General features: G+C 63.7%; 60 protein-coding genes (1 of these 60 running past the window's edge). 23 read left to right on the forward strand and 37 right to left on the reverse strand.

What is annotated here, in order from left to right:
- Positions 1 to 203 precede the first annotated feature (203 nt).
- Positions 204 to 1247: a dienelactone hydrolase gene (locus HB675_RS22685; RefSeq protein WP_213881394.1), complete on the reverse strand. Its 1044-nt coding sequence runs from the start codon at positions 1245 to 1247 to the stop codon at positions 204 to 206.
- 169 nt (positions 1248 to 1416) lie between these two features.
- Complete coding sequence (locus HB675_RS22690; protein ID WP_213881395.1) at positions 1417 to 2028, reverse strand: FMN-dependent NADH-azoreductase; 612 nt, start codon at positions 2026 to 2028, stop codon at positions 1417 to 1419.
- 171 nt (positions 2029 to 2199) lie between these two features.
- Here HB675_RS22690 and HB675_RS22695 point away from each other — a divergent pair, with 171 nt between their 5' ends.
- Entirely contained in the window at positions 2200 to 3108 is a 909-nt protein-coding gene (locus HB675_RS22695; protein ID WP_213881396.1) for a LysR substrate-binding domain-containing protein, read from the forward strand.
- Positions 3108 to 3455, forward strand: coding sequence for an MmcQ/YjbR family DNA-binding protein (locus HB675_RS22700; protein WP_213881397.1), 348 nt, complete (start codon positions 3108 to 3110; stop codon positions 3453 to 3455). The genes HB675_RS22695 and HB675_RS22700 overlap by 1 nt, the downstream gene beginning before the upstream one ends.
- Positions 3456 to 3486: 31 nt before the next feature.
- Here HB675_RS22700 and HB675_RS22705 read toward each other — a convergent pair whose 3' ends face one another.
- Positions 3487 to 4317 carry an undecaprenyl-diphosphate phosphatase gene (locus HB675_RS22705; RefSeq protein ID WP_213881398.1) on the reverse strand — a complete coding sequence of 277 codons (831 nt, stop codon included), beginning with the start codon at positions 4315 to 4317 and terminating at the stop codon, positions 3487 to 3489.
- 64 nt (positions 4318 to 4381) lie between these two features.
- Here HB675_RS22705 and HB675_RS22710 point away from each other — a divergent pair, with 64 nt between their 5' ends.
- Positions 4382 to 4540, forward strand: a complete 159-nt coding sequence (locus HB675_RS22710) for a hypothetical protein (RefSeq protein WP_213881399.1) — start codon at positions 4382 to 4384, stop codon at positions 4538 to 4540.
- Positions 4541 to 4680: 140 nt separating this feature from the next.
- On the forward strand, positions 4681 to 4947 hold the full coding sequence (locus HB675_RS22715) for a hypothetical protein (RefSeq protein WP_213881400.1): 267 nt from the start codon (positions 4681 to 4683) through the stop codon (positions 4945 to 4947).
- On the opposite strand, the gene HB675_RS22720 is transcribed toward HB675_RS22715, so the two are convergent.
- The 4 genes from HB675_RS22720 to cobW all read right to left on the reverse strand — a co-directional run bounded on the left by HB675_RS22720 (position 4948) and on the right by cobW (position 11460).
- Entirely contained in the window at positions 4948 to 5517 is a 570-nt protein-coding gene (locus tag HB675_RS22720) for a VWA domain-containing protein (protein WP_345945795.1), read from the reverse strand.
- A 101-nt stretch (positions 5518 to 5618) separates the two neighbouring features.
- Positions 5619 to 6617, reverse strand: a complete 999-nt coding sequence (locus HB675_RS22725) for an AAA family ATPase (RefSeq protein WP_213881402.1) — start codon at positions 6615 to 6617, stop codon at positions 5619 to 5621.
- A 1-nt stretch (position 6618) separates the two neighbouring features.
- A complete protein-coding gene (gene cobN / locus HB675_RS22730) occupies positions 6619 to 10392 on the reverse strand; it encodes a cobaltochelatase subunit CobN (RefSeq protein ID WP_213881403.1) in 3774 nt (1257 codons plus the stop codon).
- A gap of 3 nt (positions 10393 to 10395) precedes the next feature.
- Positions 10396 to 11460, reverse strand: coding sequence for a cobalamin biosynthesis protein CobW (cobW, locus tag HB675_RS22735; RefSeq protein ID WP_213881404.1), 1065 nt, complete (start codon positions 11458 to 11460; stop codon positions 10396 to 10398).
- 144 nt (positions 11461 to 11604) lie between these two features.
- Between cobW and HB675_RS22740 the strand changes: the two genes are divergently transcribed.
- Both HB675_RS22740 and cobM read left to right on the forward strand, forming a co-directional pair.
- Positions 11605 to 12024, forward strand: a complete 420-nt coding sequence (locus tag HB675_RS22740) for a cobalamin biosynthesis protein (protein ID WP_213881405.1) — start codon at positions 11605 to 11607, stop codon at positions 12022 to 12024.
- 37 nt (positions 12025 to 12061) lie between these two features.
- A complete protein-coding gene (cobM, locus tag HB675_RS22745) occupies positions 12062 to 12808 on the forward strand; it encodes a precorrin-4 C(11)-methyltransferase (RefSeq protein ID WP_213881406.1) in 747 nt (248 codons plus the stop codon).
- A 126-nt stretch (positions 12809 to 12934) separates the two neighbouring features.
- Here the strand turns inward: cobM and nfuA are convergent, their stop codons facing one another.
- Both nfuA and HB675_RS22755 read right to left on the reverse strand, forming a co-directional pair.
- Positions 12935 to 13519: a Fe-S biogenesis protein NfuA gene (gene nfuA, locus HB675_RS22750; protein WP_213881407.1), complete on the reverse strand. Its 585-nt coding sequence runs from the start codon at positions 13517 to 13519 to the stop codon at positions 12935 to 12937.
- A 57-nt stretch (positions 13520 to 13576) separates the two neighbouring features.
- Entirely contained in the window at positions 13577 to 14611 is a 1035-nt protein-coding gene (locus HB675_RS22755) for an acyltransferase (RefSeq protein WP_213881408.1), read from the reverse strand.
- A 186-nt stretch (positions 14612 to 14797) separates the two neighbouring features.
- On the opposite strand from HB675_RS22755, the gene HB675_RS22760 reads away from it, so the two are divergent.
- Positions 14798 to 15538, forward strand: coding sequence for a cyclase/dehydrase (locus HB675_RS22760; RefSeq protein WP_213881409.1), 741 nt, complete (start codon positions 14798 to 14800; stop codon positions 15536 to 15538).
- Here HB675_RS22760 and HB675_RS22765 read toward each other — a convergent pair.
- Positions 15529 to 16080 carry an ATP-dependent Clp protease proteolytic subunit gene (locus tag HB675_RS22765; protein ID WP_213881410.1) on the reverse strand — a complete coding sequence of 184 codons (552 nt, stop codon included), beginning with the start codon at positions 16078 to 16080 and terminating at the stop codon, positions 15529 to 15531. The two genes, HB675_RS22760 and HB675_RS22765, sit on opposite strands and share 10 nt — an antisense overlap.
- 154 nt (positions 16081 to 16234) lie before the next feature.
- On the reverse strand, positions 16235 to 16483 hold the full coding sequence (locus HB675_RS22770) for a KGG domain-containing protein (RefSeq protein WP_213881411.1): 249 nt from the start codon (positions 16481 to 16483) through the stop codon (positions 16235 to 16237).
- A 182-nt stretch (positions 16484 to 16665) separates the two neighbouring features.
- On the opposite strand from HB675_RS22770, the gene map reads away from it, so the two are divergent.
- Complete coding sequence (gene map, locus HB675_RS22775) at positions 16666 to 17460, forward strand: type I methionyl aminopeptidase (protein WP_213881412.1); 795 nt, start codon at positions 16666 to 16668, stop codon at positions 17458 to 17460.
- On the opposite strand, the gene HB675_RS22780 is transcribed toward map, so the two are convergent.
- Positions 17442 to 18101, reverse strand: coding sequence for a nucleoside/nucleotide kinase family protein (locus HB675_RS22780; protein ID WP_213881413.1), 660 nt, complete (start codon positions 18099 to 18101; stop codon positions 17442 to 17444). The genes map and HB675_RS22780 overlap by 19 nt on opposite strands.
- 138 nt (positions 18102 to 18239) lie before the next feature.
- Here HB675_RS22780 and HB675_RS22785 point away from each other — a divergent pair, with 138 nt between their 5' ends.
- From HB675_RS22785 to HB675_RS22815, 7 genes are all read left to right on the forward strand, one after another.
- A complete protein-coding gene (locus HB675_RS22785) occupies positions 18240 to 19658 on the forward strand; it encodes a sugar porter family MFS transporter (protein WP_213881414.1) in 1419 nt (472 codons plus the stop codon).
- Between the two features lie 184 nt (positions 19659 to 19842).
- Positions 19843 to 21072, forward strand: coding sequence for an MFS transporter (locus HB675_RS22790; protein ID WP_213881415.1), 1230 nt, complete (start codon positions 19843 to 19845; stop codon positions 21070 to 21072).
- 329 nt (positions 21073 to 21401) lie between these two features.
- The gene (locus HB675_RS22795; protein WP_213881416.1) at positions 21402 to 21719 is read left to right on the forward strand and encodes a YXWGXW repeat-containing protein; all 318 of its coding nucleotides are present in this window, start codon (positions 21402 to 21404) and stop codon (positions 21717 to 21719) included.
- A gap of 97 nt (positions 21720 to 21816) precedes the next feature.
- Positions 21817 to 22398: an RNA polymerase sigma factor gene (locus HB675_RS22800; RefSeq protein ID WP_213881417.1), complete on the forward strand. Its 582-nt coding sequence runs from the start codon at positions 21817 to 21819 to the stop codon at positions 22396 to 22398.
- On the forward strand, positions 22395 to 22832 hold the full coding sequence (locus HB675_RS22805) for a hypothetical protein (RefSeq protein WP_213881418.1): 438 nt from the start codon (positions 22395 to 22397) through the stop codon (positions 22830 to 22832). The genes HB675_RS22800 and HB675_RS22805 overlap by 4 nt, the downstream gene beginning before the upstream one ends.
- On the forward strand, positions 22829 to 23299 hold the full coding sequence (locus tag HB675_RS22810) for a periplasmic heavy metal sensor (protein WP_213881419.1): 471 nt from the start codon (positions 22829 to 22831) through the stop codon (positions 23297 to 23299). Before HB675_RS22805 ends, HB675_RS22810 begins: the two co-directional genes overlap by 4 nt.
- Before the next feature lie 27 nt (positions 23300 to 23326).
- Positions 23327 to 23551 carry a YXWGXW repeat-containing protein gene (locus HB675_RS22815; protein WP_213881420.1) on the forward strand — a complete coding sequence of 75 codons (225 nt, stop codon included), beginning with the start codon at positions 23327 to 23329 and terminating at the stop codon, positions 23549 to 23551.
- A 353-nt stretch (positions 23552 to 23904) separates the two neighbouring features.
- Here HB675_RS22815 and HB675_RS22820 read toward each other — a convergent pair whose 3' ends face one another.
- The 5 genes from HB675_RS22820 to HB675_RS26030 form a co-directional block, all read right to left on the reverse strand.
- Positions 23905 to 24990 carry a beta-propeller fold lactonase family protein gene (locus HB675_RS22820; RefSeq protein WP_213881421.1) on the reverse strand — a complete coding sequence of 362 codons (1086 nt, stop codon included), beginning with the start codon at positions 24988 to 24990 and terminating at the stop codon, positions 23905 to 23907.
- Positions 24991 to 25096: 106 nt separating this feature from the next.
- Complete coding sequence (locus HB675_RS22825) at positions 25097 to 25999, reverse strand: metal ABC transporter substrate-binding protein (RefSeq protein ID WP_213881422.1); 903 nt, start codon at positions 25997 to 25999, stop codon at positions 25097 to 25099.
- A 9-nt stretch (positions 26000 to 26008) separates the two neighbouring features.
- Entirely contained in the window at positions 26009 to 26878 is an 870-nt protein-coding gene (locus HB675_RS22830) for a metal ABC transporter permease (protein ID WP_213881423.1), read from the reverse strand.
- Complete coding sequence (locus HB675_RS22835) at positions 26875 to 27630, reverse strand: ABC transporter ATP-binding protein (protein WP_213881424.1); 756 nt, start codon at positions 27628 to 27630, stop codon at positions 26875 to 26877. Before HB675_RS22835 ends, HB675_RS22830 begins: the two co-directional genes overlap by 4 nt.
- Entirely contained in the window at positions 27627 to 27749 is a 123-nt protein-coding gene (locus tag HB675_RS26030; protein WP_256737658.1) for a hypothetical protein, read from the reverse strand. The genes HB675_RS22835 and HB675_RS26030 overlap by 4 nt, the downstream gene beginning before the upstream one ends.
- Positions 27750 to 27993: 244 nt before the next feature.
- Between HB675_RS26030 and HB675_RS22840 the strand changes: the two genes are divergently transcribed.
- Positions 27994 to 28749, forward strand: coding sequence for a class II aldolase/adducin family protein (locus HB675_RS22840; protein ID WP_213881425.1), 756 nt, complete (start codon positions 27994 to 27996; stop codon positions 28747 to 28749).
- Between the two features lie 3 nt (positions 28750 to 28752).
- Here the strand turns inward: HB675_RS22840 and HB675_RS22845 are convergent, their stop codons facing one another.
- A complete protein-coding gene (locus HB675_RS22845; protein ID WP_213881426.1) occupies positions 28753 to 29682 on the reverse strand; it encodes an AEC family transporter in 930 nt (309 codons plus the stop codon).
- Positions 29683 to 29873: 191 nt separating this feature from the next.
- Here HB675_RS22845 and HB675_RS22850 point away from each other — a divergent pair, with 191 nt between their 5' ends.
- Positions 29874 to 30182 (forward strand): RcnB family protein, encoded by a 309-nt coding sequence (locus HB675_RS22850; protein ID WP_213881427.1) that lies wholly within the window; start codon positions 29874 to 29876, stop codon positions 30180 to 30182.
- 65 nt (positions 30183 to 30247) lie between these two features.
- On the opposite strand, the gene HB675_RS22855 is transcribed toward HB675_RS22850, so the two are convergent.
- From HB675_RS22855 to HB675_RS22885, 7 genes are all read right to left on the reverse strand, one after another.
- Complete coding sequence (locus HB675_RS22855) at positions 30248 to 31285, reverse strand: NADP(H)-dependent aldo-keto reductase (protein ID WP_213881428.1); 1038 nt, start codon at positions 31283 to 31285, stop codon at positions 30248 to 30250.
- 90 nt (positions 31286 to 31375) lie between these two features.
- Positions 31376 to 32737 (reverse strand): type III glutamate--ammonia ligase, encoded by a 1362-nt coding sequence (glnT, locus tag HB675_RS22860; protein ID WP_213881429.1) that lies wholly within the window; start codon positions 32735 to 32737, stop codon positions 31376 to 31378.
- A gap of 45 nt (positions 32738 to 32782) precedes the next feature.
- Positions 32783 to 33763, reverse strand: coding sequence for an aldo/keto reductase (locus tag HB675_RS22865; protein WP_213881430.1), 981 nt, complete (start codon positions 33761 to 33763; stop codon positions 32783 to 32785).
- A gap of 24 nt (positions 33764 to 33787) precedes the next feature.
- The gene (locus HB675_RS22870; RefSeq protein ID WP_213881431.1) at positions 33788 to 34963 is read right to left on the reverse strand and encodes an aromatic ring-hydroxylating dioxygenase subunit alpha; all 1176 of its coding nucleotides are present in this window, start codon (positions 34961 to 34963) and stop codon (positions 33788 to 33790) included.
- A gap of 59 nt (positions 34964 to 35022) precedes the next feature.
- Positions 35023 to 35961: an amino acid ABC transporter permease gene (locus HB675_RS22875; RefSeq protein ID WP_213881432.1), complete on the reverse strand. Its 939-nt coding sequence runs from the start codon at positions 35959 to 35961 to the stop codon at positions 35023 to 35025.
- On the reverse strand, positions 35939 to 36115 hold the full coding sequence (locus HB675_RS22880; RefSeq protein WP_213881433.1) for a hypothetical protein: 177 nt from the start codon (positions 36113 to 36115) through the stop codon (positions 35939 to 35941). The genes HB675_RS22875 and HB675_RS22880 overlap by 23 nt, the downstream gene beginning before the upstream one ends.
- The gene (locus HB675_RS22885; RefSeq protein ID WP_213881434.1) at positions 36116 to 36907 is read right to left on the reverse strand and encodes an amino acid ABC transporter ATP-binding protein; all 792 of its coding nucleotides are present in this window, start codon (positions 36905 to 36907) and stop codon (positions 36116 to 36118) included.
- 110 nt (positions 36908 to 37017) lie between these two features.
- Between HB675_RS22885 and HB675_RS22890 the strand changes: the two genes are divergently transcribed.
- Positions 37018 to 37812 (forward strand): SDR family NAD(P)-dependent oxidoreductase, encoded by a 795-nt coding sequence (locus tag HB675_RS22890; RefSeq protein ID WP_213881435.1) that lies wholly within the window; start codon positions 37018 to 37020, stop codon positions 37810 to 37812.
- A gap of 124 nt (positions 37813 to 37936) precedes the next feature.
- Here the strand turns inward: HB675_RS22890 and HB675_RS22895 are convergent, their stop codons facing one another.
- Positions 37937 to 39616 carry an FAD-dependent oxidoreductase gene (locus tag HB675_RS22895; protein WP_213881436.1) on the reverse strand — a complete coding sequence of 560 codons (1680 nt, stop codon included), beginning with the start codon at positions 39614 to 39616 and terminating at the stop codon, positions 37937 to 37939.
- 1 nt (position 39617) lies between these two features.
- Complete coding sequence (locus tag HB675_RS22900) at positions 39618 to 40538, reverse strand: ABC transporter substrate-binding protein (RefSeq protein WP_213881437.1); 921 nt, start codon at positions 40536 to 40538, stop codon at positions 39618 to 39620.
- A 366-nt stretch (positions 40539 to 40904) separates the two neighbouring features.
- Here HB675_RS22900 and HB675_RS22905 point away from each other — a divergent pair, with 366 nt between their 5' ends.
- Both HB675_RS22905 and HB675_RS22910 read left to right on the forward strand, forming a co-directional pair.
- Positions 40905 to 41393 carry a hypothetical protein gene (locus HB675_RS22905; protein WP_213881438.1) on the forward strand — a complete coding sequence of 163 codons (489 nt, stop codon included), beginning with the start codon at positions 40905 to 40907 and terminating at the stop codon, positions 41391 to 41393.
- Between the two features lie 30 nt (positions 41394 to 41423).
- A complete protein-coding gene (locus tag HB675_RS22910) occupies positions 41424 to 41849 on the forward strand; it encodes a DUF3830 family protein (RefSeq protein ID WP_213881439.1) in 426 nt (141 codons plus the stop codon).
- Positions 41850 to 41966: 117 nt separating this feature from the next.
- Here the strand turns inward: HB675_RS22910 and HB675_RS22915 are convergent, their stop codons facing one another.
- On the reverse strand, positions 41967 to 42632 hold the full coding sequence (locus HB675_RS22915; RefSeq protein ID WP_213881440.1) for a TetR/AcrR family transcriptional regulator: 666 nt from the start codon (positions 42630 to 42632) through the stop codon (positions 41967 to 41969).
- Between the two features lie 161 nt (positions 42633 to 42793).
- Between HB675_RS22915 and HB675_RS22920 the strand changes: the two genes are divergently transcribed.
- The 3 genes from HB675_RS22920 to HB675_RS22930 all read left to right on the forward strand — a co-directional run bounded on the left by HB675_RS22920 (position 42794) and on the right by HB675_RS22930 (position 46891).
- A complete protein-coding gene (locus HB675_RS22920) occupies positions 42794 to 43774 on the forward strand; it encodes an alpha/beta fold hydrolase (RefSeq protein WP_213881441.1) in 981 nt (326 codons plus the stop codon).
- A 75-nt stretch (positions 43775 to 43849) separates the two neighbouring features.
- Positions 43850 to 45484, forward strand: a complete 1635-nt coding sequence (locus tag HB675_RS22925) for a methyl-accepting chemotaxis protein (protein WP_213881442.1) — start codon at positions 43850 to 43852, stop codon at positions 45482 to 45484.
- Positions 45485 to 45634: 150 nt separating this feature from the next.
- The gene (locus HB675_RS22930) at positions 45635 to 46891 is read left to right on the forward strand and encodes a nitrate regulatory protein (RefSeq protein WP_213881443.1); all 1257 of its coding nucleotides are present in this window, start codon (positions 45635 to 45637) and stop codon (positions 46889 to 46891) included.
- Between the two features lie 7 nt (positions 46892 to 46898).
- Here the strand turns inward: HB675_RS22930 and HB675_RS22935 are convergent, their stop codons facing one another.
- The 9 genes from HB675_RS22935 to HB675_RS22975 all read right to left on the reverse strand — a co-directional run.
- Positions 46899 to 48221 (reverse strand): MFS transporter, encoded by a 1323-nt coding sequence (locus HB675_RS22935; RefSeq protein WP_213881444.1) that lies wholly within the window; start codon positions 48219 to 48221, stop codon positions 46899 to 46901.
- Positions 48222 to 48242: 21 nt separating this feature from the next.
- Positions 48243 to 49565 carry an MFS transporter gene (locus HB675_RS22940; protein ID WP_213881445.1) on the reverse strand — a complete coding sequence of 441 codons (1323 nt, stop codon included), beginning with the start codon at positions 49563 to 49565 and terminating at the stop codon, positions 48243 to 48245.
- A gap of 61 nt (positions 49566 to 49626) precedes the next feature.
- Positions 49627 to 50505 (reverse strand): SMP-30/gluconolactonase/LRE family protein, encoded by an 879-nt coding sequence (locus HB675_RS22945; RefSeq protein ID WP_213881446.1) that lies wholly within the window; start codon positions 50503 to 50505, stop codon positions 49627 to 49629.
- A gap of 47 nt (positions 50506 to 50552) precedes the next feature.
- Positions 50553 to 51485: a 3-keto-5-aminohexanoate cleavage protein gene (locus tag HB675_RS22950; RefSeq protein WP_213881447.1), complete on the reverse strand. Its 933-nt coding sequence runs from the start codon at positions 51483 to 51485 to the stop codon at positions 50553 to 50555.
- 69 nt (positions 51486 to 51554) lie between these two features.
- Positions 51555 to 52343 (reverse strand): SDR family oxidoreductase, encoded by a 789-nt coding sequence (locus HB675_RS22955; RefSeq protein ID WP_213881448.1) that lies wholly within the window; start codon positions 52341 to 52343, stop codon positions 51555 to 51557.
- Positions 52340 to 53062 carry a GntR family transcriptional regulator gene (locus HB675_RS22960; RefSeq protein WP_213881449.1) on the reverse strand — a complete coding sequence of 241 codons (723 nt, stop codon included), beginning with the start codon at positions 53060 to 53062 and terminating at the stop codon, positions 52340 to 52342. Before HB675_RS22960 ends, HB675_RS22955 begins: the two co-directional genes overlap by 4 nt.
- Positions 53063 to 54026: 964 nt before the next feature.
- Entirely contained in the window at positions 54027 to 54311 is a 285-nt protein-coding gene (locus tag HB675_RS22965) for a hypothetical protein (RefSeq protein WP_213881450.1), read from the reverse strand.
- 216 nt (positions 54312 to 54527) lie between these two features.
- Positions 54528 to 54743, reverse strand: a complete 216-nt coding sequence (locus HB675_RS22970; protein WP_213881451.1) for a TOBE domain-containing protein — start codon at positions 54741 to 54743, stop codon at positions 54528 to 54530.
- Between the two features lie 234 nt (positions 54744 to 54977).
- On the reverse strand, positions 54978 to 55040 hold the 3' end of the coding sequence (locus HB675_RS22975) for a nucleoside monophosphate kinase (RefSeq protein ID WP_213881452.1). It continues 864 nt past the right edge of the window; 63 of the gene's 927 nt are visible here — the last part of the coding sequence; the start codon falls outside the window, past its right edge — the gene reads right to left on this strand; it ends in the stop codon at positions 54978 to 54980.

Consider the following 55040-nt stretch of genomic DNA (forward strand, 5'->3'; position numbering starts at 1 on the left):
TAGGGCCAATGCGGGTGCGGAGACCTTTTGCTTCCTTTTGGGTCTTTCCAAAAGGGAGTCGCTGTAAAAGCGAAAGGGGCCTTCGGCCACCCTTGAGATGCCGGATAAGCTAGCCGCATTTCGTGGCGACACGAAGATCGTCAGACCGACCCACATTTCGATTCAAGAGCCTGATAGGTGTCGTGGCTAAACGCTGGGTTCGGCTACTGATTCGCTGTCTGCATCCCCGCATGACCATCCACCCCCAACTCATGATCAAAAAACCGCCCCGCCTGCGCCACCAGATCATGATGCACCTGCGCCCGATCCACCCCGACCGCATCGTTGCACATGCCCGGCATCGCCGCTTTCTGCTGATCAGTGCAAAGCGCCGTGAAGACAAAGTGCCCTCCCCCCGGGATCAAACGGAAATCCGGGTGCATCGGCAGCTTGCGCGCCAGCGCCCCGGCGTTCTTGTCCAAAGCCAGCAACTGATCCTGGTCGCCACTGTAGATCAAGGTCGGCACATGCACATCGCTCAACGTATGGCGCCCGAACGACAGCCCCAGCGGCGCCATCAACAACAACGCATGCACCCGTGGATCGGCCATGGCCTTGAGGTCTTCGCGGTCGGCCACCAGCTGGCCCTGGGTCTTGCAGGCGTCCATATCGTCAGGCCGCTCGGCGCAGTAACGGCGCAGGCGTTGCAGGTCCGGCCGCGCGCCAGAGAGGATCAGCGCCGTCTCGCCGCCAGCGGAATAACCGATGACCCCGACTTGCTTGTCATCGACGAAGGGTGACAATTCGGGATCGGCCAACGCAGCCGTTATGGCCGCCGAAATCTGCATCGGCCGGCCGTACAGGTTGCTCAATGCACCGAGACGGCTCACATCCTTGTAGTTGTCACCAGGATGGAACACTGCCACCACCACAAAGCCCTTGCGCGTCAGGGACGTGACCAGGTCGTGCAGGGCCAGCGGCGTGCCGCCGTTGCCGTGGGAGAGCATCAACATGGGGAAGCGGCCAATGGCAATACGCGCGTCCGGGGTCGCCTCGATGGCGTAGCCCTCGACCGTGGTCACGTGTTCGCTTTCATTGGAGGGATAGAACGCCAAAGCCCGCATCGGACGGCCGTCAAGGGGGTCCTTGAAGGTCAGTTCGTGGTAACCCACGCTCCAGGCCGGATGCGGGTGTGGGGCGGCTTCGATCTGCATCGACAACAGGCTGAGCAGAGTGCTGATTAGCAGAAATGTACAAAGACGCATCATGGGATGCCCACCTTTGCCCGAGATCGAAATGACCTGGCCTTGGGGATACCGAGGTATCCACGCCGTTCCCAGTATAGTAGGGACCTAACGAAGGCCAGGAGGTTCTTTCAACAAGCACAAGGTGGGCCATGTCACAGGGCCGGATGCGCGGCCCTGTGAAACAGCAAGGTCAGGCGACGCTGAACAGCTGCTCACTGATGACCGTTTGAGCGTCCTGCAGGGCTTTGGCGCGGACTTCTTCGCCATACGCCAAGCCTTCGGCACGAACGAATTCCAGGTCGGTGACGCCGATGAAACCGAACAGCAGTTTGAGGTAAGCCTCGTGGCCGACATCCGACGGCTGACCGGTGTGGATGCCGCCGGCGGATTTGACGATGATCACTTTCTTGCCGCCGCACAGGCCTTCAGGGCCGGCTTCGGTGTAGCGGAAGGTCACGCCGGCGACGCAGATGCGGTCAATCCAGGCCTTCAGTTGGCTGGGGATGCCGAAGTTGTACATCGGCGCGCCGATGACCAGGGCGTCGGCGGCCAGGAACTGGGCCAACACGTCGGCGTTCTGCTTGGCTTCCTGCTGCTGGGCCGCATCACGCAGCGCTTCGGCGGCGCCGCCAGCGGCCAGGGTCAGGGCGCTGAACGGGCTCAGTGCATCGGCGGCGAGATCACGGTAGCTGACTTCGATGCCTGGCTCAGCCGCTTGCCAGGCCTTGACCACGGCGGCGCTCAGCGCGCGGGAAGCGGAATGGTCGCCGAGGATGCTGGAATCGAGGTGCAAAAGTTTCATGGTGAGCTCCTTGAGAAGTCGCGCAGATGGCGAACTGGAATGACGGTCATCCTACCGGCAGTAGGAATAAATGATTAGTAGCCCGCGCTGCAATTGATTGTCTCGCCACACAACCCAATGGCTCAGGACGGGTGCTAGACTCAGGGCCCTCCTCGCCCCCATGAGCCGGCCATGCAAGACCTCAACGACCTGTATTACTTCGCCAAAGTGGTGGAAGCGCAAGGATTTGCCGCTGCCGGCCGCCTGCTGGGGGTGCCCAAGTCACGCCTGTCCCGGCGGATTGCCGAGCTGGAGGAACGCCTCGGCGCCCGTTTGTTGCAGCGCACCACCCGCCGCCTGCAACTGACCAGCGTTGGCGAACGTTACCTGCAGCATTGCCAGGCCATGCTGCTGGAGGCGGAGATGGCCGACGAGGTGGTGGCCAGTCTGTCCACCGAACCCCGGGGCCGGTTGCGGGTGTCGTGCCCGGTGGGCATGGCCCATGAGTTTTTGCCGGCGATCATCAGCCGCTTTCTGAACGCTTACCCCTTGGTGCAGCTGGACCTGGTGCTGCTCAACCGCCGGGTCGACCTGATCGGCGAGGGCATCGACGTGGCCTTGCGCGTGCGCGAGCCGGGGGACGAAGACCCCAACCTGGTGACCCGGCGCCTGCGCGAAGCCCAGGCGATTCTGGTGGCGGCGCCGAGTTTCATTGACGGCAAGCACATCGAGGGACCTGACGACCTGTGCCTGCTGCCGGTGCTCGGTGCGCTGGAGGCCGACCGCCTGATGCACCTGCGCATGCTCGATGCCCAGGGCAACAGCCGTGAGCTGGCCCTGGAAGCCCGCCTGGGCATCGAGGATTTCGTGGTGCGCAAGGCGGCGGCGATGTCGGGGCTGGGTTTCACCATGCTGCCGATGATGCATTGCGAGGCGGAGCTGACCAGCGGCGAGCTGGTGCGCCTGCTGCCGCAATGGTCGCTGCCGGGGGGCTGGTTGCAAGCGGTCTATCCGCACCGGCGCGGGGTCTTGCCGGCGGTGCGGGCCTGGATTGATCATCTGGTGGAATCTTTCGACAACTATGGCGAGCGGTACATCTGATGACGGAACAGGAGGTTGCAGCGTTCTGCCTGGCTTTGCCCGGGGCGCGGGAGGACTATAAATGGGGTGGCGTGCGGGTGTTTTCGATCGCCGAGACGCGGATGTTCGCGGTGATCGGGCTGACGGCCGACAGCCTGGCGTTCAAGGTCGAGCAGGCGCTGTTTCTTGGTTACGTCGATCGGCCGAGAGTGCGCCCTGCGCCATACCTGGCGCGGGCGCACTGGATCAGCGTGGCGGCGCCGTACGGGCTGGGCGACGAGGAGTTGCGTGACCTGCTCAAGCGCTCGCACCAGCTGGTGGTGCGGCGATTGCCGAAGAAGCGGCAGGTGGGGTTGTTGCTCGATTGACGCGCCGCAGAAGCGCGCGGCGCGGGGCAGGTCAGCCTTTGACCTGACTCCAATCCACCCAGCCGAACTGCCAGGTGGCCAGGATGACCAGGCCGAACACGATGCGGTACCAGGCAAACACCGCATAGCTGTGGTTGGCAATGAACTTGAGCAGGCTGCGCACGGCGATCATGGCGAAGATGAAGGCGGTGACGAAACCGATGGCGATGATCGGCAGGTCGGCCATCTTGAACGCATCTTTGTATTTGTACCCCGAATAGACCGCCGCACCGACCATGGTGGGCATGGCCAGGAAGAACGAGAATTCGGTGGCAGCCTTGCGCGACAGGCCGAAGATCAAGCCGCCGATGATGGTCGAGCCGGAACGCGAGGTTCCCGGGATCATCGCCAGGCATTGCGCGCAGCCGATCTTCAAGGCGTCGTGCCAGCGCATGTCATCCACATGTTCGACGCGAATGGTGTGCTGGCGCTTCTCCGCCCACAGCATGACGAACCCGCCCAGCACCAGCGCGATGGCCACGGTGATGGGGTTGAACAGGTATTCGTGGATCTTGTCGGCAAAAATCACCCCCAGCACCACAGCCGGCAGGAAGGCGATCAGCAGGTTGACGGTGAAACGCTGGGCGTTGCGCTGGGTGGGCAGGCCGGTGACGATTTCGAGGATGCGCACGCGAAATTCCCAGACCACCGCCAGAATGGCGCCCAGCTGAATGATGATGTTGAAGGCCGCTGCTCGCTCACCGCCAAAATTGATCAGGTCAGCGACGATGATCTGGTGCCCGGTACTGGAGATCGGCAGGAACTCCGTCAACCCTTCGACGATACCCAGAATGATTGCCTGAAACGCGGTCCACAAATCCATTATTCCCCCATGAGGCCTGACGCGCAGGTCGGCCTCGGTCGATTTTCCAAGGTGAGGCAAGAGCTTGCGCCGCTCACAAGAAGATTCAGCGGTGAGTCGTCAAAAAAATGTGACGCTTTATGAAATTTTATTAATTTTTGCGCTGATCGGCGAAATCCTATCAGATTTTGACACTTTCTCGCCCCCTGAAGGCGCTATCAACGGCTCTGGCGCGGGCAATTGAAGCAAAAGGTGGTCAACGGCCGGTTTTTTTTCAACCAATCTGTGACTTGGTAGTCAATTCAGTGCATCACTACATATACGCTTCGCATGGCGCGCTGCCGGCGAGCTTTCCCTTGTACGGGCCCGAGAGAGACCACATCCATGAATGCCCCGCTCCGTGTCAACGACGCCGTGCTGATCGCCGGCCACGCTTTCGCACCTTTCCATTGTGTTGCCTGGGCTGCCCAAGAGGGCAACGGCGAGTTGAGCCTGACCGTGGTCGACCGCACCAGCGCGCGCATCGACCGTCAGCAGGTGCCGCGCAGCACCTATTCCGACCCACAGCGGCTCGAGCATTTCATCGAGCAGGTGCGTGCTTCCATTGGCCTTCAGGGTTACACCCTGAACCCGTGGCATATGCCGGCCTGATCAGGCGCCGACGATTGCCAGGTCGCCCATGGCCTGGTAACGGGCGTCCAGCGTCTGGGCCAATTGCCGCGCTCGGCCCAGGCGAATGGGGCCTTGCTCGATGTCGATCAGCACCGTGGGGCAGCCCAGCGGGCTGAAGGCGGCGATGTCCTTGAGCCGGCCATCCGTGAGCAGCCAGCACTGCGGGGCTTCATTCGGATGCTGACGGCGGCGCTTGGCCAACCAGCGCCGCGCTTCATCGACTGCCGCCGACAGTGGCGTGCCGCCGCCCGCCCCCAGCGCCTGCAACCAGTCGCGCAACGCGCCTGACGCCTTCAGGCCATGACACTGCCAGCTCGGCCGTGAGCCGCTGGCGGTCAACAGGGCCAGGCGTGCCCGCTGCCGGTAACTGCGGTCGAACAGCTCGGCCAATAGACCTTTGGCATCACTCAATGCCTGATGGCGGCGGGTCGAGGCCGAGGCGTCGACGATCACCAGCCACAGTTCATCCGGCGCGCTTTGCCGACGCTGCCAGTGCAGGTCGCTGCGTTGCCGCGGCCGGCCAGCCAGCAAGGTCGCCAACCAGTCGATCCGGCCCTGCGCCGCCGCGCGCGCGCGACCTTGCTGTCCCTGTGGCTGTGCCCCTTTGTGCGCTCTGGCATCCGTCTGCCGGGTGGCAGGCGGGCGGATGCTCAGGGCTTTTTTGGCCAGCTCGGCACTTCCCGGCGCGGGCCGGCGGCTGCGGCCTGAGATGGCATGTCGCCCCACTGGCCCTGGCCCTCGGCCGTGTCGCCAGCGGCCGACGGCGGCGTCGGCGCCTGGCCGCCGCTGGGAGGCGGCGACGCTTGTCGGCGGCGGTGACGCAAGGCGAAGTCAGCCACCGCCTCGATGTCTTCAGCCTCGATGCGACCCGCGCCCCGCCAGGCGGCATGGGCGCGGGCGGCGCGCAGCCAGACCAGATCAGCGCGCAGGCCATCGACACCGGCGGCAAAGCAGCGCTGGGTGATCTGCTCCAGGGCCTGGTCGTCCAACGCGATGCTCGCCAATTTCAGGCGTGCTGCCTGGCAGCGCTCGCGCAGTTGCTCCTGGGCAGTCTGCCATTGCACAGCAAAAGCCTCCGGATCTGTATCGAAATCCAGCCGACGGCGGATGATCTGGCTGCGCTCGGCAGGTGCCGGCTGATGGTCGAGGGCCACGTTCAAGCCAAAACGATCAAGGAGTTGCGGGCGCAACTCACCCTCCTCCGGGTTCATCGTGCCGATCAGTACGAAGCGCGCCGGATGGCTGTGGGACAGGCCGTCACGCTCGACCCGGTTGACCCCGCTGGCGGCGACGTCCAGCAACAGGTCCACCAGGTGGTCCGGGAGCAGGTTGACCTCATCCACGTACAGCACACCGCCGTCAGCCTTGGCCAGCACGCCGGGAGAAAACTGCGCGCGACCCTGGCCCAGCGCCGCGTCGAGGTCGAGGCTACCGGTGACCCGCTCCTCGCTGGCGCCCAGGGGCAAGGTGACGAACTGGCCACTGGGCAACAGGTCGGCCAGGCCGCGGGCCAGAGTGCTCTTGGCCATGCCGCGCGGGCCTTCGATCAGCACGCCACCGATCTTCGGGTCCACCGCCGTCAGGCACAGCGCCAGCTTGAGGGCATCGGCGCCGACCACGGCGGCCAGGGGAAAGTGCGCTTGGGTCATCTCAGCTCTCTTCTTCACAGTCCAGCAGCACGTCTTCCACGGCCTGGCGGTAATCGCCAGGGTCGCTCCAAAGCCCACGCTGCTGGGCTTCCAGCAGCCGCTCGGCAATGTCGCGCAGCGCGTGGGGATTGTGTTGCTGGATGAACGTGCGGGTATCGGCGTCCAGCAGGTAGGCCTCGGCAAGCAAGGCGTACTGGTGGTCGTCGATCAAATGGGTGGTGGCGTCAAAGGCGAACAGGTTGTCCACCGTGGCCGCCAGCTCGAACGCGCCTTTGTAGCCGTGGCGTTTGACGCCTTCGATCCACTTGGGGTTGGCCGCACGGGCGCGCACGACTCGGTTGAGCTCCTCTTTGAGGGTACGCACCCGGGGCACGTCCGGCTGGCTGTGGTCGCCATGGTAGCTGGCCGTGGCACTGCCGCTCAGGGTGTCGGCCGCCGCCAGCATGCCCCCTTGAAACTGGTAATAGTCATTGGAATCGAGCAGATCGTGCTCGCGGTTGTCCTGGTTCTGTACCACCGCCTGGACCTGGCCCAGACGCCGGGCAAAGTCGGCGCGCGCCGGAGTGCCCTCGTCTGCGGCGCCGTAGGCATAGCCGCCCCAGTTGAGGTAGACCTCGGCGAGGTCTTCCCGGGTCTGCCACAGGCGGCCGTCGATGGCGCCCTGGACACCGGCACCGTAAGCCCCGGGCTTGGCGCCGAAGATGCGCCAGCCCGCCTGGCGCGCGGCGTCTTCGGCGCTCAGGCCGCTGGCTTGCAGTTGCGCGCGCTCCTCGCGGACCCGGGCGGCCAGGGGGTTGAGGTCGTCAGGTTCCTCCAGCGCTGCCACGGCCTGCACGGCGGCATCGAACAGGCGCATCAGGTTGCCGAAGGCATCGCGAAAGAACCCGGAAATGCGCAAGGTGACGTCCACCCGTGGACGGTCCAGCAGGCTCAGGGGCAGGATTTCGAAGTCGTCGACCCGCTGGCTGCCGGTGGCCCAGACCGGCCGCACCCCCAGCAGTGCCATGGCCTGAGCGATGTCGTCGCCACCGGTGCGCATGGTTGCGGTGCCCCACACCGACAGGCCAAGCTGACGCAAGTGGTCGCCGTGATCTTGCAGATGGCGCTCCAGAATCAGGTTGGCCGAGGCAAAGCCGATGCGCCAGGCCGTGGTGGTGGGCAGGTTGCGCACGTCCACCGAGAAGAAATTGCGCCCGGTGGGCAGCACGTCCAGGCGACCGCGGCTGGGGGCGCCGCTGGGGCCGGCCGGGACGAAGCGGCCCGCCAACGCATCGAGCAGGCCGGCCATTTCGGCGGGGCCACAGGCGTCCAGGCGCGGCGCGACAGTGTCCCGCAGGCCGTCGAGCACAAGGTCAAGGTCCGGGCTCTGCAGGGCCGAGCGTGCTCGGCAATCGGGTTGATGCGGTTCCCGGGCAAGCTCGGTCCTGCAGAGTTCGGCGGCATAAAGTTCGAGGCGTTCGCGGGTGTCGCCGAGGGTCCGCCAGGGTTCGGCGGTGATGTCTGCCAGCGCTTCGGGTCTGGGCCCGGCATAGGGTTCGCCCAGCACGCAATCCAAGGGATCGAAACCCAATCCGAAGGCCTTGGCCAGCACCCGCAACAGGCTCTGCCCGGCGCCACGGCCATCGCCGCGAGGAATGCGCAGCAGCGCCAGCAAGGTGTCCAGGCGCAGGCGCCCGGTCGGCGATTGGCCGAACACGTGCAGGCCGTCGCGTATCTGCGACTCCTTGAGGTCGCACAGGTAAGTGTCCAGACGCGGCAGCCAGACATCTGCCTCGGCGTCGCGGTCCAGTTGCAGTTCCTGGTCGATGCGGGTCTCGCGCACCAGCTTGAGGATATCGCCTTGCAGTTCCCGCGCCCGGCGTGGGTCCAGCAGCTGCGCCTCATAATATTCGTCGGCCAACAACTCGAGGTCGCGCAGCGGCCCGTAGCTTTCGGCGCGGGTCAAGGGCGGCATCAGGTGGTCGATGATCACCGCCTGGGTACGACGCTTGGCCTGGGCGCCTTCGCCGGGGTCGTTGACGATAAACGGGTAGATGTTCGGCAGCGGCCCGAGCAGTGCGTCCGGCCAGCACTGCTCGCTCAGGCCGACGCCCTTGCCCGGCAGCCACTCAAGGTTGCCGTGCTTGCCGACGTGGATCAGCGCATCGGCGCCATAGACGTGGCGCAGCCAGAAATAGAACGCCAGGTAACCGTGAGGCGGCACCAGATCGGGGTCGTGGTAGACCGCGCTGGGGTCCACCTGATAGCCCCGCGCCGGCTGGATGCCGACGAAGGTCAGGCCAAAGCGCAGGCCGGCAACCATCATGCGCCCATTGCGCAACATCGGGTCGCCCGCCGGCTCGCCCCAGCGCGCCTTTACCGCGGCCTGATTGGCGGCCGGCAGACGGGCAAAGGCGTCGAGGTAATCATTCAGGGCCAGGCTCTGGTGGCAGGGACGCAGGTCCAGGGTTTCCAGGTCATTGCTGACCCCGCCGAGCAAGGCAGCGATCAAGGCGGTGCCGTCGGCGGGCAAGTCATCCACCGGGTAACCCGCCGTTTGCATGGCCTGAAGGATGTTCAGCGCGGCGGCCGGGGTGTCCAGGCCCACACCGTTGCCGATACGTCCGTCGCGCGTCGGGTAGTTGGCCACAATCAGCGCTACACGCTTGTCCGGGTTGCGCAACCGCGCCAGTTCGACCCAGCGCCGCGCCAGTTCGGCGACAAAGTCCATGCGCCCGACGTGGGGCCGATAGCAGACCACGTCCGACTGGCTGCGCTCGCTGCGCCAAGCCAGGTCCTTGAAGCTGATGGGCCGGCTGATGATGCGCCCGTCCAGTTCCGGCAGGGCAATGTGCATGGCCAGGTCGCGGGCGCCAAGACCCTGCTCGCTGGCTTCCCAGCCGGCCTGATTGTCCTGGGCGCAGATGGCCTGGATCACCGGGATGTCACGTCGGAACGGGCGCAGATGGGGGGTTTCCGGGCTCGACTGGGCAAAGCCGGTGGTGTTGAGGATCAGCGCGGTCTCGGTGCTGTCCATCCAGTCCTGCACCTGGCTCAGGCAACCCGGCTCCTTGAGGCTGGCCACGGCCACCGGCAAGGGGTTGAGCCCGGCAGCCTGCAAGCGCTGGCAGAATACATCGACAAATCCCGTGTTGGCCGCTTGCAGGTGCGAACGGTAGAAGAGCAAGGCCACCACCGGCTGGCCGGTCCGCCAGTCTTCACGCCACTGTTCGAGCCCGGCCGTTGTGTGGCGCGGGTGGTAAAGCACCGTGCGCGGCAAGGCCTGGGGTTCGGCCCAGGCATAATCGCGGCTCAGCCAAGTGCTGGCCAGGTAATTCAGCATCCCTTGCGCGTTGCCTTTGCCGCCCTGACGCAGGAAGGCCCAGAGTCGTTCGGCCTGCTCGGCGGGCACCGTGCTCAGGGCGCTGAGCTCCGGGTCCGGGCGGTCGTCGCCGGGCACCATGATCACCTGCACGCCGCGCTCGGCCAGCTGCACCAACTGCTCGACGCCGTAGCGCCAGTAGCCGATACCACCATGCAGTGACAAGAGGATGACCTTGGCGTGGCGCAGCACCTGATCGACGTAGAGGTCCACCGAGGCGTGGTTCTGCACCTGCATGGGGTTGGCCAGGCGCAGGCTGGGGAAGTTTTCCGGCAACTGCTGGGCGGTGTCGGCCAGCAGCGCCAGATGGGAGTCACCGCTACAGAGGATCACCAGTTCGGCCGGTGTCTGGCCGAGGTCGGCGATGCTGTCGTCGGGCACGAAGCCCCCCGGCTGGGTCCGTAGCAGGTGCATGGGTCAGGCCGTCAGCGCAGTGCGCAGGCTGCTTTCCAGCACGGCGGCGTCCAGCGCCTGGCCGATCAGCACCAGGTGCGTGCTGCGGGTCTCACCGGCCGCCCAGGCCCGGTCGAAGTGCTTGTCGAATCGGGTGCCGACACCCTGGATCAATAGACGCATCGGCTTGCCGGGGATCGCCGCAAAGCCTTTGACCCGCAGGATGCCGTGCTTGACCACCAGTTTATTCAAGGCTTGCAGCAGCAAGGCTTCCGGCGCTTCGGGCAGTTCGATGGAGATCGAGTCGAAAGCATCATGGTCGTGATCGGCGTGGTCGTCGCCCTCGTGATGATCGTGGTGGGTCCGGCGGCCGTCGATGTGCTCTTCCGACTCGGCGCCCAGGCCGATCAACACGTCCAGGGGCAGGCGCCCGTTGCTGGCTTCGATCACCTTGACCGCCGGCGGCAGCTCTTCGCTGACTTCGGCGCGCACGGCCGCCAGGGCCTGGGCGTCGATCAGATCGGCCTTGTTGAGGATCACCAGGTCGGCGCTGGCCAATTGGTCAGCGAACAGCTCGTGCAGCGGTGATTCGTGATCCAGATTGGGGTCCAGCTTGCGCTGGGCGTCGACTTGCTCAGGGAAGGCGGCGAAAGTGCCCGCGGCCACCGCCGGGCTGTCCACCACGGTGATCACCGCGTCCACGGTGCAGGCGCTGCGGATTTCCGGCCACTGGAAGGCTTGTACCAATGGCTTGGGCAACGCCAGGCCGCTGGTTTCGATGAGAATGTGGTCCAGGTCGCCGCGTCGGGCCACCAGCTCGCGCATGACCGGGAAGAATTCTTCCTGCACCGTGCAGCACAGGCAGCCGTTGGCCAGTTCGTAGACCCGTCCGTTGGCTTCTTCTTCGCTGCAGCCGATGCTGCACTGCTTGAGAATGTCGCCATCGATGCCCAACTCGCCGAACTCGTTGACGATCACCGCGATGCGCCGGCCCTGGGCGTTGTCGAGCATGTGCCGCAGCAGCGTGGTCTTGCCCGAGCCCAGAAAGCCAGTAACGATGGTGACGGGGAGTTTGGCCAGAGTTTTCATCGGTGCGGGGACCTCGGTGGGTGGGGGATGCAAGGCTACGCAGGGCGCGGGGACAGGTCAAATGGATATGCCGTTTGACGTCGGTCGGCCGGGCATGGTTTCCTGCGCGCTGCCGAGCCTCACCCGTCTGCGAGTGTCTGTCCCATGGAGCTTCTTCCCGCCCCCGACGCGGCCCTGATTCTGGGTGTGGGCTGCCGCCGCGGCTGTGACGATGCGCAACTGGCCGCCTTGCTCGACCGGGTGCTGCTGGCCCATGGGCTGCAGGGTCTGCCGGTGGTGGCCGTCGCCACAATCGCCAGCAAGGCTGACGAACCGGCGCTACAGGGGCTGGCTCGGCGCCTGGGTTGCCCGCTGCTGGTCTTCAGCCCCGCGCAACTGCTGCGCCATACCGAACAGTTGAGCCAGCGTTCCGAACGGGTCTTCCAGGCCACCGGCTGCTACGGCGTGGCCGAAGGCGCGGCCTTGGCCATGGCCGGCCAGATGGGCGTCGAGCGCCCTCGGCTGCGAGTCACGCGCCAGGCCAGCGACGCGGCAACGCTTGCCGTGGTGATGGCGCCGACATGAGACCCGCCTCTCCCCTCTTCCATTGTTCAGGTGTTGCATGACTGTCTACTTCATTGGTGCCGGCCCCGGCGATCCGGATTTGATCACCGTCAAGGGCCAGCGCCTGATCCACCGCTGCCCGGTGATCATCTATGCCGGCTCCCTGGTTCCGGCCGCAGTGTTAGAAGGCCACCGCGCCGAAGTGCTGCTCAACAGTGCCGAACTGCACTTGCAGCAGATCCTCGACGCCATGGCCCTGGCGCACGCCAAGGGGCAGGACGTGGCCCGGGTGCATTCCGGTGATCCGAGCCTGTACGGCGCCATCGGCGAACAGATCCGCGGCTTGCGCGCGTTGGGCATCGACTATGAAATTGTCCCCGGTGTCACGGCCACGGCGGCCTGCGCGGCGCTGTTGGGGGCTGAACTGACCCTGCCGGACATTTCCCAGACGGTGATTCTGACCCGCTATGCCGATAAATCACCGATGCCGGCCGGTGAGGCGCTGGCTGATCTGGCACGGCATGGCACGACCATGGCCATTCATCTGGGGGTGCAGCATCTGGAGCGGATTGTTGCCGAATTGACCCCACACTATGGGACCGACTGCCCGATCGCGGTGGTGCACCGGGCGACCTGGCCGGATCAGGACTGGGCGTTGGGTACGCTGGCGGATATCGAGGAGAAAGTGGCGGCCAAGGGGTTTCGGCGCACCGCGTTGATTCTGGTGGGTCGCGTGCTGGGCAGCGATCTGTTCGGCGAGTCAGCGTTGTATCGGGCGGGGCATGCCCATCTCTACAGGCCGTAAGCGCTTCACACATTTCCACGGCCTGCACGCCCGAGCTTGTTCGGGAGGGCTGCACCACAACGCCCAAAGGCGTTGCGCCGCGAGCTTCCCGAGCAAGCTCGGCCCTGCAGCATCGAGCGCGCTCGACTAATAGTACGCGTTCTCTTTCTGCGTGTGGTCGGTCACGTCACGAACGCCGGTCAGCTCGGGGATGCGTTCGAGCAGGGTGCGCTCGATGCCTTCCTTGAGGGTCACGTCGGCCTGACCGCAGCCCTGGCAGCCGCCACCGAATTGCAGCACGGCCACGCCATCTTCCACCACTTCGATCAGGGTCACCTGGCCACCATGACTGGCCAGCCCCGGGTTGATCTCGGTTTGCAGGTAGTAGTTGATGCGCTCGTTGATCGGGCTGTCGGCATTGACCATGGGCACTTTGGCGTTGGGTGCCTTGATGGTCAGCTGGCCGCCCATGCGATCCGTTGCGTAATCGACCACCGCATCGTCGAGGAAGGGTTCACTGAAAGCATCGATCCAGGCCGTGAAGCTGGCCAGGCCCAAGGCCGTGTCTTCAGCCTTTTCTTCACCCGGCTTGCAATAGGCGATGCAGGTTTCGGCGTACTGCGTACCCGGCTGGGTAATGAAAACGCGGATGCCGATGCCAGGCGTGTTCTGCTTGCTGAGCAGATCGGCCAGGTAATCATGGGCGGCGTCGGTAATCGTTATGGCGCTCATATAAGTTCCTCACAGACTTGCGACTAGTTTACGCCAAAGCGTGCGCCTGACAAAGTCCTAGTATTTTTGTCGGGAAATGGTCGCAGGTGCAGCCGCCTCCAGACGTTGATCGGCCCAGCCTTTCATTCGCCGGTACAGTCGGGTTTCGATCCACACATAGCTGCCCCAGGAAATGAGCGCGATCACCGGCACACAGACGGCAAACGTCACGTAGGGATTCAGGTGCCAGTGCTCGCTCAGCAGCCAGCCGACGTACAGCACCAGGACGTGGACCAGGTACACCGAATACGAACAGTCTCCCAGTGTCTTGAGGATCCTGCTGCCCTTGAAATACGGCTCCATGGCCACGCAGCCCAGCACGATGATCGCGCTGGGCACACCCCAGTTGAGCAGACGGTCGCTGGCATTGAGATGATAAAGGGTCAACACCGAGGCCACGATCAACGCCAGTGGCATCCAGAACCCGGTAGCGATCCAGCCACGGCGATACAGCATGCCGATCCCGACCCCCAGCAGGAATTCGTACATGATGTTGTTCTGATAGAAGCGGCTGACCACCCCATAGCGACCGAGCACTTCACCGATGGCAAAAAGTGCAGCCCCCAGCACCAGCGGACGGTGGCGCCGGGGCAGGCTGAATACCAAAGAAAACAACAGATAGAACAGCATTTCATAGTTCAGGGTCCAGCCCACATTCAGCGTCGGATACAATCCGTAGCCGCCCGGGTTTTCGGCCGGGATGAACAGCAGCGACAAAATGAAATGCGGCAGATCCACCGCCGAGTGCGGCATCCATTGCCCCAGGCACACCAGCATCAGGCCCATGAGCAGGGTATAGAGCCAATAAGCCGGCACGATGCGGATCACCCGGTTAAGCATGAAGCGCCCGCCCGGCATGTCCTTGTCCAGCGTCGACAAGTAGATCACCAAGCCGCTGATCACGAAAAAAATATCCACACCCACCGCTCCCCGGTCAGTGAAGAATTGGCCAATGGGCCCTGAGGGATGGAAATCGAAAAAAATCTGCATGAAGTGATGGCACACCACCATCCATGCGGCCAGCGCCCTGAGGGCTTGAAGCGAAATGAGCATTGAAGAATCGCCTTCCTTTTAATCCGTAGCTGGCGCCCCCGTTTCAGGGTGCCTTGAGAGGTACGACTACAAAAAGGCGAAAATGCTCTTGCAGATCGACGGTTGGTCGCCTGAGGGGTGGAAAAAGGAACATCCCCCGCCGCAGCCACTCTGTTGATCATTGCCCTCACCCAGAAGGATTGCCCCATGACCGATCAACTGCCCCAGCGGCGCCCTGCCCCAGGCAACCTGGGCGGTGCCGAACGTGGCGTGTCGCTGACCGCCGGCACCCTGCTCGCCCTCAATGGCGTGCGTCATGGCGGCTTGCTTGGGCTGGCGCAACTGGTGGCAGGCGCAGCGGCGGTCTGGCGTGGCTACACCGGCGTATGCCAGATCAAACAGGCCCTGGACAGGTCCCGGCAGGTGGCGCCCCGGCGCTATGCGCGCAAGGTCATTACCCGCAGCATCAGCATCGACAAGCCGCGCAGCGAAGTCTTCGAGTTTTGCCGCGAGCCGCTGAATATCGGAGCGCTGATCCCCTGGATCGAGGAAATCGAAGAAGTGGGCGACAACCTCTACCGATGGCGCGCCTCGGGGCCGGTGGATCGCGTGCTGCAATGTACCCTTACCCGCCAGATCAGCGCACCCGCCCAGCGCCTGCGCTGGAGCACAGTGTGGAACGGCCCGTGGGATCACGACGTGATCGTCGACTTCAGCGACACCCCGACCGGGACTCAGGTGCGGGTCATCGTCGCCTGCCGGTCAACCCGGGGCATCGCCCTGACCGGGTTGCTCGGCAAGTTCGCCGACAAGGCCTTACTGCACTTGTTGCGCAGCATCAAGGCGCAGCTGGAGTCGGGTGAGGTCAGCGCGCAGACCATGGGTGGCGAAGCGTCCAAGGATTTTCTCTTCGTGCACCCGGCGCGCAACCTGGACACTCAGTTGTGAATGCACCAGGCCACTGAACCCGGACGGATGCGCAGGTCTTCGACCGTATCGATCATGCCGCTGACCAGCGCTTGCTCGGGGTCGAGGATGCGCGGCGCGGCGATCAGGTATTTGGGAATGTCCAGCGCTTCGCCGGCCCCTTCGGTGCGCTCGGCGACAATCCGCGCATAGGCTTGCAGGTCATAGTCCAGGGTCATGGAGTATTCCGACATGCGCGAGTGGTCCACGGACCCGTGCAGGTTCCAGTGAAACGGGTGGAAGAGGAATTTGCTGTGGCGCCCGGCGGTGCGGCGTTGGCCGGCCAGGAACAGGATGTTGCCCATGGATTCCACGGTACCCAGGTTATGGGTGTGCAGCGGGATCGGCAGCGCCATCAGAAAGTTGTACATCGTAAAGCCGTAGCTGCACTCACCGCCCATGGTGGCGATGGTCAGGAGGATCTCCGAAGCGTCCTGGGCGAGCGCCTTGGAGCACGTGTCGATCAACTGCCCGCAGGTGGTGGAATTGATCGGACCGGTGAAATGAATGATATGAGTGGTCATCGCAATACCTGCTGTGGCAAAGGGCCGACTGAAGTGGAAGAGACACTGAAGTCTCATGCAATTCATCGGCCCATTACCCAGTGGCTTGAACCACTTCACGGATCAACGGCTAGCCGCACGACGGGCGGCGAGTCAACGCAAGCGGGCTGCAGGCTCAGCGCCGGTCGCCACCGCTATTCTGGCCGCCTTTCTGGCCGGTCTGCGGGTTGTTGGTGCGATCGGTATTGGCATTCCCGGTATTGGACTGGCCGCCTTTCTGGCCCGCCTCGGAATGGCGTTGCTGATGATCGGCGTTGGATTTTTGACTGCCGCCGCTTGCCTGACCTCCCTTCTGGCCGGCTTCGGACGCCTTTTGTTTATCGTTAGAAAAGTTACCGGGATTATTATTTCCAGAGTTAGCCATTTTCTAAATCTCCAATTGGGCAGTGTGCGAACCAGTGCTCGCATTACTGAGAGTATGTGTCCTCGGGAAAATTGCAAATTCATCAAGGCGTTGGACCAAAGGTGGTAAACATTGGCGCATTAAATATAATGCCGTCCAGCGCCGGGCGACTTCCCGCACGCCGTTTTTGACAGGTTTTATCGATGAGCAAGCCCCGCGTCGTCCTCAAGACCGCCGCCGAAGTAGCCCAGTCGCGGCATGCCGCCCAGCTGGCCGCCGAAGTGCTGGCGATGATCACCCCTCATGTCAAACCAGGGGTGTCGAGCAATGATCTGGACCGTCTGTGCCATGACTACATCGTCAATGTACAAGGCGCCATTCCCGGTAACATCGGCTACCACGGCTTCCCCAAGACCGTGTGCACCTCGGTCAACCAGGTGGTGTGCCACGGCATCCCCAACGACCAGCCATTGGCCGACGGCGACATCCTCAATATCGACATTGCCGTGGTCAAGGATGGCTGGTACGGCGACACCAGCCGCATGTACTTCGTCGGCGAGCCCAGCCCCGCGGCGCGGCGACTGGTGGCAACGACTTACGAAGCCATGTGCGCGGGCATCCGCGTGGTGCGCCCCGGCGCCACACTGGGCGACATCGGCCATGCCATCCAGAGCGTCGCCGAGCGCGACGGCTACAGTGTGGTGCGCGAGTACTGTGGGCACGGTATCGGCAAGGTCTACCACGACGAGCCGCAGATCCTGCACTACGGCCGCCCCGGCGAAGGCATCACGCTCAAGGCCGGGATGATCTTCACCATCGAACCCATGCTCAATGCCGGCAAGGCCGGGGTGAAGACCCTGGGCGATGGCTGGACGGTCGTCACCCGCGACAGCTCGCTGTCGGCCCAGTGGGAACACATGGTCGCGGTCACCGAAGATGGCTTTCAGGTGCTCAGTGCCTGGCCCGACAGCGTGACCGACTACCCGCCCGTCGCCTGACCCCAGGGGATGACCCGATCGGCCCGCGCGCGCCAGGCTTCGATGCTGCGGGCGTTGGGCTCATCGGTGCTGTCCACCCACGCCTCGGCCTCGGCTTGTGTACGCCCGTAGCGCATGTGCCGCGCCACCAACTGGCGGCGGCGGGTGGCGGCGTCGACATCGACGTACCAGCAGGCGTCGAACAGCGCGCGGGTTTGCTGCCACGGGCCTTCGCCCAACAGCAGATAGTTGCCTTCGCTGATGATCAGCGGCACCTGGGCACTGACCGGGATGGCGCTGGCGAGGGACTCCTCCAGTTCCCGATCAAAAAACGGTGCATACACCGTTTCTTCCGCCGGCTGATCGCGCAAGCGGCGCAACAACGCCTGATAGCCGAACACGTCGAAGGTGTCCGCCGCCCCCTTGCGCGACTGCCTTTGGAGCCGGCGCAGTTCGCGGTTGGCCAGATGAAATCCGTCCATCGGCACCACCACTGCCTGCTCGCCCAATGCCTCGGCCAGCAGCGCCGCCACCGTGGATTTTCCGGAGCCAGGCGTGCCAGCAATGCCCAGCAGGCGCCGGCCGCCACGGGCAATCAGCGCCTGGGCATGCTCCAGCAGCCCTTCGGGAAGTCTTGCCCCTGCGGGCATATCCGTGCTCATAGCCATCCTCTTCGATGAAAAACACCAGGACAACCCGGCACCAATCAAGGCAACCGGCGTCTGTATCAAGGGCGCCAGCCACAACAATCAAGCCAGGCGCGCCCGACATTACCCCTGCAGGACGATCTGGAGCAACTCATGGACTCAACCCACACCCTTACCCAAGAGGTCCAACGGCGGCCCGGACTGGTCATCTGGATCGCCGTGATCGCCGCCCTTGGCGGCCTGCTGTTCGGCTACGACACCGGTGTCATCGGCGTCGCCCTGCTCGGCCTGGGGCGCCAGTTTGCCCTCGACGACACCCTCAAGCAGCTGGTCACCGGCGGGATCATTTTCGGCGCCCTGTTCGGTTGCCTGGGCAGCGGCCCGATCTCCGACCGCTTCGGCCGGCGCCGGGCGATCATCATGGTCGGCCTGGTCTTTGCGGTCGGCTCCTTGATGTCCTCGCTGTCCCCCAGCGTACCGGTGCTGATCTTCTCGCGCTTTTTGCTGGGCCTCAGCGCCGGCAGTGCGACGCAGATCATTCCGGTGTACATCGCCGAAGTGGCGCCGCCCGCCCACCGGGGCAAACTGGTGGTACTGTTCCAGTTCATGGTGGTGTTCGGCATCACCGTGGCCTACTTCACCGGCTTCGGCCTGGGTGACCACTGGCGCATCATGTTCGCCCTCGGGGTGATCCCGGCAGTGATCCTGCTGCTGGGCATGTTCGTGCTGCCGGAAAGCCCGCGCTGGCTGGTGGTCAAAGGCCGTGAGAAGGATGCCTTCGACGTGCTGCGCCAGGTGCGCCAGACCGACGCGCTGGCCCAGGCCGAAATCGAAGAAATCAAGAGCATTTCCCTCAAGCAGCCCGAGGGCGAGTGGCGAGATCTGGCCAAACCCTGGATCCGCCCGGCGCTGATCGTCGGCGCGAGCATCTCGATGTTCTCGCAGATCACCGGCAACAACGCGCTGATCTACTACGCACCGACCATCCTCACCCAAGCCGGTTTTTCCGATCAGATGGCGGTGCTGGCCACCGGTTGCAGCACCTTGCTGATCGTGGTCATGACCATGGTCGGCAGCGTGCTGGTGGACCGCTACGGGCGTCGTCGCTATCTGCTGTGGATGATCCCCGGCTCCATCATCGCCCTGGCCTTGATGGGCTATCTGTTCATGGGTGGCGGCCCGACCACCGATGCCGGCCGCTGGCTGGTAGTGGCGTGCCTGGCGGCTTACCTGATGCTCAACTGCGGCGGTTTCGGCGTGTGCATCTGGCTGATCAACGCCGAGGTCTACCCGCTGTTCGTGCGCGGCAAGGGCGCCAGCGTGGGGGCCTTCAGCCACTGGTTCTTCGACCTGCTGGTGACCTTGACCACCCTGAGCCTGGTGACCTGGCTGGGGATTGCTTACACCCTGTGGCTGTACACCGGGATTTCGCTGGTGTCGCTGGTGTTCATCTACCTCTGCGTGCCGGAGACCCGCGGTCGCAGCCTGGAAGATATCGAGCTGGCGCTGCGCAATGATCAATTCTTTCCCTACAAGGAGAAGAAGGTGGCGGGGAAGGTTTCACTCAGCTGACCCGCGCAGGCGTTCGCGAAGCCCGCGACGGGGCACCGATCATTCTGACGGTGCCTTGACCTCGGCCTGGCGCTCCAACCCTGTGGGAGAGGCATCACGGACGAGTATTTATGGCACAGAGGGTTCTAAATGCCCCTTGTTTGCAACATGATGCTCGATCCGCCCTGCCGCTCCGAGCCCCTTGATGACCGCCGAAGCCTCCGCCCTGCCCGCCTTTACCCGCTATCAGAAGTTCGTCGTGGCGCTGCTGGCCACCCTGCAATTTGCCCTGATCATCGACTTCATGCTGATGGCGCCGCTGGGCGCGATGATCATGCCGGCGTTGCACATGTCGGCCCGCCAGTTCGGCCTGGTGGTCAGTGCCTACGCCTTCAGCGCCGGGATCTGCGGCCTGCTCACGGCAGGCTTTGCCGACCGCTTCGACCGCAAGAAGCTGCTGCTGTTTTTCTATTCGGGCTTCGTGGTCGGGACCTTGTGGTGCGGGCTGGCCGACAGCTTTGAAGGGTTGCTGCTGGCGCGAATCATCACCGGGGTGTTTGCCGGGGTGATCGGCTCGATTGTGCTCGCCATCGCTGCCGACCTCTTTGCTGCCCACCAGCGCGGGCGGGTGATGGGGGTGATCCAGACGGCCTTTGCCGCCAGCCAGGTGCTGGGCCTGCCGGTCGGGCTGTACCTGGCCAACCATGGTTCATGGCACATGCCCTTTCTGGTGCTGGCGGCCATCGGCGCGGCGGGTGGGTTGTTGATTGCGCTAATGATGCGCCCGGTGGCCGAACACCTGAAGATCCCCCAGGAACACAGCGCTTTTCGCCACCTGCTCACCACCCTGACCACCCGCCAGCACTGGGCCGCGTTCGCCGCCACGGCGCTGCTCACCACCGGCGGGTTCATGCTGATGCCCTTCAGCAGCGCCTTTACCGTGAACAATCTGGGTATCGCCCTGGCCAGCCTGCCCACGGTCTACCTCATGACCGGCCTGTGCACCATCGTCACCGGCCCGTTGATCGGCCGTGCCAGCGACGCCTACGGCAAGCTGCCGGTGTTTTTCCTCGGCAGCTTTCTGACAATTGTCATGGTGACGATCTACACGCACCTGTCCAACGTGTCCCTGCCGTGGGTGGTCGCGGTCAACGCCGTGTTGTTCGTGGGGATCTTTTCCCGGCTGATTCCCTTCCAGGCCCTGGTGGTGGGCGTGCCGGCGCCTGCCCGGCGCGGGGCATTCAATGCGGTGAGTTCGGCGATTCAGCAGTTGTCGGGCGGGGTAGCGTCACTGGTGGCCGGGCATATCGTGATGATCGGCGCAGATGGCAAATTGCAGCACTTTGACGTGGTGGGTTACATCCTGGTCGCCACCACGCTGGTAGCGGGCTATCTGGTGTGGCAGGTTCAGCGCGGCCTCATGGCCCGCGCCTGACGGTCAGCGCTGGTAGCCGTAGCGCCAGCAGCAATGGTCATGGTGGCCCGGCAGGATGATGCAACCGCTGAGGCTCGAGATCAGTACAGCGGAGACGATCAACAGCGAAAGACGACGAAGCATGAAGGTGGACCTCTCAGGTTATGTATCTGCACTGACTTGAACGCAGCGGCGCGAACAAATCCGTCGCGGGGTTCGAGATATTTATTTTCAGCCGTCTGCCTTCGACACAAACGAAAATATTTTGAAATACCGCGACGGATCCTCCCGCCCCGCTCCGTTCAACTCGTCAGCTACGGTCACTGTCGACCGCCGCCTGAGGAGTAGTCATGACACTTGCACGCCACCTGGCCAAACTTCGCTACGCGCTGATCGTTCCGTTCGCGCTCGCTTCGTTGGCGAGTCTCCCGTCCGTGGCCCAGGCCGACGGCTTCCACCAGCCACCGCCGCCGCCGATGCGCGCCGAGATGGTCCCCGGTGGGCGCCCCGGCTTTGCCTGGGACCCAGGCCACTGGCAATGGGAAGGCCGTGGCTATGGCTGGGTTCCCGGCCACTGGCAACCGATGCGTGAGGGCCGCTGGATGCCCGGCCACTGGGTAGCGCGCGGGCCGAACTGGTTCTGGAAAGAAGGTCACTGGGCACGTTGAACAATTGGCCGGGCGGCGGTCTATACAACGCTTGATACAAACCGCCCCTCGGCCGATCCTTGGCTGAAGTTCTGCCACCGTACCTGGAAACGCCATATTGAAAGACACTGATCCGGACATCGAGTTGTTGGCCCGTATCGGCACCCACGAGGCAGCAGCCGTCAGGGAAATGGTTTCACGCAAATTGCCAAGACTGCTCGCACTGGCCGGTCGCCTGCTGGGCGACGCCGATGAAGCCAAGGATGTGGCGCAGGAAAGCTTTTTAAAGATTTGGAAACACGCTGCCAGCTGGCGCGCCGGCCCGGCCAGGTTCGATACCTGGTTGCACCGGGTCGTGCTGAACCTGTGCTACGACCGCCTGCGCGGACGCAAGCCCCTGATAGCGCTGGAGGATGAAGAAGCGGGCGAACTGGTCGATACCCGACCTTCGCCGGTAGAACAATTGGAAGCGAGCGCCATGAGCGAGCGCATGGCGGCCGCCCTGGCGGCACTGCCGGACCGTCAACGCGAGGCGATCGTGCTGCAGTACTACCAGGAGTTATCGAACATCGAAGCGGCGGCGCTGATGGAGATCAGTGTCGATGCGCTGGAAAGCCTGCTGTCGCGGGCCCGGCGCAATCTACGCAATCTGCTGGCCGATGCACAGGGCCCAGCGATCCATGGGAGGGAACTGAGATGACGCCAGAACGATTCGCCCAACTGGCCGACGCCTATGGCGCCAATCTGCAACGCTGGCCCGATGCCGAGCGAGAGGCCGCCAGGCGCCTGCTGGACGCCGGCGACGGGCAATTGCTGGCGACCTGGCAGCGCGCCAGTTGGCTGGACGGCCAACTGGACAGTTATCAGCTGCCCGTTGCCGATCCAGCCCTGGCACGCACCATCATCGCCAGTGCGCCGGCACCGCGCGTATCGTTCTGGAGCAGCTACAGCGGCTGGCTGTCGCGGGCCGGCTTGCTCGGCGCGGGCCTGGCAGGTCTGGCCACCGGCATGTTGCTGGTGTCCCTGAGCATGCCCTTGACGCCCAGCGGCGACAACGAAGCGCTGCCCAGTGTGTTCGATCACAGCGATCTGGAAATGATCTACGGCACTGACCCCGAGGAGGCCGAACAATGATGCCATCGGCCACGCGCTACAAGACTCTGCTGGGTGTGTCGCTGCTGTTCAACGCCTTTCTGGCGTGCGCTGTCGCCGGCGGACTCTACGAGTGGCATAGCCACAACCGCGCCCTGGAGATGCCACGCCTCAAAGGCCTGCATGGCGCGTTGGTGCAACTGCCGGAGCCGCGCAGCCATGAGTTGCGGCATCTGTTGCGCGAGGCCCGCCGCGAGAATCAGCCGCTGATTCTCGCCGGGCGCCAGGCCCGGCAGGACGTGGTACGCCAACTGCAATCGCCCAATCTCGACCGCGAGGCGCTGGACAAGGACCTGGCCGATGCGCGGCAGGCCGACATCGCGCTACGGGCACGGGTAGACACCACGCTGGCGCAATTTGCCAGCACGCTGGAACCGCAAGACCGCCTGAAACTGGCCAGCGCCCTGCACCTGGGCAAGGTCCCGCTGCAAACGCAAGCACAAAACTGAACCAAGACCCTCAGAGAGGAAACTGCAGTGCCTGGAATATTCAAGACCACCGTTTTGGCGACCCTGCTGGTCGCTTCGTTGTCGGGTTGCGTCGTCGAGCCGGTGCACCATCGCCGGCCACCACCGCCGCCGCCGGTAGAAGTGGTGCCGGTCATGCCCGCGCCGAATTACCACTGGGTCGCCGGCCACTACCGCTGGGCGCCTGAGCGCGGCGAATGGCTGTGGGTGCCGGGGCATTGGCAAGGGCGCTAAGGCCCAGGCAACCCCGTGGTAGCGTGCCAAGCCCGCGATGAATTTCACCCCGATCCAGCAGGTGAGCCGATCGCGGGCTTCGCGCGTTACACCCGCGAAGGTTTTGGCAACACGGTGGGGTCAACAATCTTCAACCCAACAGTTCCCAATACACCACTTGCTCTGTGAACGTCTTTTGATCCGGGAATGGCCAATGGCGAACGATGTAGCGTTCGGCGCGCTCAAGATCCAGCGCCTGGCGCAGATAATCGAGTTCGTCGGTGGGTGGAGGGCCATTGAAGCCGGCCTCCAGAAACCCGGCTCAAGGGTCGTCTCCCACAGCGCCCCCCGAGTGCAGGTCAGGTACCCAACCACTACACCCGCACCACCTCGATCCACACCTGATTCTTCCCGGCTGGCGCTTCGCCGGTGCGGGTCAGGCTGCCGTCCTCCGGGTCGATGTCATAACTGGCGAACACCGCACTCTTCTCCCCTGTCACCAGCAACCAGCGACCGTTGGCCGAGAAGGCAATGTTGCGCGGCTGCTTTTCCTGCACCGGATAATTGCCCAGGAAGGTCAAGGCCCCGGTGTCCGGGTCAACACTCAACGCCGAGACCGAACTGCTGGTGCGTTCGCTGAAGTACAACAACGTACCATCGGGACTGATCTTCAGGTCAGCCGCCCAGATGCGTGGCGTCGGGTCGTCCTTGCCGTCGTTGTTGCGCGCGTCGCGCACCACGCCCTGGGCCAGGTCGAGGCTGGCGGGCACCCCCACCAGATGGTCGACCTGCGCCAGTGCGCCGGTGTCAGGGTCGATGGAAAAGGTGGTGACCGAACCGTCGGTCTCGCCCACCACATAGAGGAATCGGCCGTTGGGCGAAAATGCCAGGTGGCGAGGGCCGCTGTCCAGCGGCGCCGCAATCTTGCCACCGTCGATGGCACTCAATTCACCGCTGGCGTGCAGGCGCTGCTGCAACACATGGCCGGTGCCCAGCTCGCCGACATAAACGAAGCGGTTGCTGTTGTCGGTACGCACCGAATGGGCATGCAGCCCGGTCTTGAGCACGCAGGCAGGTACGGCTTCGACGCTGTGGTCGGGGTTGATGCGCTGCACACTGACCAGATCATCGCCGTATGACGCCCCCAGTAAAAACTCGCCGGCGCGGTCGATGGACAGGTAGGCCATGCCCCCTGGCAGCGCTGTTTCACTGCGGTGGGTCAAGACACCGGTGCCCGGTTCGATGGAGAACCGCACCGAGCGCGGCGCTTGCCCGCGCAAGGCGACGTAGAGGGAACTGTGATCAGGGCTCACAGCCATGGGCGAGGACTGATCGCCCGCCGCCACGGTGGTCACCAGGGTCAGCTCGCCGGTCTGCTCATCCAGCCGATAGTGACTGATCAGGCCGTCCGCCGTGCTGGAGACGTAGACAGAGGTGGTGGCGTGGTTAGTGGTGGGCATTGCGAGGTCCCTTTCGTTGCGAGGCAGTCGAGAGGGACATCCTACGTCCGTCGACAAAAGACCGGCAACCCCGGGCTCGCTCAAGACCGGTGCCTGAGCAATTATTTCATCGCGCGGGCAGCGGGTGCTTCATCGCTGCCACCAGCTGGTCGACGTTGTAACGGAACATCGTGGCGTAGGTCGACGCGGGGCCGTCGGCCGGGCTCAGGGCCTCCACATACAGCTCGCCACCGGGCTGCGCACCGCTGGCCGCAGCGATCTGCTTGACCAGACGCGGGTCACCGGAGTTCTCGAAAAAGTAGGCACTGATGCGCTCCTGCTTGATCTGCCGGATCAGTGTCGCGACATCAGCCGCCGAGGGCTCGTTCTCGGTCGAGAAGCCCAGTGGCGAGATAAAGCTGACGCCGTAGGCATCGCCGAAATAACCAAAAGCGTCATGGGAGGTCAGCACCTTGCGCTGGGCCGCCGGCACCGCCTCCACATGGGCCCGGGCATAGGCGTCCAGCCCCTGCAGCTGCTCGATGTAGGCCTTGGCGTTGCGGTCGTAGTCGGCGGCGTTCTGCGGGTCGGCCTTGTCCAGTGCCGCGACGATGTTGCGCACGTAGATCACGCCGTTGGCGGCGCTGTTCCAGGCGTGAGGGTCGATGATGTGCTCGCCGTCCTCCTCCATGCCACGGGTCTTGATGCCCCGGGACAGCACCACCGGCGTGCCGGCGTAGCCCGACGCCTTGATCAGCCGGTCCATCCAGCCCTCCAGATGCAGGCCGCTGACGAAGGCGATGTCGGCGTTATGCAGGGCCTGGGCATCGGCCGGAGTCGGCTCGTAGACATGGGGGTCGCCGTTGGGGCCGATCAGCGAGGTGACCTGAACGTGGTCGCCGCCGACCACCTTGACCATGTCGGCAATGACCGTGAAGGACGCCACGGTTTGCAGCGGTTTCGCCTGGGCTGTCGCGCCGAACGACAAGGCGATTGCGGTGAGTGCAGACAAAAACAGCGGCTTTTTCATGCTGGACCTTCAGTTCGACAGGTGGGGTTGAGGAAGCAGGCGACGCAGAATGCCGGTGCGCCCGAACAGCACCGAAAAGGCATAAAAGGCACTGGCCGACAGCACAATGGCCGGGCCCGAGGCCACGCCCAGGTGATAAGACACGATCAGCCCGATGAAGCCCGAGAGCGTGGCGATCAAGGTCGAGATCAGCATCAGCGCACTCAACGACGTCGCCCAGAACCGCGCGGCGGTGGCCGGCAGCATCATCATGCCGACGGCCATCAGCGTACCGAGGGCCTGAAAGCCGGAGACCAGGTTGAGCACCACCAGCAGCAGGAACAGCACGTGGTACAACGAGCCACGCCCGCCCACCGCACGCAGAAAACCAGGGTCGAAGCACTCCATGACCAGCGGCCGATAGATCAGCGCCAGCAGTACCAGGGTGAAGGAAGCAATGCCTGCCACCAGCCGGATAGCGTCGGCGTCGATGGCCAGAATGGTGCCGAACAGTACGTGTAGCAGGTCGACGTTGGAGCCGTGCAGCGAGACGATCATCACCCCGGCTGCCAGGGACGTCAGGTAGAAACTGGCAAAGCTGGCATCCTCACGCAGCGCGGTGAGGCGGCTCACCAGCCCGGCCAGCAGCGCCACCGCCAGCCCTGCCACCAGGCCACCAAAGCCCATGGCCGGCAGGGACAAGCCGCCAAACAGAAAGCCCACTGCTGCTCCGGGCAAAACGGCATGGCTCATGGCATCGCCCACCAGGCTCATGCGCCGCAGCATCAGCAGCACACCCACCGGGCCAGAACCCAGCCCCAGGGCCAGACAAGCGACCAGCGCCCGGCGCATGAAGCCGAACTCGACGAAGGGCTCGATCAATGCGGTGTACAGAATCACAGGTCCACCTCGGCAGCCGGTGAGTCGCAGGCCAGTGAATCAGGGCTCCAGGACTCGGCCATGTTGCGCGCGCGGCGCAGGTTGTCCTTGGTCAGCACCGTGGCGGTCTCTCCCCAGGCGATGGTGCTGCGGGCCATCAACAGCGTCTGCGGGAAGTGTTGGCGGACTTGGTCGAGGTCGTGCAGCACGGCAATCACCGTGCGGCCCTGTTGGTGCCAGGTGTTTACCAGTCTGAGCAGGTCTTCGGTGGTGCGGGCGTCGATGGCAGTGAACGGCTCGTCCAGCACGATGACCTTGGCGTCCTGCATCAGCAGCCGGGCAAACAGCACGCGCTGCAACTGGCCGGAAGACAGCGAACCGATACTGCGCTCGGCAAAGCCGTCCAGCCCCACAGCGGCCAGGGCTTCAAGACTGCGCTCGGCCTGACGCCGGGTCACCCCGAACAACGCGCCGATCTGCCCCCAGGCGCCCATGGCCACCGTGTCGGCCACGCTCAAGGGAAAACTGCGATCGATCTCGGCCGCCTGCGGCAGATAGCCGATGGTGCGCGAACTGACCTGGCCCAGATCCACCCGGCCTTCGGCGGGCTTCATCACCCCCACCAACGCCTTGATCAGCGTCGACTTGCCCGCCCCGTTGGGCCCGACAATGGCCGTCAGGCTGCCAGCGGCAAAACGCCCACTGATGTGGTGCACCGCTGCGCGCCGTTCATAGGTGACGGTGAGGTTGGACAGCTCGATGGCAGCACTCATGGAATTGCCACCGCCCAGGCCACGGCAACCCACAACAGGGCCAGCGCGGCAACGGCCAGCAGCACGCGATGCAGAGCGGAACGGGCAAGCATTGAAGAAGCGATGGAGCGAGGAGTCATGGTCATGGCCTGAGGCAGTCGACAGCAGGCCCGCATGCTACCTTGAGTGTTATGTTATAACAACATTAATGAATGACAGAATCTTCAGGCGAAGAAAAAAATGCATCTGTTCGCCGTTCGCCTGCGCCGGTCAGGGAGCGGCAGCCCGCCGTATAAAAGCCGGCTGAAAGGCCCATCGCGCTTGCCTTGCCAGCCAATGGTCGAATCGTGACAATGGCCCCACCCATTCCTGAGCCCGCCCCTGATGCCCACCGACGACCCTCTCGATATTTCTCCCGCCGAGTGGCAGGCGCGCTGTGACCTGGCCGCGCTGTACCGCCTGCTTGCGCACTTTCGCATGACCGACCTGATCGACACGCACATCTCCCTGCGCCTTGAGGACGGTACGTTCCTGATCAATCGTTACGGAACTCTGTTCGAGCACATGAAGGCCAGTGATCTGGTGCGCATCGACAGCGACGGCAACGTGGTGGATCGCCACTTTCCGAATCACCGGGTCAACCAGGCCGGGTTTGTCATCCATTCGGCGATTCATGCCGCGCGGCCAGACCTGCATTGCGTGATTCACACCCACACCGCCGCCGGGATTGCCGTGTCGGCCCAGGCCAGGGGGTTGTTGCCCATCAGCCAACACGCGCTCAAGTTCTACAACCGCATCGGCTACCACCGCTATCAGGGGATTGCCTTGTGCCTGGATGAGCGCGAGCAACTGGTGGCCGATCTTGGCACCCACAGCGCAATGATTCTGTGCAACCACGGCCTGCTGGCCGCCGGTGGCAGCGCCGCCGAGGCGTTCCAGACGATCTTTTTGCTTGAGCGGGCCTGCCAGGCTCAGGTGCAGGCGCTGGCCGGCGGCGTCGAGCTGATTTTTCCGGAGGCCGAGACGTGCGAGTTCACTGCGCAGCAGTTCGAAGCCGATGACGAAATCGGCTTGATCCAGCTGGGTTGGGATGCGGCGTTGACGCTGATTGAAGCTCAGCGTCATGAGTGGGCTGCCTGAGGGTCAGATACCCAGCCAGTAAAGACAAACGCCTAGCGTCACCAGCGAGCACAAGGTCGACAGCAGGATGCTGCGCGAGACCACGCCCGCCTCGCGCTCGTAGTATTCGGCCAGCATGAACGGCCCGGTGCCGGTGGGCAGTGCACTGAGCAGCAAGGCCGACTGCGCCCAGAGGGTCGGCAGGTGCAGCACCTTGAACGCCAGCACGCCGGTCACCAGCGGCTGGCCCACCAGCTTGATCACCACCAACGGCCAGGCACCCGTCTTGCGGCCCTGCTGCTCCTGGGCCAGGAACAGCCCCAGGGAAATCAGCGCGCAAGGCGTGGTCGCCGCGGCCAGCATGTCGAGAAAGTGCAGCACGGGGGTGGCCAGGCCCAGGCCGGTCATGGCCCAGCCCGCGCCGATGATCGGCGACACCACCAGCGGGTTTTTCGCCAGCGCCCGCAGCACGGTCAATACCGCGCGGCCGAGGTGTTTCTCCTGTTGCAGGCCGACCTCGATGCACACCACGGCCACGGCAAACAGCACGCAGACCACGATCAGCGACGAGATCAGCGCCGGCTCCAGGCCCGACTGGCCGAACACGAGCAGGCACAGGGGAATGCCGATGTAGCCGGTATTGGCATAGGCGGCGCTCAGGCCATCAAGGCTCGCTTCCACCAGACTGTGGCGCTGGCTCAGGCGCCAGGCCAGGGTGGCGAAGAACACCAGCATGCAGCCGGCGCCGAAAGCGAGGACAAAGCCCGGTTGCCAGATCTGCGCCCAGGTGGCCGTGGCGGTGACTTTGAACAACAACGCCGGCAGGCACAGCCAGACCACCATGCGGTTGATTTCCGACGCGGCCTTCTCTCCGAGACGGTTGGTCTTGCGGCACAGGTAGCCGACGAGGATCAACGCGAAAATAGGCAGTACCACCGCCAGCACCGTATGCATGAACGTCCACTCGCTCGCCGAGATAAAAGCGTCGAGCTTAGGGGCGCAATGGCGCTATGTCCACGGTGCCAGCATGAAATTGCAGGCAACCGTGCACCCATTCAACTATTTGCCCTCGAGCAGGTCGACTGTAGTGAGCCGGCAGCTTTTTTCACTCAAAAAAGCCGGCGTTCCAGATCAAGGAGAGAGACATGTCCATTCGAAAATCCGCCGCCTGCCTGAGCCTGGTGGCCCTGTTGGGCACCACCACCCTGTCCGTCTTCGCCGACGACAGCAGCGTGACCGTCGACGCCCCGGGGGTCGGGCTGCATGACATCAAGAAAGGCGACAAGGTGCCGGACCAGTACAAGCGCAAGGAGCTGGCGGTCGGGGATTGGAAGAAGCACAAGTTGGCCATGCCTACCGAAGATCAGCAGTGGGTGAAGATTCAGGACAAATACCTGTTGGTCAACATCCCGAACGGGACGGTGAAGGATGTGGTGCCGGCTCGGGGCAAATAACCGGGCTCCGCGTAACGGTCACCGCGGGCAACCTCGATGGCCGTCAGACGGTTGAAACCAGTGCCTCAAGGCGCCGGGTTTGGCTGGCTCTTGTGAATCGCCTCGATCCCCTCCAGCACCGCATCCGACAGCACCACGTCGACGCTGCCCAAGTTGCTGTGCAACTGCGCCAACGTAGTGGCCCCGATGATGTTGCTGGTCACGAACGGACGGCTGGTGACATACGCCAGCGCCATCTGCGCCGGATCCAGGTCGTGTTCTTGCGCCAGCGCCACATAGGCCGCCGCCGCACGGTCCGACTCCGGGCTGTTATAACGCTGGAAGCGTTCGAACAGGGTCAGACGACCGTCTGCAGGGCGCGCGCCATTGAGGTATTTGCCCGCCAGCACGCCGAACGCCAGTGGCGAGTAGGCCAGCAAGCCGATCTGCTCGCGAATGGCGATTTCCGACAAGCCAATCTCGAACGTACGGTTGAGCAGGTTGTAGGGGTTCTGGATTGACACCGCACGGGGCAGCCCGAGGGTTTCGGCCAGGTGCAGGAAACGTGAAGTGCCCCACGGCGTTTCGTTGGACAGGCCGAAATGGCGGATCTTGCCCGCCTTGACCAGGTCAGCCAGCACGCCGAGGGTTTCTTCGATGTCGGTGGCCACGTCATCGGCGTGGTGCTGATAACCCAGCACGCCAAAGAAGTTGGTCTTGCGATCCGGCCAGTGGAGTTGGTAAAGGTCCAGGTAATCGGTGTTCAGGCGCTTGAGGCTGGCCTCAAGGGCAGCCGTGATGTTCTTGCGATCCAGACGCGGGTTGCCGTCGCGGATGTGGTCCATGCGCCCAGGGCCGGCGACCTTGCTGGCCAGCACCCAATCGGCTCGGTCGCTGTACTTCCTGAAGTACTCGCCGATGATCGTTTCGGTCTTGGTGTAGGTCTCGCCCCGTGGCGGCACCGGGTACATCTCGGCGGTGTCGAGGAAGTTCACCTGCGCTGCCTTGGCCGCCCGAATCTGCTCGAAAGCTTCGGCCTGGGTGTTCTGCTCCCCCCAGGTCATGGTGCCCAGGGCAATGGCGCTGACCTTGATGTCGGTCTTGCCCAGTGTTCGAAACTCCATTGCGTGCTCCATCAACAAGTTAATCGCGAACTGTAGGCAAAGGACGAGGCCGAGCGCCAATTCCTTTTCGATCTAAGATAGGTAGCTTGCTTAGAATATCGTGCTGTACTGCTCGATCTCCCAGGCGCTGATGGTGCGGTGATAGGTTTCCCATTCCTTGGTCTTGTAGCGGATGAACTCGTCGCGCAGGGCCTTGCCCAGGGTCTTCTCCACCAACGGGTCATCGGCGAAAGCCTTGATCGCTTCCGGCAGGTTCTGCGGCAGGAACTCGATACCGCGGTCCGCCCTCTCGGCTTCGCTCATGGCATAGAGGTTGTCTTCGTTGGGCTCGCGCGGGTCGATTTTCAGCCGCACGCCTTCAAGGCCCGCCGCCAGGGCCAGGGTCGCCGCCAGGTAGGGATTGACCGCACCGTCGGCGTTGCGCGACTCGCAGCGCCCGCCACCCGCCGGGACCCGGACCGAGTTGGTGCGGTTGTTGGAACCATAAGAGTTGAACACTGGCGCCCAGGAGAAATTACCCCCGGCGCCCTGGCGTACCAGGCGCTTGTAGCTGTTGACGGTCGGCGCAAAGGCCGCACACAGGGCCCGACCGTGCTTGAGGATGCCGCCGATGAAGTGATAGCCGGTTTCGGTCAGGCCCAGCCCGCGCGGGTCGTCCTTGGGGTCGCATTCAAAGGCATTGGCCCCGGTTTCCAGGTCGTAGAGCGACATGTTGAAATGCGCGCCGGTGCCGGTCTTGTCGGCAAACGGCTTGGGCATCATGGTCGCCACCAGGCCCTGCTCGCTGGCGTAGTGCTTGGCCATGAAGCGGAAGAACACGAAGCGGTCGCACATGGTCAGCGCGTCGGCGTAGTTGAAGTCGAACTCGTACTGGGAGTTGCCGTCCTCGTGGTCCAGCGAGTACAGGTCCCAGCCCAGCTTGTTGATGGTGCTGGAGACCTTGTCCAACCAGGCGAACTGGTTGACGAAGCCTTGCACGTCATAGCAGGGCTTGAGCAACTTGTTGTCGGCATCCGGCACGCCGAGGCTGCCATCGGCCTCGCGGCGCAGCAGGTAGATTTCGCACTCGATGCCCAGGTTCATGCCGTAGCCCATCTCGGCCGCCTGGGCCAGGACGTTTTTCAGGGCCACGCGGGTACTCAAGGGATAGGGCTGGCCCTTGAAGGCGTTGTCCGCCGGCATCCAGGCAATCTTCGGTTCCCATGGCAGCTGCACGATGGCGTCCAGGTCGGGCACCGAGGTGATCTCGTCTTCGTGAGGGTCCTGACCGAGGCCATCGAGGGCGTAGCCGGTGTAGCGCTCCGAGCCCTTGGCCATCTGCTTGAGGTGGCCGATGGGCACGACTTTGCCCTTGGGCACGCCGTGGATGTCCACGTAGGCGCCAATGCAGTATTCCACGCCTTTTTCGCGCAGGGATTTTTCCAGGTCAGCAACTTCTTGGGCGCTTTTCATGGCAGCTCGCTCGTGTAGATGATTAAAGGCAGACAAACGACAGCGTCAGGCAAATCCGACGACGGCGTGGGGCACATAAGGGGCTTCCAGTTGGCGGATCTCCTCGGCGTCGAGGCTGATCTCCAGCGCCGCCACGGCATCTTGCAAGTGCTCGACTCGGGTGGCGCCCATGACCGGCGAGGCCACCGGCTGCTTTTGCAGCAGCCAGGCCATGGCCACCTGCGCCTGGGGCGTGCCGCGCTGGGTGGCGACCCGGGTCACCGCCTCGATGACCCGACGGTCGGCGGCCTCGGTGGCGTCATACAAGGTGCGCGCGTAGGCGTCACTGCCGCTGCGCTCGCTGCCGGCGTCCACCGGCCGGGTCAGGCGCCCGCGGGCCAGTGGGCTCCAGGGGGTCACGCCAACCCCTTCCGCCAGGCACAGGCCGAGCATTTCGCGCTCTTCCTCGCGGTACAACAGGTTGAGGTGGTTCTGCATGGCAATGAAGCGGGTCCAGCCGTTGCGCTCGGCCACGTGCAGGGCCTTGCACAGCTGCCAGGCAAACATCGACGAAGCGCCCAGGTAACGAACCTTGCCCATCTTCACCAGGTCATGCAGCGCCTCCAGGGTTTCTTCCAGTGGCGTCTCGTAGTCCCAACGGTGGATCTGGTACAGATCGATGTAATCGGTGCCCAGGCGCGTCAGGCTCTGGTCGATCTCGTGCATGATCACCTTGCGCGACAGCCCGCCGCCATTGGGGCCGGGGCGCATGGGGTTGTAGACCTTGCTGGTGATGACCACTTCGTCGCGGCGGGCGAAGTCCTTCAGAGCGCGGCCCAGTACTTCTTCACTGGCGCCTTTGGCGTAGGCATTGGCGGTGTCGAAGAAGTTGATGCCCAGCTCCAGCGCCTGACGTATGAACGGCCGGCTCTGCTCCTCGTTCAACGACCAGCTGTAACCGCTGCGCTCGGGTGGCGCGTAGGTCATGCAGCCCAGGCACAGGCGGGACACTTGCAGGCCGGAACGGCCCAGACGCGTGTATTTCATGAGGTTTCCTCGCAGAAAAATCGGTCAGCCGAGCACGCGCTCGCGCAGGTAATTGGCCAGTTGCCAGACGGTGCGCTCCAGATGACTGAGGCGTCCGGGCCGGGCCAGTGTGGAGTGGGTGGCCCGCTGTTGAATCGCATTGACCTCCAGGTCTTCGGCGGCGATGGTCTTGCCCCGGGCTTGAATGCGCTCCACGGTCTGGGCAAAGGTCGGCAGCGCGGCCGCCTTGGGGTCCACCAATACCACCCGCTGCCAATGGGTATTTTCCGCGTCCAACGGCAACAGGCTGGTGACGCTGGCCCGGTCCGGGTCCAGGCCGATCAAGGTATTGGGGAAAATCTGCACCAGCTTGATCTGGCGCAAGTCATCGCCTTCCAGGCCATCGAACGGCACCAGACCCGGGGTAAGGATTTCACTGAGCTCGCCCTTGGCCCGCAGTGGTTGATGGCAGATGCTCCAGCCAGCACCGCCCGCTCCGATGTAGCTCAGGCGGCCCGGGAAACTGGTCTCCAGGCTTTTGCGGTGCACTGCCGGGTGGTGGTAGCACTCCATGAAAGTCTCGGCGGCGATCTTCCAGTTGAAGTCGCAGGGGTAGTCGGTGGTGAAGGCCATGGTCAGTTGCGCGACGTTGTGTTTGCGCAGCAGCGGCACCAGATCGGCCAGGCGCTCACCCATGGAACCCACCGTGGCGCTCAGGGTGATGAAAATCAGCCCCTCGACGATCTCGCTGCGGATCTGTGGCAGTTGCCATTGGCCAGGGTGGAAATCCTCGGCCTCTTCCATGCTGGGTGCGCCAAGCATCTGCCCGTCCAGGCCGTAGCTCCACTTGTGGAACGGGCAGGCAAAGCCTTTGGCGTTACCCGCGCCCTCGACAATCGGCAGCCAGCGGTGCAGGCAGACCCGCGACATGACCCGGATGCCCTCGGCGGTGCGCACCGCCAGCAGCGGTTCCTTGACGATATCGATGGAAAAATAGTCGCCCACGTTGGCCAGTTGCGCGACGTGGCCGATGCACAGCCAGTCGGCGCGGAACACCTTGTGCATTTCGATCTGGTAGAACGTGGCACTGTGGTAGGTCTCCGGCGGCAAGGTGCGGGACAGGCTGTCGGGCTTGCCGATGTCCTCGCGCAAGGCGTCGAGCAGGTGACTGACGCCGGCAACGGGCGCAGTGAGGTCTTTGAGCTGGATCAATTCGGTCATTTCGGCGGCTCCTGAAACCTGATCGTTAAGGGCTGGCGACGGCTGGGCTCTGCTCGGCGTCAGCCGGGGCTACGGCGGCTTTTGTTGAAGTGACGCTCGATACGCCGCTGCAACAGGCTCAACACACTGGTGGCCAGCAGGTACCAGACACAGGCGACCATCAGCAGCGGTATGGTCTCGTAGGTGCGCGAGTAGATGGTCTGGGCGGAATAGAGCAGATCGGACAAGGAAATCACGCTCACCAGCGATGTCATCTTGAGCATGCCGATGGTCTCGTTGCCGGTGGGCGGGATGATGAACGGCATGGCCTGGGGCAAGACGATGCGCGCGGTCACCTTGCGGTCGCGCATGCCCAGGGCCCGCGCCGCTTCCTGCTGACCGTCGTCCACCGAAGCGATACCGGCGCGAACGATCTCGGCCATGTACGCCGCCTCGTTCAGACCCAGGCCGAGAATGGCCGCTACGTAGGGGGTGATCAGGTCGTTGGTGGACGCCTGGAGCAGGGTCGGACCAAACGGGATGCTCAGGCTGATCTGCGGGAACAGGATCGCCAGGTTGTACCAGAAGATCAGCTGCACCAGCACCGGCGTGCCACGGAAGAACCAGATGAAGCTGGTGGCGGCGCCCTTGATCAACGGGTTGCGCGACAGGCGCATCACCGCCAGCACGATGCCCAGCACCACGCCCAGCACCATGGTGACCACGGTCAGCCACACGGTCATCCAGACGCCGCTGAGGATGGTGGAATCGAACAGATAGTGACCGACTGTGGCCCAACCAAAATTTTCGTTGGTGACCACCAGTCGCAGGAACAGCAGGCCCAGCACCACCAGCACCGCCGCCACGGCCCAGCGGCCGGGATGACGTTGCGGCACTACCACCAGATTGTCGTCGGGATAGCGCTCGTCCCAGCTCAAGGCACCCGCGGCGGGCATCGGCTCCGGCGCGCCACCCGTGGCGGGCGTAGGTGAACGTTCAGCGGATTGCAAAAGAGTCATGGCCAGTTCTCGGCGCTCGTGAAGCGCTCTTGCGGGAAAACATGAAACGACGATTTGAACATGCGCCGAGGGCCATGCCTGCACCCTCGATATCAGTCTTAATCAACCGATTAATTAACGCAAGAAATAAATCATCCGGGACGGACAGCTTCATTCAAATCACCTTGGACAGGAATTCGCGAGTGCGCGGATGCCGCGGCTGCTCGAACAACTGCGCGGGGCTGGTGCACTCGACAATCGCGCCCTGGTCCATGAACGCGACCTTGCTCGCCACCTCGCGAGCGAAGTGCATTTCGTGGGTAACGATCAGCATGGTCATGCCCTCGCTGGCGAGGTCGCGCATCACGTCCAGCACTTCGCCTACCAGTTCCGGGTCAAGGGCACTGGTGGGTTCGTCGAAGAGCATCAGCCGAGGTTTCATGGCCAGCGCCCGGGCAATCGCCACGCGCTGTTGCTGACCGCCGGAGAGCTGGCTGGGGTAGGCCTCCAGGCGATGGCCCAGGCCCACTCGCACCAGCAGTTCGCGGGCCCGCTCAAAGGCCATCTCGCGACTCTCGCCCTTGACCTGCATGGGCGCCTCGGCCACGTTCTGCAGCGCCGTCATGTGGCCGAACAGATTGAAGCGCTGAAAGACCATGCCGATGCGCGCCCGCCGCGCCGACACCTCGGCATCCTTGAGCTCGTGCAGGCGATTGCCGACTCGGCGATAACCGACCATCTCGCCATCGACGTACAAGGCGCCGCCGTCGATCTTTTCCAAGTGGTTGACGCAACGCAGAAACGTCGACTTGCCCGAGCCCGACGGCCCGATCAGGCAGGCCACTTCGCCCTGCTCCACCGTCATGTCGACGCCGCGCAGGACTTCCTGACCCTTGAAGCTTTTGAGCACCTGGCGCGCCGTGATGGCGGGCACATCCAAAGCGGGTGCGGTGAAATGTTCGTTCATGGCGCATGTCTCCCGTAGCGTGGATCGTCTGCCAGCACACAATGTAACTGGCGTCGAATTTGCAGATGTCCGGTCATGGTCGAATGTCTCGGCCCTGACGGGAAGCCTCGATGAGCTCTGATACTGCGTTACCCGAATCCCTTCGCTTGAACGGTTGCGTCGCGCTGGTGACCGGTGGTGCCAAAGGCATCGGCCGGGCCATTTCCTTGCAGTTGGCCCGTGACGGGGCCGATGTCGCGATTGTCGTGCGCAGCGACCGCACGGCCGCGCTGGCCACCGCAGCAGAAGTCCATGCACTGGGCCGAAAGGCTCAGGTGTTTCTCGTCGACCTCACCGATCACGCGGCGGTGCAGGATCTGGTGGCTCAGGTCGAACAGGCCCTGGGGCCGGTGGGCCTGCTGGTCAACAATGCGGGCCTGGGTGCCCCTGGCCCGCTGTTGAGCCTGAGCGAACAGGATTTCGATGCCGTAGTGGCTGGCAACCTGAAATCCTGCTTTCTGCTGAGCGTCTGCGTGGCCCGTGGCATGGCTGCACGCAATATGGGTGCCATTGTCAACATTGCCGGCGCCTCGGCCCATCGTTCCTACCCTGGCGCTGGCGCCTACGGACCGAGCAAGGCGGCGGTGGTCAGCCTGACGGTGCAGATGTCGCTGGAGTGGGCGGCGCTGGGCATCCGTGTCAACGGGGTCAGCCCGGGGCCCATCCGTGAAGCGGGCAGCGGCTGGGAGGCCCGGGAGCCGGCCCTCGCCGAAGAAGTCTCGCGCCTGCCCCTCAAGCGCGCCGGGCAGCCGGAAGAAGTGGCCAAGGCGGTGGCTTTTCTGGGCAGCAGCGATGCAGCGTATATCACCGGTCAGATGATGATTGTCGATGGAGGTGGGGTTAACACCTGGTACCTGGCCGGGTGACGGGTGCGGGAAGAAGGCTTGCCTGCAATGGCACCACCGCGCAATGGCGTCGGCCCGCGTCGTCAGCATCGCGGGCAAGCCCTGCTCCCACAAGGGCGACCCGCGGTGGCATGAAGACCCACATTCAACCCACCATATCCCGCGCACAGATGTACCCCCATGTCATGTTCGGCCCCAGGGTCGTGCCCGCCCCCACTGCCCGTGTGCCGATCGGGTTGGCCATGGCCACCCCGGCGCAATACAACCCGTGCATCACGCTGCCGTCGGGCCGTAGCACTCGCCCGCGCTCATCGGTGCGCGGCCCGCCCTTGGTGGCCAGAAACGTGCGGTTGAACGGCAATGCGATGAACGGCCCGTGCTCGATGGCCTGCAACCCGGCGTGGATGCGCCGGTCTGTTTCGGCCAAACCATGGGCCGCCCCGGCGCGGGCGAAATCTTCGTCCACGCCGCTGCGGCAAAAGCCGTTGAAGCGCTGCACCGTGGCCTGCAGGGCGGCCGCCGGCACGCCGATCTTCTGCGCCAGCTGTTCCACGTTGCGGGCACGCACCAGCCAGCGCCGATCGAAGCGATGGAACCAGCGCAGCAAGGGTGCCCGCGTCAGCAGACGGCTGTCGGCAATCACCCAGGCCGGCAAGTGCAGCGGCGCTCCGCTGGCATCACGCTCATCGAGCGCCTCGCCAAGGTTGAAAGTGAACTCGTTGACGAAACGCTGCCCATGGCGGTTGACGATGATCGCGTTGGGCTCGTAGTGGAAAAACACCGCCAGACAATGGGCCTGGCCTTCGTAGCGCCACGGCATGGCCGGGTTGATGTTGGCCTGGTCCATGTGGGCCAACTGCGCTCCGGCCGCCTGGGCCATGCGGTGGGCATCGCCCTCGTTGCTGCGGGGGCTGGCAATGAAATCCACCGGCCCCGGGAAGTGCTCGGCCAGACGCGCTGCATCCCATTCAAAACCGCCACTGGCCAACAGCACACCGCGCCGGGCGACGACCTTCAGATTGTCCTCGCCCTGCCGGGCCCAGAGCCCGCTCACCCGGCCCTGCTCATCGACAATCAGGTGGGTGGCGCGGGTGCGCCGCTCGAAGCGGCAGCCGTGGCGGCGACAACCGGCCAACAGGCCGGCGATCAGCGCTGCGCCCTTGCTGCGGGTGCCGGCCAGCCAGCGCCACAATAGCCGTGGCGCCAGACGCACAGCCACCGCCAAGGGATGGTGATAGACATCCAGGCCTATGATCTCGTGGTAGCTGTAGTACTGCGGCAACGGCGACGGTCGCAGCCAGCGCGCCAGGCCGCCGATACCCGCACGGCCCAACTGCCAGCGGCTCAGGGAACGCGGCCCGAGCATGCGCCCGCCAGCCTTGGCGCCGGGATGTTCGGGCAACGGGTCCGGTTCGTCGGTCAATTCGAAACGAACCGGTGAATGCTGTTCCAGCAGCTGGATCATCGGCCCGGCGGCTTCGCTGAAGCGGCGCCACAGGGCGTCTTCGCTGGCCTGCCAGCCGGCTGGTGCACTGGCCCGCAGATAGGCCAACGCTTCGGCACTGCTGTCACTGATACCGGCGGCCCGGGCGTGGTGGTTGGCCGGCGCCCAGGTCGCACCGCCGGACATGGCGCTGGTGCCGCCTAACCATTGCGTCTTTTCGATGACCAGCACCTTCAGCCCCCCCACGGCCGCCGTCAGCGCTGCACTCAGGGCAGCGGAGCCGGAACCGACCACCACCACGTCACAGTGCAACTCGCGGTCGGGGACCAGGGGTGCGGGCAAGGGGCTGGTAGGCGGGTTGTCCGCCAGCCAGGTGGGCATATCAGGGCTTGGGGTTCTGGATCGGGTCGGTGGCAGTCATGTTGATGCCGGGGTTGGGCAACTTCAGCGGCGCCAGGTCCCATTTGTCCATGATGCGGTCGTAGTTGCCGCTGGCCTGCACCGCCTTGAGCGCCGCCAGCATGGCATTGGCCATGGCCGGATCATCCTTCTTGACCACGATCCCCAGATAGAACTTGGGCATCAGGCTGGACGTGACCACGCGGATCGGCTTGGGCGCGGCTTTTTCCATGTCCTTGGCGGCAGCCGCGTCGTTGACCACAAAATCCACACGCCCGGAGTACAGCGCCAGCAGCACGGCGTCCGCCGAAGGGTACTGGGACAGCTGGATAGGCGGCTTGCCGGCATTCACGCAGTGCGGCGAGTACAGGTCGGTGATGGTTCCGGCGAAATCGGTGCCCGATTGCACGGCGCCGTGCAGGCCGCACATGGACAGCGGGTCCTCGGTCACCTTGGTGTTGCTCTTGAGGGTGTAGAAGGCATTGGTGGCGTAGGAGAAGTCCACGAAAGTGACCTGCTTCTCGCGCTCCACGGAGTCGGAGATGCACTCCATGGCCAGGTCATAGCGACCGCTCTGCACACCTGGAATCAGGCCATCGAAGGCGATGGACACGGGTTTGATCTTGACCCCGAGCTTCTGCCCCATGGCGTCCCACAGATCCGGCTCGTAGCCCACCATGGTCTTGTTGTCGGCAGCGAACGACTCGCACGGCGGATAGTGCGCGTCGGTCACCAGGTTGATCACGCCGGCCTTGCGCACCGCTTCGGGAAGCATGGCGTGCAGAGTCGGGTCCATGGTTTCGGTGGGGATCTTGATCTCACTGGCGGCATGGGCCGCACCGATCACGCAGCACAGCGACAGCACGGGCAAGCTCAGGCCAAGCACAACGGGTGTTGCTTTCATCAAGGTCTACCTCGGGATCGTTGCGCACGTCTGGTGCGCGCAGCCAAGCCAGTCAATGCACCCATGAAAACCGGTGTTGCAGATACACCGGAGCAACAAGCATGCCATCGTTTTTTAATCGTCCGGTTAATTTACAGCCCATTGATCGACTTGATTTTTAGCGCTAAAACCCCCGTATTCAGGGGATCGTATCCGCGCACCAAGCCAGCGCACAGCAGCCCTTCCGCACACCAAATTCGTGCAAGTTAATTAGGCGATTAATTACTCTTGCAAGCTGGAGACTGTCGGCATAGGCTGATTCGGCCTTCCATCGATTGCTGATCATCCACACCCAGCCGACCATCCATACCTATAGAGGGGCGCACCATGACCACCGATGAAATGATCGACCTGCTCGACACCGAGCGCGAAGCCATCTGGCGCACCATGCCCGACGAAGTGGCGGCCATCGGCCGTGGTGAAATTCCGCGGGGCACCGGCGCCCGCGGGCAGTACCTGAGCACGCTGATGTTTGCCGAGGGCGAAGCGCGCACCCTGGCTGATGAAATGTTCTGGGGCCTGATCGAAGTCTGCCGTCAGCCGGGGGCGGACCTGGCCACGCTGAAAATGGTGATTCGCCAGATCATCGGCTACAAGGCCGACTTCTTCGACTTCGTCGGCCTGCCCGCCGCTGCCGCCATGGTGCATCGCTACGTGGCGGTCGCCGACGCCACCACCACGGTAGAAGAACTTGAGCGCCTGACTGGCGCGGCGCTGTCGTGGGCCAACCGCCTGCACATGTGGGTCGACCATGTCTTTCCATGGGGCGTGGGCGATGGTTTCCGCAAACCCAAAAGCAAACCCACCGCCGCCTGAGCCTCCCCTCATTTCTACAGGAACCCTGTCATGCGCTTGAGTCTGAAAGTCGAAGGTCAATCCATCTGCCTGATCGAAATCTGGGAAGACAAGGTGCCAAACCTGGCGCAGATCTTCCGCGAGAAACTGCCCCTGCAAAGCTCCTTGCAGCACGGCAAGCTGTTGGGCGACCTGGTGTTTTTCACCCTGCCCATCGTCGCACCCTGGGAAAACCGCTACCTGACACAGGACGTGGGCAAGGAACGCATCGCCAAGACCGGCCACGCCGCCGGCGCCGTGTGCTTCTACAGCCCGCGCCAGCAGTTGTGCATTGTCTACGGGGATGACGTCTCAGCCGAACCGTTGCCGATTTCGTACATCGGCGAAGTGATCGAAGGGGCGTTGCAGTTGAAGGTCACCGGAATGGAGACCTGGTTCGAGCAAGGGGCGTTGGTCGAATTGGCGATTGTTGATTGATGACCGGGTTGCGCCCATCGCGGGCACGCCCGGCTCCCACGCGTTCAACCTTCAGAAATTGAGGGGCGGTTGACTCCTGTGGGAGCGGGGCATGCCCGCGATGGGCGCAACACGATCTCAGGCCGTCCGTACGCTCAAATGCTCAAGCACCAGCTCACGCATCACTACGATCGCATTCTTGAAGTTGAACTTGGGAAACATCATCGAGCGAAACAGCACCCCGTCCAGGTAGGTGGAAATGAACATCGCCATGTCTGCCGGGTCGACTTCGCGGAACACGCCCAGGGCGATGCCATCCTTGATGGCTTTGCGCAGCACTTGGGATTCCTTGTCGTAGAACTTGCGGATGGCCTTGTCGATGCGCGGGGTGCGGCCGTGGGAGCTGGCATAGTCCAGGCTCATCTTGGCCAGTTTCTGCAACAACGCAAACTGCAGGATGTGAATCTGCAACCAGAGGAAGATGATCGATTGTGGCTCGACCGCGTCGTGCTTGATCGAGTTGAACTGGCGAAAGGCGTCTTCGACCGTGGACTCCACCACCCCGAGAAACAGTTCTTCCTTGCTGCCGAAGTAGTAGTAGATCAAGGCCGAGTTCATCTGCGTGGCCTTGGCGATGTCCTTGATGGTGACCGTGGCGTAGTTATGTTCGGCAAACAGGTCCAGCGCGGCCGATTGCAGGGCCTTGGCCACTTCGGACTGCTGGCGCTTGTCGCGCACGGCGGCCATGTCGATTTCCTCGGCGGGGCTCTTGTCCTTCTTCGCCAGACTGCTCTTCGCTACCATGTTGAACCCTGTGTCCTGCGAGGCCCGGCCAATGCGGGGCAAATGAAAAATGCGGCCTGCCGCTGTTGTTGTAGCACTTTATGTACCAGATGCGACGGCTGCGCATTATCAGCTGCCGTCGGGGTTTCGTCCATGCGCACTCACCCTCACCGGAGCACGCCATGCCCACCGACTACCGCACCGCCGCCTTGGGTGACCTGCTCTTGCAGTCCGGCCAGACCCTGATCGACGCGCAATTGGCTTTTCACACCCAGGGCCAGTTGAATGCCGCAGGGGACAACGCGGTGCTGCTGCCGTCCTATTACACAGGCAACCATCGCTCCTACCAGGGCTGGATCGGCCCAGGCCGGGCGCTGGACCCGGAGCGGTTGTTCATCATCAGCGTCAACCTGTTTGGCAACGGCTACTCCAGTTCCCCCAGCAACTCCAGCCTCCAGCCGGGCGCCGACTTTCCCCGGGTAAGCCTGGAAGACAATATCCAGGCCCAGCGCCGCCTGCTTTGGGAGGTGCTGGGGGTGCGCCGTCTGGCGCTGGTGGCGGGCTGGTCCATGGGCGCCATGCAGGCGTTCAATTGGGCGGCGCGCTTTCCCGATGACGTCGCCGCCCTGTTGGCGGTCTGCGGCACCGCCCGCTGCTGGCCGCTCAATCAGGTCTTCTTGCAAGGCGTGCGCGCCGCCTTGCAAGCCGACAGCGGCTATGCCGGCGGGCGCTATGAAACGCCGCCGGAACGGGGCTTGCGGGCCTTCGGTCGCAGCTACGCCGGATGGGCCTACTCGGCGCAGTTTTTTCGCGAACGGTTGTATCAGGGCATGGGCTTCGCCAGCCTGGAGGCGCTGCTGCAGGACTGGGAGGACGACCACCTGCAACACGACGCCAACGACCTGCTGACCGTGCTCGACAGTTGGCACCAGGCCGACTTGCCCAATACCGCACTGGCCGCCATCCGCGCCCGCTGCCTGCTGATGCCCGGCAGCACCGACGCCTACTTTACCCAGGCAGAAGCCCGGCTAGAGTACACGCACCTGCAAGACGCCCGCTTCGAGCCACTGGTTTCACCCTATGGTCACTGCGCCGGGGCGCCGGGGCGTTTTGCCGACGAAACCCGGCAAATCGACGCCGCCCTGGCCAGATTGCTGGGGTAGATCCGCCACTGCCTCATGTTCAGCCCCGTTCGGCCGACAGCCTGTCACGGTGTCTAACAATAAAGGGTCTGCACTATGGGCGGTTTGCGCAACTTTTCGATCGGCAAGCGATTGTGGCTGATCCTGCTGGTGGCCATGGCCATGCTGTTCAGCCTTGGCCTGGTCATGCTCAAGCAGATCCATGACGACCTCTACGCCGGCCGGGCCAAGCAGACCATGCACGTGGTGCAGGCCGCCAGCGGCGTGCTCGACTACTACCACAACCTGGAAACCGCCGGCACGTTGAGCCGTGAAGCCGCCCAGCAACAGGCCCTCAGCGTGATCCGCGGGCTGCGCTACGACCAGACTGCCTACTTCTGGATCAACGACCTGCGCCCCGTCATGATCATGCACCCCACCAACGCCAAGCTCGAAGGCCAGGACCTTTCCGGCATCCGCGACCCGGATGGGGTCGCGCTATTTTCCGACATGGCGGCCATCGCCAAGGCTCAAGGCGCCGGCGTCGTCAACTACCGCTGGCCGAAACCAGGGGCCAGCGCGCCGGTGGAAAAGACCTCCTACGTGCAACTGTTCGCGCCCTGGGGATGGGTGCTGGGTTCGGGGGTGTACATCGACGACATGCAGGCCGACTTCATGACCCAGATCTGGCACGCCTCCCTGGTGGGCCTGGTCATTGTGGTCATCATGGCCCTGCTGGTGCTGGTGATCACCCGCAGCATCCTGCGCCCCTTGCGCACCACCGTCGGCGCCATGGCCAACATCGCCAGCGGCGAAAGCGACCTGACCCGCACCCTGCCGGTGGAGGGCAAGGACGAAATCACCGAGCTGGCGCGGCACTTCAACACCTTCACCGCCAAGCTGCACCGGGTGATCAGCGAACTGCAATCCTGCGCCCACGCCCTGGGCCAGTCATCCACGGAGTTGGGTAACAACGCCGAACAGGCCCAGCAGCGCAGTGAGCAGCAGGCCCAGCAGATGGAACTGGTGGCCACGGCGGTCAATGAAGTCACCCATGGCGTGCAGGATGTGGCGCGCAATGCCGAGCACGCCGCCAGCGAAATGCGCGACGCCCAGGCCCAGGCCACTCAAGGCCAACAGAACATCGACAGCTCGCTGCGTCAGATAGGCGCGCTGTCGGGCACCATCGACCAGGCGGTGGAGGTGATCCGCACCCTGTCCGGGGAAAGCACCCAGATCGGTACCGTGCTCGAAGTGATCAGCTCCATCGCCGAGCAGACCAACCTGCTGGCGCTCAACGCCGCCATCGAAGCCGCCCGCGCCGGCGAGCAGGGCCGGGGCTTTGCCGTCGTCGCCGACGAGGTTCGCTTGCTGGCCCAGCGCACTCAGAAGTCCACGGCCGAAATCCACAACATGGTCCAGCGCCTGCAAAGTCATTCGGACTCGGCGGTTAAAGTCATCGGCGAAAGCAGCCGCGCCTCGCGCCTGACCATCGAACAGGCCAACCAGGCCGGCCAGAGCCTGACCTCCATCAGCCATGCCCTGACCAACCTCAACAGCCTCAATGCGTCCATTGCCAGCGCCACCTTGCAGCAGTCCCATGTGGTGGAAGACATCAACCAGAACGTGACCCAGGCGGCCGGTTTGTCCCATCACACCGCCCAGGCGGCCGAGCAATCGAGCGCGGCCAGTGTGGGGTTGAAGCAGTTGAGCGAGGAGCTCAACGGGTTGTTGCGCCAGTTCAAGCTGTAACGCCACTCCTGTAGGACCGAACTGGCTCGGGAACAAGGCACTGCGCGGAGCAGGAGCAACCGCGTGGCGGGGTTCGCGAGCAAGCTCGGGCCTACAGCGCAAGGTAAATAGACCTACAATAGCCTGATCGCCGACCAAGACCCTGCGCCCATGCCCGAGACTCCACTCCCCCCTGCCCTGCGCTTCATGCTCGCCGCCCGCCGCAGCGAGCTCGAAGGCCTGAACAACCTCGCCAGCACCTGCCAGCAGGTCACGGACATCAGCCGTCTGGTGCATGCGCTGCAGCGTGAACGGGGGTTTTCCAATTTGTTTCTGGGCAGTCACACGCCCGCCCATGAAGCCCAGCTCAAGCAGCTCAGCGACGAAGCCGCGGCCATCGAGGGCGCCGTGCTGGCGAGCATGCAGACCATGGATTTGCAGGAAGCCAGCGCCTCGGACCGGGCCCGTCTGTTCAACCGCATAGCCTTTGCATTGCACTGTTTCGAGGAGCTGCCCGGCCTGCGCTTGCGCATCCGTGAACAGCGGACCACACCCCAGGACGCCACCGCCGCCCTGACCCGCTTGATCGGCGCCCTGCTGGCGGTGGTCTTCGAGGCGGCCGACAGCGCCATCGACCCGAGCATCACCCGCGTGCTGGTGGCGCTGTTCAACTTCATGCAGGGCAAGGAGCTGGCGGGTCAGGAGCGGGCCACGGGGGTGACCGGTTTTGCCATCGGCTACTTCGATGCGCCCCTGCGCACGCGCCTGGAACACTTGGCGCAAAGCCAGGAACGCTGCTTCCAAAGCTTTCTCGAATTTGCCGACGATCAGGCCCGAAGCATCTGGCTGAGCGTCGAGCAAACGCCGGTGACCCAGCTTCGGGCCATGGCGTTGCGTACCCACGAGTCGGCCAAGGTCGACCCCGGCCTCTCGGAGGTGTGGTTTGACCTCGCGACCCAGCGCATCGATCGCATGCACGAGGTGGAAACCCGTCTGGCCAGACAACTGCTGGAACAGTGCCAGTCCAGCATCGCCCTGGCCCATGCCGACCTCGACAACCATCGCGCCCTGTCCCGTCGCCTGGCCGGGCTGGACCACGGCGAGCAGGTGCGCCTGTTCAGTGTCCAGACCAGCCCGCTGGACGACGCCACCGAGCCACTGGGGCCGCACGTCGCACGCTCCCTGCTGGACTTGCTGCAGGCCCAGACCCAGCGCCTGCAAAGCGCCAACCATGAACTGGACAGCGCCCGCCAGTCCTTGAACGAGCGCAAGGTAGTCGAACGCGCCAAATACCTGTTGATGGAGCAAATGGGCCTCAGTGAAAGCGAGGCCCACGGGCGTTTGCGTCAAGGGGCGATGGACCGTGGCGAGCGATTGATCGACGTGGCCCAGCGCCTGATCGACGCCAGGAACAAGCCGCGTCGCTAACCGCGCTTCAAACGGCCGCGTTCTTGATCACCGGCGCGGCGCCACGTGTGCCCCGGGCCTCATGCCCCTGGCGCAGGCGCAGCGCCGCAACCGCCGCGACCACCAGCAACACGGCCATGACCCGCAAACCATTGGTCGAGCTACCCGTGCTCTGCTCGATCAGGCCCATCACCGACGGCCCGACGAAACCGCCCAGCAGGCCGCAACTGTTGACGAAGCCCAGCCCACCGGCCAGTGCCGCGCCACGCAGGCGCGAAGCCGGGTACAGAAAGACAATGGACTGCACCACGAAAAACATCACCGCCGAGACACAGAAACCCATCAGGCTGAACACCGGCCCCGACACCGAGGCAACGATCAAACCCAGCGCCATAGTCAGCAAGCCGGCCACCAGCATGCGCCGGGCCCGGGTCGCGGTATTGGCGAAGCGCGGCAGAAACAGCGCCCCCAGCCCCGCCGCAATCCACGGCAACGAGGTCAGCAACCCAACCTGCAAGGTGCTCAGCTCGCCATACCGAGCAATGATGCTCGGCAGGAAGAAAATCACCGTATAGATAGTGATCTGGTGGCAGAAATAGACAAAGATCGCCAACAGAATCTGCGGTGTCAGGCACTGCTTGAACGAGTGGCCGCCGTGACCTGCGCCTTCCTCGGCCTCCTGGGTCAGGCGCCGCTCGATGTCCTGAGCCTCGGCCGGGGTCAACCAGCTGGCCTTGCCGGGACGGTCTGGCAGTTTCTTCCACACCACCAGAGCGAAGAACGCCGCCGGCAAGCCTTCGAGCAGGAACATCCACTGCCAGCCGTGCCATCCCAGGGCGCCGTCCAGCTTCATCAGCATCGCCCCCAGCGGCCCGCCAAGAATGTTGGCCACACACACGCCCAGCAGAAAATAGCCCGTGGCCCGTGCCCGCTGCTCACGGCCGAACCAGTAGGTCAGGTACAGCATCACCCCTGGAAACAGCCCGGCCTCGGCGATGCCCAGCAGCAGGCGCAACGCATAAAACGAGGTTTCGCCCTGGACGAAGGCCATGGCGGCAGAGATCAGCCCCCAAGTCACCATGATCCGGGCAATCCAGAAGCGCGCGCCGACCTTGTGCATGATCAGGTTGCTGGGGATCTCCGAGAGCGCATAGGTCAAAAAGAACAACCCGGCGCCCAGGCCGTAGGCGGCCGCCGAGATGCCCAGGTCCACGTCCAGGCTGTGCTTGGCCAGGGCGATATTGGTACGGTCGAGAAAGCTCAGCACATAGGCGGCAATCAACAACGGCATCAGTTTGACGAACATGAGCCGATCGAGTGCCGAGGGTGCGCGTGGTGTTGTAGTTGTCATGACGCAAACCTCCTTGAGGGGTTACAGGCTCGGTTGCACCTGCAGCCGGGCCGGACGGTGGGAGAACAGTTGCAGGCAGGCACCGCCCAGGGCGCAGCCGGCCATGACGAAGAAGCACACCGTGTAGCCACCCAGGCTGGTCCAGCCACCGCCGCCGGCGATCAGGCTGCCCATCAGCACCGGCGCTACACCGCCACCGATGAACATGGCGGTGGTGATGATCCCATTGGCCGTGGAGGTGGCCGATGGCTCGGCCGAGTCCGACGCCACCGCGTAGTAGATCGGCCACACCGCGTTGGCCACCAGGCCGAACAGCAGTTGCACGACGATGACGATGGTCATGCTGTTGGCAAAGTAGAACGCGCCGACACTGGCGGCCATCCACACCCCGCAAATCAGCAAGGTCACGCGCCGACCGATGATGTCCGACAGCGACGGCCAGATCAGCTGGCCGAGAATGCCGGTCAGGGTGAACACCACACTCATTCCCGCCGATTCGGCCAGGGACAGCCCGAGAATGTTGTACAGATAGGCCGGCAGCACGATGTTGACGCCCATGTACACCACCTGAGTGAGCAGGGTGTTGCCGGCGGTCAGGGCGATGTTGCGGTTGCGCAGCGTGGCCTTGAAGGATTTCCAGGCTTCACCTTTGACGTTGGACGACGGTGCGCTGTTCGGAGCGGTCATGCCCTTGGCGGCGATGTCGATGTACAGCTGGCGAATCCGCTCGGCGGTGGAATAACGCGCCCAGAAGATCATCAGCGGCAACGCGACGACGAAGGCGAAGAAGAACACGTAGCGCCAGTTGTCCTCGCCGAAGGTGGCGATCACGAAACTGGCCACCAGGCCGCTGAGCAGCGCGCCGATGGGGTAACCGGTGTGGTGCGCGCCCAGAGCAAAACCACGACGCTCCACCGGCCACCATTCGGCGGTGTTGCTGACGCCCACCGGCTCGCCCCAGCCGGCGCCGAGGTTGACCCCCACGCGCAAGGCGATGAAGGTGCCCAGGTGACCGCTCAAGGCATTGAACCCGGACAGCAAGGAAATCAGCGTGTAACCCAGCACCAGCGGCACCTGAAAGCGTGCTCGCTTCCAGCCGCCGCCGTAGCGGTCACTCCACACTGAACCGGGAATGTCCAGCACGGCCAGAGCCAGCATCACCACAGTGGCGACAGTGCCCCACTGATCGGCGGACAGGTCGAAGTGTTTGGAAATGGTTGGCCCCAGTCGCAGGACGATTTCCCGGTCATAGGCATTGAGAATCCAGATGGCCCAGCAGACCAGCAGAGAAACCCAGGAATAGCGGTGAATCTTGCCCAGCGATGCCTTGTTATTATTTTGCATGAGCGGCTCCAAAGCGCCCGCAGTGCAGGCGCTCGTTCAGGTTAAGTGTGGAGGGGCTTCCTTACCCGGCGAAACGGCGTTCGGCGATCCCGCGTATGCCCAGTCCGCTGACGGCGAACAACGCGCCGCGCTGCTGCCCGTCGGCAGGAAAACGCGGCAAGGGTGGCCGCGCCATGGACGTGACGTAGAGCACGTCCAGGTCCGGGCCACCGAAAGCCACGCTGGTGACTTTCTTCACCGGCATCTCGATGACTCGGTCGACACGGCCATCCGGGCTGTAGCGCACCAGTTGCCCGGCATACACCAGCGCCTGCCACAGGCAGCCCTCGGCATCCACGGTGCAGCCGTCGCCGGCACCACCGCCCGAGGTGTCGACTTTGGCGAAGGTGCGCCGGTTGGCCGCGGCGCCGCTGACGGTGTCGTAATCATAGGCCCAGATGTCGCCGGTCCAGGTGTCGGTGAAATACAGCGTGCGGCCATCCGGGCTCCAGCACGGGCCGTTGGAGCAAATGATGCCCTCGTCGAGCACGTGCAGGTTCAGGTCGGGGTCAAGGCGATACAGCTTGGCGCTGGCCGCCTCCTCCAGGGTGTCCATCGAGCCGAAGACAAAGCGTCCCTGGCGGTCAACCTTGCCATCGTTGAGGCGGTTGTCGGGATGGTTGGGCTCCGGGTCGTTGATCAGCGTCAGGTCGCCGCTGGCCAGGTCCAGATGGTGCACTCCGCCTTGAAGGGCAACGATGGCCTGCTCGCCCGACTCACACAAAGCCAGCGAGCCGATCTTCTGGCCGACGTCCCAGGCCCGCAACTCGCGACCATCGGCGGTGCAGCGCAGCACCCGACCGTCGAAGCTGTCGACCCAGTACAAGCGTTGTTGCTCGACATCCCACACCGGGCTTTCACCCAGGGTGGTCTTGAGGTCGGCGACAATGTCGATACGCATGGTGATCCCTCTTGTTTTTATCGGAATAGAGGTGTGATCGGCGGTGTTCAGAAACCGACCTGGTCGCCGCCCTTGAGGCCGAGGATTTCCCGCGCCTCATCCGGTGTGGCGACCCGACGCCCGAGGGCTTCGATCACTGTACGAATCCGCGTGACCTGCGCTGCGTTGGTCGCCGCCAGTTGGCCCGGACCGTCCCACAGCGAGTCTTCCAGCCCCACGCGCACGTTGCTGCCCATGGCCAGGCCCATGGTGCCCAGCGGGATCTGCCGGCTGCCGGCACCGAGGATCGACCAGACGTAGGCGTCGCCAAACAGGCGGTCGGCGGTGCGTCGCATGTGCGCCAGGTCTTCGGGGTGCGCACCGATGCCGCCACGCAAACCGAACACCGACTGAATGAACAACGGCGCCTTGAGCAGGCCGCGTTCCAGGAAGTGCGCGGCGGTGTACAGGTGGCCGATGTCGTAGCACTCGATCTCGAATCGGGTGCGGTTTTCGGCGCAGGAATTGAGGATGTAGGTGATGTCGCGGAAGGTGTTGCGGAAGATCCGGTCGTCGCTGTCTTCCAGGTACGGCCGCTCCCAGTCGTGCTTGAACTCGGTGAAGCGGTTGAGCATTTCATAGAGGCCGAAATTCATCGAGCCCATGTTCAGCGAGGCCAACTCGGGCTTGAGTTGCATCACCGGTTGCAGGCGCTCCTCCACGCCCATGGTCGGCGCGCCGCCGGTGGTCAGGTTGATCACCACGTCGCTGGCGGCCTTGATCTGCGGCAGAAAGCGCATGAACATTTCCGGATCCTGGGTCGGCTTGCCGTCCTCGGGGTCGCGGGCATGCAGGTGGACGATGGAGGCACCGGCCTGGGCGGCACCAATCGCGGCTTCGGCGATCTGGTCCGGGGTGATCGGCAAATAGGGCGACATGGAGGGCGTGTGAATCGCACCGGTCACGGCGCAGGTGATGATGATGGGTTTTGACTTGGACATGAGGCTCTCCATTTATATTTTTATGAGATGCACTGCGTGTAGTTGAAGCGAAATCGGTGGTTGAAGGGCTTACAGGTATTCGACGTTGCCATCCACGCTGATTGCCTGGCCGGTGACATTGCGCGCGGCCGGTGAACAAAGGAACAGGGCCATGGCGGCGACGTCTTCGGCAGTGACCATGCGCTTGAGGGAAATCTTCTTGAGGTATTCCTCGCGCATTTCCTCGAACGGCACGTTCAATTGCTCGGCCCGGGCACGAATCACGCCGTCCATGCGCGGACCTTCGACAATGCCGGGCAACAACGCATTGACCCGGATGTCGTCAGGGCCGAGCTCCGAGGCCAGGGATTTCATCAAGCCGACAATGGCCCACTTGGTGGCTGCATACGGGGTACGCCAGGCATAACCCAGGCGCCCGGCCACCGAGGCGATATGGATCAGGTGCGCGTGGGGCGATTCGCGCAACAGCGGCACAGCGTGATGGGCAAAGCGGTACTGGGCGGTGAGGTTGATGTCGATGGTGCGTTGCCAGTCCTCGTCACTCACCGTGTCGATGCCACCGGTGGGCCCGGCAATGCCGGCGTTGTTGACCAGTACATCGAGGCCGCCGAACTGCTCGCGCTGGACCTTGAAGACATGGGCAATCTGCCCGCCGTTGCCGACGTCGGCGCGGGTCGCCACGGTGCCGGGATAGCGCTCGGCAAAGGCCGCCACCGCCGACTCGTTGACGTCGCACACATGCACCCGTGCGCCCGCTTCGATATAGGCTGCCGCCAGCACTTCCCCGATACCGGCCGCGCCGCCGGAGATCAGAACCCTCAACCCTTGGTAGGGCACTAGCCGTTGCAGGACACTCATGCGCTTTTACCTCCAGAGACACTCGACCGCTTGGGGCCGTTCTTGACGAGCAGGCGGGCCAGGGAATCGGCCGCCTGCATGATGTCGTCGGTGACCGCCGCCCGCGCCGCGCCGCCATCGCGCGCCGTGAGGGCGTCGACGATGCGGTTGTGCGCCTGCATCGAGCGCGCAAGGTGCTCCCGATCCGGGGCCACGAGGGCGAAACAGGGGCCCATGTGCAGCCAGAAATTTTCCACGGCGGCGATGGTCAGGTCGGCCTTGGCCACGGCGTAGATCCGCCGATGGAAGGCGAAGTTGGTCCACAGGTAGCGGGACACGTCGACCTTGTCGGCGGCGTCCTGCATCTGCTGACAAATGCTGTTGATTTCCTTGAGGTCGAGGGCGGTGAGGTGCAGCACGGCCTTTTCGGCCAGCAGCCCTTCGAGGGCGACCCGAGCGTCGCGAATCTCGCGCAGCCGGTCGGGGGTCATCATGCGCACTCGCAGACGGGAGGTTTCGGTGACTTCGAAGGCGTTTTCGGCGCTGAGGCGGTGCAGGGCTTCGCGCACGGGCATGGGGCTGGAGCCCAGGGCTTCGGCGAGACCGCGGATGGTGAGTTTCTGCCCAGGCTGAAAACGCCCGCTCATCAGCGCTTCGCGCAGTTGGCGGTAGACCTGCTCTTGCATCGTGTCGCGAGAGACTTGGCGCAGGGTGGGCAGCAGGGTCGGTTGATCGGTCATGGGGCGAGCCTGTTCTTTTTGATCTTGTGGCGGCCAATATGTGATCACAAATCAATTATGTCAAATTAATTCAGAACCAAAAAATCAACTACGCTCTCCGGCCTGCACGCACACCGGGCTATTGCTGTAGCTGTTGCTCTGGCTGTTGCTCTGGCTGTTGCTCTGGCTTTTGATCTGCTTGTGATCTTGACTGTCCGCGCCCTCAGCAGGCCGACTGGAGCAGCGCGGGAGTGGGGGGAGCGAGGCAGGAAGCCGAGCTAGCGCTGTAGGCCATGGATGGCCGTACAGCGCGACCCCCACGGAGCGATGCGCAAGGAGGGAACCCGTAGCGCAGCGGAGGGCCAATGCGGGTGCGGAGGCCTTTTGCTTCCTTTTGGGCCTTTCCAAAAGGGAGTCGCTGTAAAAGCGAAAGGGGCCTTCGGCCACCCTGGAGATGCCGGATAAGCTAGCAGATTTCAATAGCAACTCTGAGATCGTCATAGGGACCTACTTGAAGATCGTCGTAACGACCCACATTTCGGTGAGCTAATCCGTTTTACGTGTTGGTGCAGACTCACCTTTTCGCCCTTACGGCGACTCACTTTTGGAAAGGCCCAAAAGTAAGCAAAAGGCCTCCGCGCCCGCATTGGCCCTACGCTTCGCTCCGGGTTCCCTCACTCCACAGCGCTCCGTGGGGTCGCGCCGTACGGCCATCCATGGCCTACGGCGCTAGCTCGGCTTCCTGCCTCGCTCCCCCACTCCCGCGCTGTTCCGTTCGGCCTGCTGAGGGCGCGGACAATCAAGATCACAAGCAGATCAAAAGCAGATCAAAAACCAGAGCCAGAGCCAGAGCCAGAGCAACGGCAACGGCAACGGCAACGGCAACGGCAACGGCCGGGGGGCGCCCTACTGTGGGCTGGGTTGTTACAGACGAAAAAAAACGCCTGGAGTGGGCGCTTTTTTTCGTTTCACTCAACAATGAACATTAAAGAACCTGCTGATCCACCATCATCGAGTGAATCACGAAGTCTTTTTGCTGCGGCGTCAAGCCATCCCAGACGTGAACCTTGGCGTAGTAGCCCAGGCCACCGGCGATATAAAGCGCCAGCGCCGCGATCACCATGATCGCGCTTTTGGAGAAGCCTTCTGCCTCATCGTCGACACGATCGGTTTGGGCCAGAACGTCGGATTCACGACGCATCGACGCGATACCCGCGGAAACACGCTTGAACGCTTGGGAAAGCAGCATCAAGACCAGACGCAGCAACATGGTGTAAAACCTCTCGGGGAAATGGTTGCAAGCAGGAAATCGGGAACTGAAAACGAAAAAAGCCCGTCATGGGGGACGGGCTTTTATTATTGGGTAGGTCAGCGCGCGTTGTACGACGACTGCCTTGGTGCTCATTCTACGCAACCTTTCGTTACAAGTTCAAACGAAAATGTAACCGTTAGTCCATTTTCACCTGCGCCTGGGTGCGGTGTTCTGTCACAGCTTGGCGATGGACACTTCCGTGGATTTAACAAAAGCGATCACTTCACTGCCGATCACCAATTCCAGCTCATGAACAGAGCGCGTAGTGATCACGGAAGTGACAATGCCGGCGGGGGTCTGCACGTCGATTTCGGAGACCACCGGACCTTCGATGATTTCCTTCACGGTGCCGCGGAACTGGTTGCGGACGTTAATTGCCTTGATGGTCATGGGCAGTGCTCCTGTGGAAGTGAGCCTAGAATGCGCCGACCGGAAGATATTTAAAAAGAATAAATAAGCAGATCGTTATAACTGTATAGCCTTTACATCCCTGCCCTATCTGGCCATTCAGATGAACGATAGCGCTTGCAGGGCCGCCCTTGCTCCGGAATCGACGCCACCCCCGGCAAAATCGGTGGCAGCGTCTCCCCGAGCAAACCCGGTCCTACCAGAAGCGGCAGGCCATCAATGCTGCCGCGAAGCCACCAGCGACCTGGCCAGCACGTTGGACAAGCCGATGCTGATCAA

The organism is Pseudomonas sp. dw_358 (assembly GCF_018449655.1).
In the GTDB taxonomy this organism is placed as follows: domain Bacteria; phylum Pseudomonadota; class Gammaproteobacteria; order Pseudomonadales; family Pseudomonadaceae; genus Aquipseudomonas.

Coding starts and splice junctions, on each gene's coding strand:
- HB675_RS22825 (WP_213881422.1), bottom strand. CDS start 25,999: ATGAAAAAGCCGCTGTTTTTGTCTGCACTCACCGCAATCGCCTTGTCG.
- HB675_RS22795 (WP_213881416.1), top strand. CDS start 21,402: ATGACACTTGCACGCCACCTGGCCAAACTTCGCTACGCGCTGATCGTT.
- HB675_RS22935 (WP_213881444.1), bottom strand. CDS start 48,221: ATGACAACTACAACACCACGCGCACCCTCGGCACTCGATCGGCTCATG.
- HB675_RS22850 (WP_213881427.1), top strand. CDS start 29,874: ATGTCCATTCGAAAATCCGCCGCCTGCCTGAGCCTGGTGGCCCTGTTG.
- HB675_RS22835 (WP_213881424.1), bottom strand. CDS start 27,630: ATGAGTGCTGCCATCGAGCTGTCCAACCTCACCGTCACCTATGAACGG.
- nfuA (WP_213881407.1), bottom strand. CDS start 13,519: ATGAGCGCCATAACGATTACCGACGCCGCCCATGATTACCTGGCCGAT.
- HB675_RS22940 (WP_213881445.1), bottom strand. CDS start 49,565: ATGCAAAATAATAACAAGGCATCGCTGGGCAAGATTCACCGCTATTCC.
- HB675_RS22770 (WP_213881411.1), bottom strand. CDS start 16,483: ATGGCTAACTCTGGAAATAATAATCCCGGTAACTTTTCTAACGATAAA.
- HB675_RS22945 (WP_213881446.1), bottom strand. CDS start 50,505: ATGCGTATCGACATTGTCGCCGACCTCAAGACCACCCTGGGTGAAAGC.
- HB675_RS22965 (WP_213881450.1), bottom strand. CDS start 54,311: ATGTTGCTGCGTCTGGTCTTGATGCTGCTTTCCCAAGCGTTCAAGCGT.
- HB675_RS22765 (WP_213881410.1), bottom strand. CDS start 16,080: ATGACCACTCATATCATTCATTTCACCGGTCCGATCAATTCCACCACC.
- HB675_RS22920 (WP_213881441.1), top strand. CDS start 42,794: ATGCCCACCGACTACCGCACCGCCGCCTTGGGTGACCTGCTCTTGCAG.
- HB675_RS22930 (WP_213881443.1), top strand. CDS start 45,635: ATGCCCGAGACTCCACTCCCCCCTGCCCTGCGCTTCATGCTCGCCGCC.
- HB675_RS22885 (WP_213881434.1), bottom strand. CDS start 36,907: ATGAACGAACATTTCACCGCACCCGCTTTGGATGTGCCCGCCATCACG.
- HB675_RS22790 (WP_213881415.1), top strand. CDS start 19,843: ATGACCGCCGAAGCCTCCGCCCTGCCCGCCTTTACCCGCTATCAGAAG.
- HB675_RS22725 (WP_213881402.1), bottom strand. CDS start 6,617: ATGACCCAAGCGCACTTTCCCCTGGCCGCCGTGGTCGGCGCCGATGCC.
- HB675_RS22880 (WP_213881433.1), bottom strand. CDS start 36,115: ATGAAGCTGTCCGTCCCGGATGATTTATTTCTTGCGTTAATTAATCGG.
- HB675_RS22760 (WP_213881409.1), top strand. CDS start 14,798: ATGACCGATCAACTGCCCCAGCGGCGCCCTGCCCCAGGCAACCTGGGC.
- HB675_RS26030 (WP_256737658.1), bottom strand. CDS start 27,749: ATGACTCCTCGCTCCATCGCTTCTTCAATGCTTGCCCGTTCCGCTCTG.
- HB675_RS22950 (WP_213881447.1), bottom strand. CDS start 51,485: ATGTCCAAGTCAAAACCCATCATCATCACCTGCGCCGTGACCGGTGCG.
- HB675_RS22900 (WP_213881437.1), bottom strand. CDS start 40,538: ATGAAAGCAACACCCGTTGTGCTTGGCCTGAGCTTGCCCGTGCTGTCG.
- HB675_RS22805 (WP_213881418.1), top strand. CDS start 22,395: ATGACGCCAGAACGATTCGCCCAACTGGCCGACGCCTATGGCGCCAAT.
- HB675_RS22810 (WP_213881419.1), top strand. CDS start 22,829: ATGATGCCATCGGCCACGCGCTACAAGACTCTGCTGGGTGTGTCGCTG.
- HB675_RS22690 (WP_213881395.1), bottom strand. CDS start 2,028: ATGAAACTTTTGCACCTCGATTCCAGCATCCTCGGCGACCATTCCGCT.
- HB675_RS22700 (WP_213881397.1), top strand. CDS start 3,108: ATGACGGAACAGGAGGTTGCAGCGTTCTGCCTGGCTTTGCCCGGGGCG.
- HB675_RS22905 (WP_213881438.1), top strand. CDS start 40,905: ATGACCACCGATGAAATGATCGACCTGCTCGACACCGAGCGCGAAGCC.
- HB675_RS22865 (WP_213881430.1), bottom strand. CDS start 33,763: ATGAAATACACGCGTCTGGGCCGTTCCGGCCTGCAAGTGTCCCGCCTG.
- HB675_RS22895 (WP_213881436.1), bottom strand. CDS start 39,616: ATGCCCACCTGGCTGGCGGACAACCCGCCTACCAGCCCCTTGCCCGCA.
- glnT (WP_213881429.1), bottom strand. CDS start 32,737: ATGAAAAGCGCCCAAGAAGTTGCTGACCTGGAAAAATCCCTGCGCGAA.
- HB675_RS22970 (WP_213881451.1), bottom strand. CDS start 54,743: ATGACCATCAAGGCAATTAACGTCCGCAACCAGTTCCGCGGCACCGTG.
- HB675_RS22960 (WP_213881449.1), bottom strand. CDS start 53,062: ATGACCGATCAACCGACCCTGCTGCCCACCCTGCGCCAAGTCTCTCGC.
- HB675_RS22870 (WP_213881431.1), bottom strand. CDS start 34,963: ATGACCGAATTGATCCAGCTCAAAGACCTCACTGCGCCCGTTGCCGGC.
- HB675_RS22915 (WP_213881440.1), bottom strand. CDS start 42,632: ATGGTAGCGAAGAGCAGTCTGGCGAAGAAGGACAAGAGCCCCGCCGAG.
- HB675_RS22715 (WP_213881400.1), top strand. CDS start 4,681: ATGAATGCCCCGCTCCGTGTCAACGACGCCGTGCTGATCGCCGGCCAC.
- HB675_RS22910 (WP_213881439.1), top strand. CDS start 41,424: ATGCGCTTGAGTCTGAAAGTCGAAGGTCAATCCATCTGCCTGATCGAA.
- cobN (WP_213881403.1), bottom strand. CDS start 10,392: ATGCACCTGCTACGGACCCAGCCGGGGGGCTTCGTGCCCGACGACAGC.
- map (WP_213881412.1), top strand. CDS start 16,666: ATGAGCAAGCCCCGCGTCGTCCTCAAGACCGCCGCCGAAGTAGCCCAG.
- HB675_RS22695 (WP_213881396.1), top strand. CDS start 2,200: ATGCAAGACCTCAACGACCTGTATTACTTCGCCAAAGTGGTGGAAGCG.
- HB675_RS22685 (WP_213881394.1), bottom strand. CDS start 1,247: ATGATGCGTCTTTGTACATTTCTGCTAATCAGCACTCTGCTCAGCCTG.
- HB675_RS22780 (WP_213881413.1), bottom strand. CDS start 18,101: ATGAGCACGGATATGCCCGCAGGGGCAAGACTTCCCGAAGGGCTGCTG.
- HB675_RS22785 (WP_213881414.1), top strand. CDS start 18,240: ATGGACTCAACCCACACCCTTACCCAAGAGGTCCAACGGCGGCCCGGA.
- HB675_RS22740 (WP_213881405.1), top strand. CDS start 11,605: ATGGAGCTTCTTCCCGCCCCCGACGCGGCCCTGATTCTGGGTGTGGGC.
- HB675_RS22955 (WP_213881448.1), bottom strand. CDS start 52,343: ATGAGTGTCCTGCAACGGCTAGTGCCCTACCAAGGGTTGAGGGTTCTG.
- HB675_RS22845 (WP_213881426.1), bottom strand. CDS start 29,682: ATGCATACGGTGCTGGCGGTGGTACTGCCTATTTTCGCGTTGATCCTC.
- HB675_RS22925 (WP_213881442.1), top strand. CDS start 43,850: ATGGGCGGTTTGCGCAACTTTTCGATCGGCAAGCGATTGTGGCTGATC.
- cobM (WP_213881406.1), top strand. CDS start 12,062: ATGACTGTCTACTTCATTGGTGCCGGCCCCGGCGATCCGGATTTGATC.
- HB675_RS22875 (WP_213881432.1), bottom strand. CDS start 35,961: ATGACTCTTTTGCAATCCGCTGAACGTTCACCTACGCCCGCCACGGGT.
- HB675_RS22855 (WP_213881428.1), bottom strand. CDS start 31,285: ATGGAGTTTCGAACACTGGGCAAGACCGACATCAAGGTCAGCGCCATT.
- HB675_RS22755 (WP_213881408.1), bottom strand. CDS start 14,611: ATGCTCATTTCGCTTCAAGCCCTCAGGGCGCTGGCCGCATGGATGGTG.
- cobW (WP_213881404.1), bottom strand. CDS start 11,460: ATGAAAACTCTGGCCAAACTCCCCGTCACCATCGTTACTGGCTTTCTG.
- HB675_RS22840 (WP_213881425.1), top strand. CDS start 27,994: ATGCCCACCGACGACCCTCTCGATATTTCTCCCGCCGAGTGGCAGGCG.
- HB675_RS22820 (WP_213881421.1), bottom strand. CDS start 24,990: ATGCCCACCACTAACCACGCCACCACCTCTGTCTACGTCTCCAGCACG.
- HB675_RS22705 (WP_213881398.1), bottom strand. CDS start 4,317: ATGGATTTGTGGACCGCGTTTCAGGCAATCATTCTGGGTATCGTCGAA.
- HB675_RS22890 (WP_213881435.1), top strand. CDS start 37,018: ATGAGCTCTGATACTGCGTTACCCGAATCCCTTCGCTTGAACGGTTGC.